This window comes from Paenibacillus sp. J22FR5 (assembly GCF_059691975.1).
Genome location: NZ_JCAUAN010000019.1, coordinates 57672 through 115342, shown reverse-complemented (window position 1 = coordinate 115342; position 57671 = coordinate 57672). Strand labels below are relative to the sequence as shown.

The following is a 57671-nucleotide window of genomic DNA, read 5'->3' as shown; positions in this document are numbered from 1 at the left end:
ATGGCAAAAGATGGTTGTCCTAAATTCGAGTAGCCACTTCTTCTCGTCTCGAGCCATCCGATTTCACCATTCGCTATTACCGCCTTCTGAAACCACTCCTCTTTGCTGTAATCGATGGATTCGGCATGCAGTGTATCCGTCGTGATTTCTTTCAGCTTCGTGTCAAGCGGAATCAGGTGAATATTCGTAATATCACTTTTACTAAAGAAACGAATGACGAAGCTCTCAACAATTTTATTCCGGGCGGCAAACTTTTCGGTCTGACTGGCTGTTTTACTCCCGTACACACCCAGTTGATTCAACATTTCCTCATCTGTCAAAATACTAAAGGTTAAATCCTCATAATTACGAAAAATAATATTTAACGTGTCTCTTGATTGCGCTACGGTCTGCTTGGTTGCTGATGTCACCTTGTCTATGACGATTTGTTGCGAATGAGAATAAGAAAAAAAACTGAAGCCGACAAAGAGAATGGCCGTGCCGCCAACTGCCCAAACAAACAGCTTTAGACCCACCGATTGCACGTTTGGGTCTTTGCGAAACATTTTGAAATAGTACCGCCATCGCTTAGCAAACTTGGATAATGTATGTATCAAAAAGATAGTCAACTCCCGTCTACTTTACAAATACTGGTTTTTGGAACGATCTCATTTTGTATCCACTTAACTTTTTATCTTCATACTATATCAGAAATGTTTAGTATCTTTATAGAAAAGCATTAATAATGTATTAGCATGACGACTAATCCTTACTTATTCCTTCCAAAAAGGTTTCCAGCTATTGGCGTATACTTTTGGGCGTTTCATCCAAATTACCTTAAAAATTCCTATTATAGGCACTTATGCTCCACCAAAAGTAAAGTCGAGTTCGAAACGAAAGGAATTACTTATAGTCAGCTAGATTTCAGCTTTGCGTGTCCATCATGTTCAGCTCAAAATCCAGTAGAAGTGCGGGTTGTAACACAAGCTGGCATTGAATGTGCCAAATTCGTCTTTACCAACACACAGAAAGATTACAAAATGCAAGGAATGGGAATCGCATTGAATGGCCCCGTGTCTAAGTTAACAATTGAAGCAAGATCAGTTTCCGGCGCACCTATAAAGTTTCAAATTTTACCGGCGGCTATGTTGGCTTTTTATCCGCAATAATTGAAGATGAAGAAAAGCCATCCTTTGCCGGATGGCTTTTCTTGTGACGCTGATGAGACTATTCCTCTGCCGGTAATATGCTTCATTCCCCTCCTTGAGTATATAGGAACGAATGATTTCCTGCTTGTTAGCGAATTTCTTAGTAAGCTCAGAATGTGCTAACCTCTACAACCTAATAAGCTCTTATGAATTTCACATTTGAGAGTCGGAATGTATAGTTGGAAAAGCTCTCGTCGAAATTGTCCAACACAGTCGTAAATGGAATGTCGTCATTTTGCTGCACACCTGAAACGCTCGTTTCGGCACTAGCTATGAGATTTCCTTTACTGTCTATCATTTGCAAAGTGAAGCTATAACCGCCGTAGCCCTCGTATTGCGGCATGTTCACTACGTATATACGCCCCCGAACTGTTTTATCTCCTGAGATTGTTTGGGGGAATACATGAATGTATCCGTTGTCGTCAGGGATTTTATTCGGATTGAGTTCCGCGCTGCCATTATGAAGGATCCAAGCATCCCCCTCCCAAGTTCGAATTTGAACCCAGGTATTGCCCCAAATATCTTGCATCTTCGCATGTGCATGTACCGTTTGTGGTGCTAATGGATCCAAGAAGCTTTGAAGATTGGGATAAGCGTATATGGATGTTTTACTGGTCAAAATGATGTCGGTATTGATTTCTTCTATGCCAGTTGGCTGTTCATATCTATGCGAGACCCAACCTTGCTTGCCATCTTTCGTGGTTACCTTGTAAAAGTCCCCATGCCTAGCAATCGCGCTTACAATTTGGGGTTCAATCACCGCCGCGTAAGGGATATAAGGTTGATTAGAGGGAGCGTTAAAAAGTGATGCTTTTCCTTGCAAGTTCACTTGGACATCAGGTGATACTTTGGATACATCCTCTATCACCAATCCGTCTGATGGCGTGAACCATTTGTCGCCTAGCCAGGTGTCGAGTAACCAAGTCGGATTTTGCAAGGGACGATAAAATATCCCTTTAGTATGAACAATTTGACTACTCAGTGTCGCTCCTGTATAGCCAAACTCTGGTTCATTGTACAACGGCATAGGGCCCGATACATCTAGAAACTCATCTTTTAGCACCAACCAACCGATCTCATGAAAATCAATATGTACCCATTGATCGCCCAGCCAGCTTGTGTGAATTTTCACCCATTTCTGTTCATTGGGAAAAGGCTTATACCAATCCGTTTCTGCGCCAACCGTTTGAACGTCCTGCGGAGTCAACGATGCCCATGATGGGGAGGATTCATTGGGGCTTGCATATAACTTCGTTTCATGTAAAAGCGTAATTGTTTTCGGTAGGTTTGGAGACCATTCCTCCGCAACAACCAATTGAGAAAAAGACGCGCTCCATAGGACTCCGCATAGGAATGCCAACTTATATTTCATCGTGCAATCGCCTCCATTTTCATTAAATAGGCAGTTATCGTTCATTCCTATTTGACGTCAATAGGGGGATAAAGTTTCAAAAAAAGTGGATCTTTATGTTATTTATTTCCGTTTTATCCCAGTTATATGGATATGGGAAATTCAATCGAAGCACGTTTACTAATAAACCCCCTCTCCCCAAATTTCCTATGTCTACGCTCTTGATGACGCGATAAGTGTGTGAACTTCCTCCATCGAGGGCATGGCGGGAATGGCGCCTTTTTTCGTTGTAGCCAGGGCACCTGTGGCGTTGCCGAAGGTCACAATCGCCTCCAATTCAGTCTGCGTTAAGCGCTCCAAAGGTTGGGATTGCTCCAGCAGTTTAACCATAACGCCACCTACAAAAGCATCGCCTGCACCTGTGGTATCCACTGTGGGTACATGGAAACCTGCTACCCGTCCCATCTTCTCTCCACAGCGATAGAAGCATCCTTCCGATCCCAATGTGACGAGAATAAGCGTGTGGCCGTATTGCTTCCACATAAGCTCCGTCCCTTCGTGTAAATCGGTCGTATGGAACAAGAAAGCTAGCTCTTCCTCGGATACCTTCACCATATCTGCCAGTGGCATCGCCGCCAAAATCTGTTCCTTCGCCACCGCTTCGCTAGGCCATAAGCCTAGGCGTACATTCGGATCATACGAGATTAAGGCGCCAGACTCCTTGGCAATACTTACTGCTAATGACGTTGCAGATCGAGCAGGTTCATGGGTCAGTGAAATGGAACCAAAATGGAAAATTCGGCAATCCCGTAGAAGATCGGTATGGATCTCATCACTCTTCAGCATCCGATCAGCTCCAGGCTTTCTGTAGAAAGTAAATGAACGTTCCCCCGTGGAATCCAGCTCGACAAAAGCTAGCGTTGTATTCTCCGTCTCGGAGAACACCAAACCGGTAACGTCAATCCCATTGGTAATCAGCACATCTTTGAGATAATGCCCAAAGGAATCCTCTCCTACTTTGCCGATAAATGCGGTTTTTCTATGCAGTTTCGCCAGAGCGGCGAGTACATTCGCTGGTGCTCCACCCGGATTACGTTGAAACAGGCCCGCCTCCCCAGAAGGGGTATTGACCATTGTAAAATCGATTAACAGCTCGCCAAGGGCGATGACATCTACCATATACTTTTGCTCCTATCTGTCTCTATTTGTAGCAACCATTCTTAGACGGCATCCCTACTTCGAAATGCCGCCCAAGAATGAAAAGCCTACCGAAGCGAATTTATCTGCTCCTGTGGGGATTCCTTATAAATCGAATGTAAAGCATGCGCGGTCAAGGATACTAACGTCACATTACCTTCAAGTGCATACGGAATGACAGCCAAGGACGGTGTTTCCGAGAAAATTTGATTCGTCATGACAACACGCCCTTCATTAGCGAATACCTCGATCGACGACCAATCCACGAAGAGATGCAGCTTGATTCTGCCATTCATAGGCTGAAGGGGCGCCACAATCGGTTCACTTGCAAATTCAGAATGAAAGTCGATCTTCCCCAAATGGGCGCGATCCATATACAATTCTTGCCGGTGACAATGGTATCCTAGGAGGATACATTCATCATGGGACCTACCAAGCCTGATGCCAAATTCAGCAGCGCTGCCTAGTTCAAACTCGGCCTCAATCTCCAACAGATCGCCATTCAGCAGCGCAGTTGGCATCGCTTCGGAAGAAAGCTCCATGGCCTGCCACGTTTGCACCTGCCCTCGCAACCTAGTCAGTTCTTCAAGAGGCTGCTGCAGCACACGAATGCCTTCGCTTTCAGCACTTAATGAGAGCACGCGGGGAAGCGTCATTGCCCCTCGCCATTCCGAGGTAGGCGTCACCATGGCATACTTCCAGTTGGTCATCCAACCCATGAGGACGCGTCTTCCATCTGCCTCTGGCATTTCGGACCAAGTAACGCCGGCGTAGTTGTCTCGACCATGATCCAGCCATAGAATCGTTTCTGGCGAGTGGTCATTCTTAAAGCTTAATCCGTCAAAATCGCCAATAAAATACTGCGTACGAGAGCCTTCAACGTAATCCTCATGGTCGCCAATGGAGACAATTAACAGCCACTTCTTGTGCTGATCATCCCCGTTAACCGGAAGTTCAATGAGGTCAGGACATTCCCACACACCAGCGTGTGATCCTTCTTCCAAGCCGAAATCACTAGCGTACACCCATTCCTTCAGATTGGTTGAGGTGTAGAAGCGAATATGATTGCGGGCGGCCAGCACCATGATCCATACCTGATTCGGCTCATACCAGAAGACTTTGGGATCACGGAAATCATCGACTCCCTCATCGGCAAGAACAGGATTGCCTTCATATTTCACCCATGTTCGGCCCTTATCTACGCTATAAGCAAGACTTTGTCTTTGCCTTGCGCGTTCACTTGAAGGATATACATCGGCATGCGTAAATATCGCAACAAGCCCCTGTACGCCCCCGAAGAAACCAGAGCTATCCTGCCAATCCACGACTGCACTGCCGGAGAAAATCATCCCATTCTCATCGGGCTCCAGAGCAATCGGAAGGTGCTCCCATATGACGAGATCACGGCTTACCGCATGCCCCCAGTGCATGGGCCCCCATACTGTACTCTCCGGATGATGCTGATAAAAGAGGTGGTATTCTCCTTCGTAAAACACCATCCCGTTGGGATCATTTAACCACTGATCTTGCGGCGTAAAATGGAATTGCGGGCGGAAAGCTTCCTGAAAGTTATTTTCACTCATCTGATTGTCACCTTCCTATCGCTCCTTCTGTTCTCGATGTCAAAAGCAGAGTTCATTTCCCACACGCTCATCGATGTGATACGAATTTCACCATTCGCCCAAAGCTGAATGCCATCCGCCTCTAGCGACGAGGGATATGCCCGCGTCGTTAGGCTCTTGAGGCCATTGGCATACACTTCAATCAGGGATCTATCCACCAAGATGTGCAGCCGCAGTCGCTCGCCATCCAGCTCCAAGCTTCCTTCTTGGATACCGGCAGGACGCTCCCTCGGGTCCATATTCGACTTCTCACGATTGACGCCAAGCATCGCTGAATGATGATCATAATAGAAGACAGTCTCCTCCTCACCCTGCGGTGAGCGCTTAACTGAGAGGCCATACCGAGTTGCTGTTATCGATTCAAACTCCACCATCATTTCTATCATGTCACCATGAATGGTGGTTAGCATCTCATTCACTCCAGCCATGCTTTGCTCTTCGACCTGCAGCAAACTTTTCTTGCGCAGCCCACGGATCTCTTCGATCGGCTCAAAACCTAATTGATCGTCTTCACGTAGAAATAGGGATACAGGTGTGCCTGCACAATGCGCCCAACCGCAATCATAATCTATCTCCGGTGTGCGTTCGCCCTGAGCGATCGTAAACAACAGTGTACGTCCAGTCTGCGGATCCACCATCCCGCTTGGCCCTGTAAAATGGAAGTCGCCGACATCCATTAATCTAGGTTCCTTGTGATCAGGAATGAAGGTGAGCTGGTCTCGATCCCACGTACCGATCCAGTAGTTAACCTCCACGGTTGCCTGTTTCCCCCAAGGACTGATAAGGAAGATATGCTTCCCGCTTGGTTGTCCCCCACGATTTAGGGGGAGCAAGACCGGAAGTTCCCATACAACCCCTAAATGGGGGTAATGCTCATAGTCGCTGATAAAAAGCGGCCCTTTATACGCCCAAGTCATCATGTCCGTCGAGGTGTAGAGAAGGGCAGTCCCGCCCTGTTCATCGGAATTGGACGTTTCTTCGGCAACGGCATTCACTGTCGCCTTCGGACCTACTCCCGTCCCCGTTCCCGTTCCACTTCCAACTAACATGTACCACGTGTCATCTTCTTTCCAAACGAAGGGATCACGGAATTCACCGAACAGCCCCATTCCCTTCTCTTGGACAACAATAGGCTCTGGATGCTTGATCCATCGGGTTAAATCATGATCCCCATCTTGTGGAAAGGTCGATCTCGCCAAGCCAACAGACTGATTAGGCGTTCGTCCATCATTCCCCGCTGTATAGAACAAAGCTGGATAGCCATGCTCATCCAAGCAGGCGCTGCCTGACCATATCCCATCTGGATCTAAACCCGCTTCTGGGGATAAGGCTGGGGGCAAGTCGCGCCAATGGATTAAATCATCGCTAACCCAGTGTCCCCAATGGATTTGGTGCCAGAACGGTCCACGCGGATTGGCTTGGTAAAACAAATGATACTGCCCTTGGTAATAAATCGGTGCGTGGGGTTCATTCATCCAATGTCCTGGCGGATTCATATGGAATTGTGGACGGTGCCGATCCTTGCTGAATAACTCACGCGGAATTGTTACATCCTCGATTGCAATCGTAGGTATTGCTGAACCATTCATTTTAAGAAACGCCTCATAGTGCTCTTTAACAGCTGAAGGACTTATCGCGTTATCCAGAACCTCCAGTTCATCCATTAAGCCATTAAACATATTCATATAGAACGACTCCGCAATGACATGGGCGTGATTGTTACGACCTACTAACAAATCTTCCTGTGAAGATGTAATCGTTGCTGGCTGAGTATGATGATGAACGGCTACCTCCTCACCATTTAAAAACAATCGGAGCGCACCGCTTGAAGCCTCATACGTCGCCGTTAAATGGGACCATTGCTGTAAGGGAATGGGGTGATCATAGCACCACACTTCCACCCATTCGTTGTCCAAGCCAAGCTGCAAAGACCATGCGCCATGCCGGAATAAGCCAAGTATATAGCCTAGCCCCGCATCTCGATTATGCTGATTAATGATGGGAGCAAGCTTATTTTCATCCCCATATTCATTGATGGTAGGTGCAATCCACGCACGAATCGTCAAGCCTTCTACAGGCTGTTTCACGAGCGAGTGGTGTCTTCGCATATATGTGGAATAGCCGTCAAAGAGCAGTGCACTCCCTTTCACACCCTTCCGCCAAACTGGATCTTGCGGAGGTTGAAAGCGGCCTTGTAATAAAGCAAATTCAATCGGATCTGGCTTGCCTGTCACGCGATCTGTTGTCACACTGCCTGTACCTTCATCAAATGACCAATAAGCAATCGTGCTCATCATGGTTTCCTCCTGTAAAGTGCCTCCCGATTGGCTAGCTGAATAACCGGAGCAGCCTGCGACCGCCCCGGCTTTCAACTTTCCTCTATCTGTCCATCAATTACTTCGCTGATTTATTGTAACGATCGAGTGCATCTTGATAAATTTTCATTAAATCATCAAGACCCATTTTCTTCAGGGTTGCTAGGTACGCATCCCACTCTTTATCCACGCCGCCGTCCATCAGCCATTTGGAGCGTTTTTCATTCGTTAATTTGGCGATATCCGGTTTAATCTTACTGATTTTATCCAGCTCTTCTGGTGTAAAGAAAATAGCCGGATAGTTCTGTTTTTCCATTTGCGGCACGAACGTATCTTTGATTCTATTCATTCTTTCCAGCGCTCTTGGCTCAGGAGCAACAAGGTTTTGGAAATCCTCTGCTAGAATAACCCCTGTCATATTTGGCGCAACCTTTTGACGGAATTCACCAGCAGACACACCTTCAGCCAACGGCTTTTGGACAAGCTTGCCGTCTTTCTCATCGAAAACAACGCCAATTGGACCCCAGTGCAGCTGTGCAGCCATTTTCGGCTCATATTGAAGGTCCAACCATCTTGCTGTGATCTCCGGGTTTTTGTTTTTACTTGTAATAACAGGGCCGCCTCTGCTCCAAGGGGAACCGTTGTTATATTTCACGACCATATCTTTGAACGGCGGTACAAGTACATAATCCTTGGCGCGGTCAGGACCGACAATTTCCGTTTCTTCCCACCAGAGGTAAGAACCGAGCGTAACATCCTTCGTTTTCCCTTTTGCAAAGTAAGGAGCTGGATTGTTGTTAAATGTAAACGACTCTTTATCAATGAGACCTTCTTCGACCCATTGATGGAAATAAGCCACGGCTTCTTTGTACTTCGGATCAACAGCGGCATACTGCACCTTGCCGTCCTTCACATTCAAATGCTCACTGAAGGAATTGTCCCCTGGTTGATACGTCTTGTCTGGCACACCGAAAGCACCGAATAAGTAGCCGATATCTCCCGTCCAGAACGTATTCATAAATGACATCGGAACTTCATCCGCTTTGCCATTGCCATTCGGGTCCTTCGTTTTAAAAGCGGCAAGGACGTCATGCAGCTCGTTGATTGTCGTCGGAACTTTCAAGCTCAGCTTATCCAGCCATGCTTTGTTTAGGAACATGAAATCGGGATTAGACCCAATTCCTTCTTGCCCTTTCCCGAGCTCTTCCGCTACAGGAAGGGAATAAATTTTGCCGTCCGGTGACGTCATGAAGGCTTTCAATTCAGGTCTTTTTTCAAATAGCTTCTTCACATTCGGCATGTACTTATCAATTAGATCGTTCAACGGGATAATCGTGCCATCCTTGCTGTATTTCACAAGATCATTATCGGTAAAACGTGCGCCGTAAAAGGCATCCGGCAGATTGCCGCTGGCGAGTAGGATATTCTTCTTGTCGTTGTAATTCGCTTCCGGTGTGTTATCCCATTCAATGTGTACGTTCGTTGTTTGCTCCAGCTTTTTGAAAATATCCATTTCCGCATAATCCGGTGATAATGGCGCTTTGGGGGATATCATTTTGAGCGTGACCTTATCCTTCACAATCGGGTAACCGGTTTCATTGAAGTTCGCATTGGCTGACTTCGCACTTTCTTTGGATACCGGTGATGCCGATGCGCTATCCGATGATTTGGATGAGGTACACCCTGCTAACGTTACACACGCACACACTGATGCTGTTAAAACTAGGGATAATTGTTTTTTCATTTCTATAGAACCTCCTTTTTATATTCCTTACGATAATCAGGTAGAAGCTACATGCCGGAAACGAACCTCGAAAGAAGAACCACCACCCTTCAGTATGTTTTATTTTCAGCAACTACCCTTTTACCGATCCGATTAGGACACCCTTCACAAAATAACGCTGCAAGAACGGATACAGAATTAAGAGCGGCCCTGCAGCGATCATAATGACGCCATACTTAATTAACTCGGACACGCGCTGTTTCGCTAACAACGAATCGATATCGGAAACCAAATCACCAACAGGCTGGCTTTGAATTAAAATGTTCCGGAGCACAAGCTGCAAAGGATACAATTTCTCATCATCCAAATAAATCAAGGCATCGAAGAATCCATTCCACTGCCGCACGACAGCAAACAAAATCAATACCGCGATAATTGGCTTCGATAAGGGAATCACGACACTCCATAGGAATCTTGTATTTCTACAGCCATCTATGAACGCTGCCTCGCGAAGCTCATCGGGAATGGTCGATTGGAAAAACGTCCTAGCTATGATGATCCCGAAGGCATCAACTGCAGATGGCAGGATTACCGACCAAATCGTATTGATCATGCCAAGCTTTTTCACTAAGAGATAGGACGGAATAAGACCGCCAGAGAAGAACAAGGTAAACACGAAAAATAACATCAGCACATTTCGGCCGTAGAAATCTTTGCGAGATAGGGGATAGGCTGCGCCAATCGTCAGCGTGACACCGATAATGGCACTAAGCCCGGCATAAAAGATGGAATTGCGGTATCCATACCAGATTTGGGCGTCGGATAGAATACGTCTATACCCCTCGAATGTAATGCCCTCCGGCCAGAGCCAAACATCACCTGCATAGATCCGATCTGGCTCACTAATGGAAGCAATTACGACGAAGTATAGGGGATAAAGGATAAGAATAGCGAAAGCCGTTAACAGCGTTATATTCAAGATATCGAAGCTGCGGTCGCTCACGGTCCTTCTAATTTTATAGGTCTGCATGTAGGAGACTCCTTTCTGGCTCTTTAGAACAACCCGCTGCCGTTGAGCTTTTTGACGATGCGATTGACGGTAATCAGTAAAGCAAAGTTGATAAAGGAATTAAACAAACCAATCGCAGCGGAAAAGCTGTATTCTGCTCGTTGAATCCCGATTTTGTACACATACGTCGCGATAATTTCTGATGAATCCGTATTGAGGTCATTTTGCATCAAGAACGCCTTCTCAAAGCCCACATTCATGAGGTTTCCGACGGCGAGAATGAAAAGAATCAAGATCGTAGGCTGAATGCCCGGAATATCGATGTGCCACACCCGCTGCCATTTGTTCGCGCCATCCACGACACCCGCTTCATGCAAATGAGGATCGACGCCTGCAAGCGCTGCCAAATAAATCACAGAGGCGAAGCCTGTTTCCTGCCAGACACCAGAGAATACGTACAAACTTTTGAACCATTCTGCTTTGGAAAGAAAATAGACGGGATCTCCGCCGAAAAGCTGGATCACTTTATTCACCAGCCCGCTGCCAGGCGCTAAGAACACGTACAGCATTCCTACCAAGACGACGGTTGAGATAAAATAAGGTGCATATATGACCGTTTGGATAAACCGTTTATACCGCTCTCTAGCCAGTTGATTTAACATGAGTGCGACGATAATCGGTATTGGAAAAGAAAGCAAAAGCGAGTAAAGACTGAGCCCCAGCGTATTCTTGATGACCGTCCAGAAGTTAAAGGAGTTAAAAAAGCGCTGAAAATGCTCCATGCCCACCCAGGGGCTTCCCCAGAACCCTTTGGCTGCAATGAAATCCTTGAACGCGATCTGAACACCATACATCGGCCAATATTTAAACACTAGAAAATAAATAATTGTTGGCAGAATGAGGATGTACAGCTCGTAATTAGCTAGGATGGATTTACGTGATATCGATCTGGCTTTCATTGATGTATCTACCTCCTATTTCCCATATAATCGTTTACGTAAACGTTTACCTAATGTTCAAAAAAAGTACCTACTTACTCTTCCTGCGATTAGCAAGAATCTCTCATAACAAGGGAAGTAGGTAATCTATACTCTTGTTTAGCTTCTGTTGGTGTTTCGATTCGCTCGATCATAAGCTCTGCTGCTTTCTCTCCCAGCTCGTAGGAAGGTTGGCGAATGACCGTGAGCGGCGGTGTCGTGATGCGCGTCCAATCGTAGTCGTCGAATCCAATGACAGCCAGCTCTTCAGGGACGCGAATCTTTTTCTCTTGGATGCATTTCATAGCTCCCATTGTAAGCACGTTATTTGCGATGAAAATGGCTGTTATCTCATTATTCTCAAGCAGCTTTTTCGTGGCCTCGTATCCGTTTTCAAAATCAGAATGAGCGATACTCACGATCTCTGGATTATAGGCAATGCCGTTATCCTGTAACGCTTGTTTGTACCCTTCAAAACGTTCATTGCTGGTCGTAATGCCAAGCTCACCTGTCAACAGCCCAATGTTGCGATGTCCTTTATCAAATAAAGCTTGAATCGCTTGGTAAGTTCCGCCATATCCATCGGCAAGCACATAATCTCCCTGATAGCCTCGCGGTTGACGATCTATGAAAACGACTGGATACTGCTTGCCGACAATTTCATTTAAATAGCTAACCTCGTTCGCAATCGAAGCAATAATCAAACCATCAATTTGTTTCGTATTGAACAGCTTGATTTGTTCGATCTCATCATGAATCTCTTCTGTTGTATTGTTGCTAAGCAGCAAATGATAGCCATGCTTCTTGAGCGTATGCTGAATGCCTTGTGCAACCGTCATAAAAAAGAAGTTTGACGTGTCCGAAGGCAAAATAGGAACGATCAGCCCGATGGTATTGGACTTCTGACTCCGCAAGCTTCTCGCCGCGGAATTAGGCCGATAATCCAACTCCTGCATGACCCTGAAAACCTTATTCTTTGTCTCCTCAGAAACAAACCGTGTACCATTGATAACATGCGATACGGTTGCAATCGAAACTCCTGCGATTTCGGCAACCTGCTTAATTCCAGTCATGTATGAATCAGCCCCTCGAAAAGAAAACGTTTACGTAATCGTTTTTTTCATTATATAGGCAGGTATTACCACCTGTCAATCCATAAGTTTGAATGAAAAAGAGGTGGCCGCAAGATGCGGGTGACCCCTGCTGGCTGAGGCATCGTAGCGCTTCGCCTCTCATTCCGAAAGGCGCGATGAGAGGCGAAGCATGAGTGGCTAGCTAGTCGAGGCAGTGTCTCTACATTGGATTTATCCATTTAAATCGGCTCCAATAGGCCCAAAACGGTCAATTTGACTGGATTTGTCCATCAAATTCATTTTTTAGCTATTTTTTATAAGCGTTCTACTGGAATTATCCACTGGAGCGAGGGGCGCACCGCGCACGCTGTAGGAACCGCGCTCAAGCAAGCCCTGGGCATCCTCTTTACCAATGGTGGCGTAGGACACATGTTCGAATCACTCTGTCTAAGCCAATTTGGTTGTTTCGCGTTCTATGAAAGTAAGCGGGACTTCAAATTCTCGTTCCTCACCCGTCTCTACGGTATGACCAAACTTATGCAGCAATTTATTAATCGCCATTTGGGCCTGAAGTTGGTAAGGAATGTCCCAGCTTGAAATGCCAGGGTAGCTATGCATCGCAATATAATCGTTATTAATACCAATCATTTGTAGTCGGCCAGGGATGTCGATTTTCAATTTACTTGCGGCCGATAGGATCTTTAATGCTATATGATCATCAAAAGCCATGATACCCGTTCGCTGAGCTTGACCAGTGATCACATCTTGGAGAAATGTCTCCAGGTTTAATTCCTTCATTTCCACGATTTGATGAGGGATCTCCACAGTCAGTTGTTGTATGCCCGTCTCAAATCCATTGCGGCGCTGTTCATCAATTACTTTGGAGCGTCTGCTTCCCACATAGATGAGTGAATCACAGCCGCGATCTATAAGCAGCTTCGTTGACTGTCTGCAAGCCTCGGCAAAGCCTAAATTTACAGCTCCAACGGCGATATCCTCGGGCCAACCCCAACCATTAATGAGCACTAAAGGCGTGCCACTATTTACAATCGAGCGTGTGGAATCCATTCCCATCGCTAATCCATGACATATCAGTCCATCTACTCTTCGCTGCAGCAAAACTTCTAAATTTCTTCGTTCATTCGTCGGATCGAATCCTCCTGAGGAAAAGACGGATAAGTGATAGCCCGCATGGTGAGCTTCAATCTGCAAATGCTCCGCAAGCTGTCCGTAGTAACTCGTCAAGCCTGGAACGATGAGGCCGATCTCGAACGTTTTATTCCGGCTTAATCCAGCTGCCATCGTATTGCGGCGATATCCCAATTGCTCTGCTGCCAATTCGACTTTACGAATCGTCTCTTTGGATGAACGAATCCCACCTCGATTCAACACATTAGAGACGGTGGCAATCGATACGCCTGCTGCTGCTGCCACTTCTACAATTGTGACTTGTTTTGGTTTACTCATATGTGTTTCAACTCCATCAGTTAAACGTTTAACATCTCCTTATAGATTAAATTGATACGTTTTACCTGTCAAGCGAAATCATATGTAATACCTGCTTTCCCCTTAAAATAATAAAGAACCGTTCCGAGCCACGGATCCGGGCTTAGAAACGGTTCGATCTATTCTTCTTGTTTAATGTGGATACACAGTCTCGAACTCATCGCCGCATGGACCGCCGTTCGGGTTAATTTCTAAGGAAACAGTTTCTCCATTTTGACGATACAAAGGTCGGTAATGATTGCTGATATGCGTCGCAGAGGCATTGGCATAATGGCAGATGAATGCTCGGCGAAAGCGATCCTTAGATTTATTTCGATAAGAGCCATGAATCAAATTTCCATTGAAAAAGAGGACATCGCCTCGGTCCATGATGACCGGCATGGCCTTCTCGTCCTTGGGCGGCTTCACATAGTGGGTCGTAAATGATTCCTTCGAATCTGCGATATCGGGACATGAGATTTCGAGTGCGTTCGTTTTCGGTACAACGAGCAATCCCCCGTTTTCCTCATCAGCCGCGTCAATCGCTGTCCAAGCTGCAATACAATTGCCTGGCTCCACCTGCAGATAAAAATTATCCTGATGAAGCGCCTGCCCCCGAGAGCCCGGCGGTTTGTAATAAAACATGCTTTGTGCAGCCAATGCTTCTTCTTCATACAAATCTGCTAACACTTCTAACACAGGCTGATGCAGCATATAGGTCTTGGCCATCTCATTAAACCGATGCGGGTGTATGACGCGCGGGTACCGTTTTAAGGGATCTATGGCTTCAATTGTCAACTCAGGTTCAAAATAACCCGGGATCGTTTGATGGCTCATCGCTTCAAAAGTTTCATCTATTTCGGCAAGATTACCCGCTGTAAATAACCCTTTAACAATGACATAACCCTCTGTTTCAAAGTGTTGCTTCTGTTCCCTCGTTAGTCTAGTTAACGATTTCGTCATCTCTATTCCCTCCAAATCATCCTATATTTCTTTGTCTTTAGCATATCGAAATACACGATTATATAGAAGTAACAAAGTTGCTAAATATTCCTAGAATCCTGCTACTTCATGAAAATATAAAGACAAACTACAGCAGGTTGTGAAAGGAATCTTACAATAAAGCATTTACTCGTATATTGGCGGATTCCGTAAATGGCAGGGAATGACGCCTAGCATGTTTCTGAAGAACCCGCGGTAAAAATTATTTTAATTAATCCTATCAGAATACTATGAATTAGTGTATAATGATGATAACAATCATACATTTTGAAAGGAGGATGACTATGGCGAACCAACAAGTACGGGTAGATTATGATTGTGTTGACGAAGTTCCCCTGCATCGCGTACGAGGTAATCAATTGGGTATTCTGCTAAGTATACTTGCTAGTGTCCTCACTCAGCAGCTGTGGATTCTTGTCCTTCCTCTGATTGTTCAGCTGATTAGTCGTTCTTTTGGTGTAAAATACAATCTGTTTGTTCGGTTGTTTTCTCCACTCTTTCCTGTTAGTAGCCGAACTGAGAGCCGCGAGCTTCTCCGTTTCAATAACTTATTAGCTATTCTTTTTCTAGTCGTTACCCTAGCTGCTTCCATTCTAAATATAACGATCCTGGCCTTTATTAGTCTAAGTATGCTCACCGTTGCCGTCGTGCTGGCGTTATGCGGATTTTGCTTTGGATGTTTCATATATTTTCATTGGAAGCAATATTGGGCACGAAGAAATGCTTAAGCGCACAAACCACTGTCATCCCATACGTGTGTTCGCCTTTGGTTTCGATGTCTACATGCAGCTTTTTGAATGAAAATGCGGTGGAAATATCCTTCGGTCATAGCCATTTGGCCGACCGAAGGATCGGATTTCGTCAGCATTTCTTATTAGATGTTGCATCCTGTTGTAATTTCTTATAAAATGATCTACCGTTGGTCAAAATATATAATCACCAATATTTGCGTGGAATAGGGGGTATTCATCCTGATTCATATCGAAAATTTACAAAAAGTATATGAGGATATACCGGGACGTGTACCGGCCATCCAGCAGATCCATTTACATATCGATCGTGGAGAAATATTCGGCATCATCGGACACTCGGGTGCAGGAAAGAGTACTTTACTACGTTGTGTAAATCTACTGGAGCGACCATCCTCTGGCAGCATTCACATTGATGGTGAAGAAATGACGAAGTTGGATTCTCGCCAGCTGCAAACGAAACGCCGCAAAATCGGGATGATTTTCCAACATTTCAATCTCCTCTCTTCATCTACCGTTGCCGAAAATATTGCCTTTCCTCTGAAGTTGGCTGGGATGGGGCAAGTGGCGATTCAAGCCAGAATCAAGGAGTTGCTCGATTTAGTCGGTCTGCAGGAACACGCGCATAAGTATCCAAACCAGCTTTCTGGCGGACAGAAGCAGCGTGTCGGTATTGCAAGAGCTTTGGCCAATCATCCAGATATTCTACTCTGCGACGAAGCAACCTCGGCGCTCGATCCTCAGACAACGAATTCAATTCTTTCGCTGCTGCTCGATATCAATCGAAAGCTTGGTATTACGATCTTGCTCATCACACATGAAATGCAGGTCATTCGTGCGATCTGCGACCGCGTTGCCGTTATGGAAAAAGGCTTGATTGTTGAAACTGGGAAAGTGCTTGACGTATTCCTGAAGCCGCAGCATGCGGTGACGAAGGATTTCGTTGGACAAGTTTCTGATTTCGCACAAAGTTCAGATCAGGATCCGATGATGAAACAGGGAGAAAAGCACGGAACGGTGATTCGGATTACCTATATCGGTGCCAAAACATATGAACCGATCTTGTTCGAAACCGTCAAGTCGACGAATGTGTCCTTTGCCATCCTTCAGGGGACTATTTCTTCCATGAAAAGTGTACCTTACGGTCAATTGGTTGCCCAATTAACAGGCGGAAACCAAGAAGAAATCGATTCTGTAATTGCCAAACTTGTGCAAGAAGGAATCGACGTGGAGGTGCTCAACCAATGAATATGACCTGGGACATTAACTGGTCCGAAATTACGAAAGCAACTGGCGATACACTCGTAATGCTGGGATGGTCGCTCTTATTCACTGTCATCATCGGCATGGCTCTGGGCATCATTTTATTTCTTACCTCTAAGGGGCAGCTGCTGCAAAATCTGCCGCTTTACGGAGTGCTCTCGCTGATCGTGAACATCCTGCGCTCTGTGCCTTTCGTCATTCTGATGATCTCGGTTTTTCCGATCACGAAGGCAATCGTGCATACAACCATCGGCGTACAGGGAGCGATCCCGCCTCTCGTTATCGCAGCCGCGCCGTTTCTCGCGCGGCTGGTTGAAACCGCGCTGCGCGAGATCGACAGCGGCGTCATTGAAGCCGCGCAGTCGATGGGCGCTACGCCGTGGCAAATCGTCTGGCGCGTCCTGATGCCGGAAGCGCGCCCGGGTCTAATCTCAGCCGTCACCGTGACGGCTGTTGCCCTGCTCTCCTACTCCGCCATGTCAGGCGTCGTCGGAGGCGGCGGGCTTGGGGATCTCTCGCTTCGCTACGGCTACATGCGGTTCCGTACCGATATCATGATCGTGACCGTCGTCATTCTCGTTCTATTCGTTCAGCTCCTGCAAATGCTAGGAGACCGATTAGTTGCTAAGTACAACCGCAAATAAAACACATACTATTGGAGGGAATCTCAACATGAAGAAACTTACCTTATCCTTAATGACCTTATTCGTTGTGCTTGCTCTTGCAGCATGCGGACAGAAAGCCGCTGAAACTCCTGCAAGCTCGGCACCTGCTGCCTCTGCTACTCCAGCTGCTGCAAAAGAAGTGACACTTAAAGTCGGCGCATCTTCAGTTCCTCATGCTGAAATTTTGAATAGCATTAAAGAGAAATTGAAAGCACAAGGCGTTAAGCTTGAAGTTATTGAGTTTAACGATTATGTTCAACCGAACGTACAAGTGTTTGAAAAACAATTGGACGCTAACTTTTTCCAACATCAGCCTTACCTGGATCAATACAACCTTGATAAAAAGCAAAACCTCGTAAAAGTAGTTGGCGTGCACATCGAACCATTCGGTGCTTACTCCCAAAAGGTAAAATCCGCTGCTGAATTGAAAGACGGCGCTTCCGTCGCTATTCCTAACGATCCTTCTAATGCCGGCCGTGCGCTTGCGCTGATGGAGAAAAACGGTTTGATTAAACTGAAAGACGGCGTTGGCATCAAAGGTACGGTTCAAGATATCGTAGAAAACAAAAAGAAACTTCAAATCAAAGAATTAGACCCTGCTATGCTGCCACGTACGATCGGTGAGTTTGATTTGGCTCTGATCAATACGAACTACGCGCTTCAAGCGAATCTAAATCCGACGAAAGACGCTTTGTTCATCGAGGACAAAAATTCACCTTACGTGAACATCGTCGTTTCTCGCCCGGACAACAAGGATTCCGAAGCGATGCAAAAGCTTGCTAAGGAACTGAATTCCGCTGACACGAAAAAGTTCATTGAAGATAAATACAAAGGCGCGATCGTGCCAGCGTTCTAAGCAAACTTTCGATTGAGCGAAATAGATCATTGAATGAAAAAGCATAAGTTAGAACAGTCCGTTCCTCTTCAGATCTAAAGAGGGCGGACTTTTTTTATAAGCGATTTCGCAGCCTCTTCATAGCTATTTTCATCTTGTTTACTTACTAGGTACAGGTCTTATTACCAAAAAAACAAGAAGAATCATACCCATATATCCGAACAGCGGGTAAAGATAAGTAAGTAGAGAAGCAAAACCAACCTGACTGATTAATAAACAGGTCAGCAATGTACCCAGAACCAACCAATTCCGTGGCAGCGCATATATACTTTGGATATGTCGGGTGATGCCAAACACGTTGCCAATGATTGTCGTTAATATTTCCCCATAGATGACCAGTATGAATAAGACATGGAAGAACTGCCCGAAACCTCGAATAATTTCGGCCATTGGAATATCGAAACTCAAAATCTCTGGCATCCTTGCATGTATCGCAAAATGGCTGATGAATAACATAACCCCTAGCCCAATGCCTCCCCAAAAGCCCCCCCATTTCAGTATGCTCTCATCTTTCACTTCATTCCCTAAGGGCACCAAAACCGCTTGAGCAAAGGCAAAATTTAATGCGACATAGGTAAAAGGACTGATGAGCCATTTCAGATGATCCATTGACTGCTGTTTTTGCCAATTGGTTGCTTCCCATATCCCCTCAATTCCGACAACCCGGAACGTAACAAGGATCATGAAAAAAAGCATCAAAGGGACCACCAGCGAATTTGCCGCCATAATTCCGTTTAATTCTTTGCTCATAATCAGATAGCTCAGTAAAATGCTTATGATAATTCCATACTGATAAGGTAAGCCGATTTGCTCCTCAAAAATAGATCCAGTACCCGACATCATCACAGCTGTTACACCAAATAAGATGATAAACGTCAACGTATTAGCGACTTTCCCAAACATATCCCCAAATAAATAATTATTCAGCTCCTGATAGGAGGATGCCTGAATTCTATGAGATAGAATCATCATTTTCGTACCAATCCATATAAAAAAGAAAGTGGCAATTAAGATGCCAACTCCGCCATACGCTCCGTATACCGTGAAGAACTGCATGATGGACTGCCCTGAGGCAAATCCTGCACCAACCACTGTACCCATGTAAGTAGCGGCAATTTGTAAGATCATGAGCGTTTTATGATTCATAGCTCCCCCATAGTCAAGCAGTATCTTGTACAATCTCATTGTATGACAGATAAGCTTGTATATACCATTTGACAGGAGGAATCCGTTAGCGTTCTTTCTGGTGTAACTTAAAGACCGTTTCTAGCCAATAAATATTTTCAAATGGCTGAAACAAATTGACAAGTTCATCCGTTTAATGGGTACAGATATAAATAAAGGAAACCGCTCAATAACGAAGCAAAGGATGAAGAAGATGAAGAAAAAGGTTTGGGCTGCTGGCCTCCTGTTCACCGCGATAATCTTAACATCCGCTTTTTCTCCTGTGACCACAACTGCTGGTCAGGAGACCATGGTCAAGCTCGAGGGCCAGCCGATCGCCTTCTCGATGCAGCCAAAAATGATGGATGGTATCTTGATGGCATCTGTTCGAGATCTTGCAAACGCTTTAAACATGGATGTGACTTGGCATGAAGCTGAACGTGTTGCGATGGTTAAGCGTGACGGGTACGAGTTGAAGCTACCTCTGAATTCGGATTTTGCCTATGTTAACGGGAAAGCAACCACCATCCATGGCACTACTCAAATCGTAGATAACTCCCTCTACGTACCTTTGCGCTTCTTTATGGAAAGCGCCAATCATATTGTTCGCTGGGACTCAGCAACGAGTTCCGTGAATATCACGAAGCAAGCGGACAGCTTGCCGGTTGTTGGTACCTATGACCACTTAGTCACACTGTTGACGCAAAATGAAAGCAACGGGCTCCGCACAGGTGGTGTATTAGCCAAAGAGATGAAAGCCGATTCCAACAGCACCGCTTCAGCTACTGCCGGTGCCAGTAACGCGGAATCATCCAACTCAGTGGCGCCTGAATACTCGAGTACGAACGTTCAAGTCCAAGGCGTAGATGAATCAGATGTCGTCAAAACCGATGGAACGTACATCTATACGGTGAACAAGCAGCGTATCGTCGTCACTGAGGCATATCCTGCTGATCAGATGAAAGTGCTGAGTATCCTTGATTTTCCTCAAAATCAAACATCACAGTTCCAACCAAGTGAAATCTACGTGGATGACAAGCATCTCATCGTGCTGGGTCTTTCTTATCAGAACTTCAAAGTACTGCCTTATAATGAGGGCGCAAGCCCTAACGCTAGCACTAGCATAACTGAAAAGAAAATGATCATGCCGATTAGGTCGCAGGCAACCACGAAGGTTATGGTTTACGATCTCACGGATCGGAATAACCTGAAGCTTCTGAAGGAAGCTGAGCTTGAAGGAAGTTACATATCTTCCCGCAAAATCGGATCATCCCTCTATTTTATCGCCAATAAGTATGTAAATTACTATCAGTACCGAGAAATGGCGGATAAGGAAGGCGTGAAGAAAGAGCTCGCTCCATCTTATCGGGATTCATCGGCTGGTGATTCCTTCACTTCTGTTCCGTTAGACCAATTCTATTATTTACCCAAAGCACTTGAGCCTAACTATGTACTCATCGGCGGCATCAACTTGAATGATTTGGCTCAGACCATGAGTGTCACATCCTATCTCGGCTCAGGGCAGAACGTGTACGCCTCCGAAGAGAACTTATATGTAGCCGCAACGAAATATGACGAGCAGCAGGAAACGATCGTTTATCAATTCAGGCTGAACACAGGAAAAGCCGTTTATACGAATACAGGCAAGGTACCTGGACAATTACTCAATCAATTTTCCATGGATGAGCATAACGGTCACCTCCGACTTGCTACGACAACCTATGAAGAGACCATGAAGAACCATGTTTACATCCTTGATGCGAACCTTAAAGTAGAAGGCAAGATTGAAAACATCGCACCAGGCGAACGTATCTACTCTACCCGCTTCATGGGCGATCGGGCGTATATGGTTACTTTTAAGAACACGGACCCGCTATTTGTCTTAGATTTAAAGCAACCCGACCAACCGAAATTGTTAGGAGCGCTGAAAATTCCTGGCTACAGCAATTATCTGCATCCTTATGATGAAAATCATATTATTGGCTTCGGGAAAGATACCATCGAGGTCGATATCAAAAATCCCAATGGACCACAGTCCATCGCCTATTACCAAGGCATGAAAGTGGCGCTGTTCGATGTATCCGATGTGAATAATCCGAAGGAGAAATTCAAGGAACTGATCGGAGACCGTGGTACGGATTCGGAACTGCTGTACAATCACCGAGCATTGCTCTTTTCCAAAGAGAAAAACCTACTTGCCTTCCCGGTTAACGTGATGAAAATCGATCCGAACCAAGCTTCGAACAATCCTAACCATCCAGCTAGTGCATACGGAAGTTTTGCTTTCCAGGGTGCATATGTATACAATCTTGATCTGGAAAAAGGCTTCCAGTTCCGTGGCGGTATTACGCATCTCACGCAGGAAGATCTACTGAAAGCAGGGCAATACGTTCAGGCTGGCGACAAACAAGTGCAGCGCGTTCTCTATATCGGAGATACGCTATATACCGTCTCGAACGGATTGATCAAAGCGAACGACCTCAGCACGCTGCAGGAAAAGAACTCGGTGGTCATTCCCTAAGACCGAGAATATCAACACAAAAAGCCTCGATTCCTATATACGAATCGGGGCTTTTTCGTTTCCGCTGGCCTATTCAGATCGCTAACACTTCTTTCATGTAGGCGGATAAAGAGACGAGTTGGTTTCCTACGGGAATCTTTTTATGCTCCTCTGCGAGCTGCGCTGCTGGGACCATCGATAGTTGAGCAGCAACCACTCTCTTCGTTGGATTTTCCTCCATTATCTGAATCAACCCTTGCGAGACAGCTTGGAGGTACTCCCTTTTTTTACCCTGCATGATAAGTTCAAAAGTGTTCTCCAGAAGATAAGGCTCCGCATCAATCTCATTACCCTTCCTCCTTGCATAGGAAACGAATTGATTCATCGTTCCTTGAACTGTGCTCGGATTCGTAAATGCAACAATCGTGGGTTGATCCATCAGACAAATATCTGCGAACAAAGGATCATCAATTTTGATGATCGGGATGGGAAACCGATGAACTTCTTCATTGAATATCGCTGTAAAAAACGTACATGTGATTAAAATAGCGTCCACGTGGCATTTGGCTATCCAATCTAGGGTTTCAATCACTTTCTTCTCAGCGATTTCCGCACTGAAATCCGCATCCATTTTCAAACGATCAAGGCCTGGATCCACAAAATGAATAAGTTCCACGTCCAAGCTACTTAGCGCATTGTCAATGTGTTCAATATTCGAATAATGGGCATGAAAGCATCCAATTCTTTTCATTTGGCGTTCCCCATCACATACGTAAGCAAGAAGTCGTTACGGAACTTGCCTTGCGGGTCACATTGCAGCAGTAGTTGCTGGAACTCTGGCAGTTTCTCGTAGAGCGATTGCACTCGGGCTGGTGGCATCGTAAACAGCTTGCCCCAATGTGGTCGAGCTTGGAAGGGCTCGAGTGCTTTTTCAATGATCGGCAGCACTTGCCTAACGGCCTCCCAATCAGGTTTCCACGTAAAGTGGACAGCAACTGACTTCTGTTTGTAGCAAGGACTCATCCACAAATCGTCTTCTTCAATTGTGCGTACCTCAGAAACATAGAGCAGTGGCGATATGACCTCTTTGATGCGATCAAGCGCACATAAGGCCTGATAAGCATCTTGGCGGGGCACGAAATACTCACTTTGCAATTCTTCTCCAGCACTTGGAGTGAAATCCATGCGAAAGTGCGGCATCCGTTCATGCCATGGTCCTGATATCCCCATCTGTTCGCTGCAATTCTCTGAAGTGTGGCCTGGCACCGGATGACGATGTGTGTCGGCTAATCTTGCCCCGAAAAATTCAGGGTCCACTTGCAAAGAGGCTTGATCCCTCATTTTACGCTTGATCCAGACTTGATTGAACGTCGATTCCTTCCAGTCCGTGAACAGGCTGACACTATAGCCGCTTGAAAAAATATCGTCAAAATGCTCTTCAAGCTGGACCAATGGCAGATTGTCGTAGACGTTCTGACTCATCTCAAATGTGGGGATCACATTCATGGTGAGCTTCGTAACAACGCCTAATCCGCCAAGTCCAACGATTGCACCGGCAATAGCCCCGTCTTGTTGCTCGCGAGAAAACACGATCGTTTCCCCATCTGCTTTCACGATCTCCAGTGCATGAACCGCTGTCGATAGATTCCCATTCCGATCACCAGAACCATGTGTAGCCGTTGCACATGCACCTGCAACAGTAATGTGCGGTAACGACGCCAAATTGTGCAGCGCATACCCATTCGCGTGAAGAAATTGACCCAGCTCTCCATATCGAATGCCTGCTTCAACCGTTACCTTATTGTTCTCACGGTTCAATTCAATTACTCGGTTCAGGTTCTGAAGCGAGATCAAGCTATCCGTGCAATCGGCGATGCCATTAAACGAATGGCGCGTGCCAAGCACCTTGATTTGACTACTGCGCGCCACCAATTCTTGTACGTCCTCCACGTTCGTGGGAGCATGAAATTTCGAGGCGCTGTATGTATAGTTGCCAGCCCAGTTCCGATTATTTGTCACTGCGATATCACTCCATTCGCATATATGTGTGCATAAATTTATAAACATTTTAACATAACAAGCGATCCATAGCCTAAATCCGTTAGAAACACCTTCCCCCATGTATCAAGGGCCTCAAATGACGCCATCCCCTTACACAGGGCAACAATAATCTGAGATGATTAGAAAAAAAAGGCTGAACACCCCAAAGAAAGAATTTCTTCTTCTGGGCTCAGCCTTTTTTTAATGACATGGACACCATTATGAATAACAGTGCCCATGTTTTTTTAAATTTGATTCAATTGTTGAACAAGCCCATCCAGCATCTCATCTGTAAATGCCCCCTGGCTGAAAGCAACCAAATTGCGCAGTGGCATATACTTCATCATTTCGGCGAACATTTCGCCCATGCCTTCCATGGATTCAACCTCCGTCATCGAAATGCCCATTCCCTCCTGAAACTTCTGAATCAAACCTTGCACGATCGGCCCTCTCTGCGGATCACTCATGAGATCAAAGAGCATCGTGTTTCTGTCGCATTTGATTTTCACGGGGACGGTCGATTCGACATGAACCGTGCTGCTCAAGACGATGTTTTCCGACGAACGTCCGATCATAATGTCAAAATCGCCGGTTTCTACATGCCAATCCTTCAGCTGGGTGTTGTAATAGGCGAAGGAGCGTTTCTCCAGCGAGAACGTTACCGTCTTCTTTTCTCCCGGCTCAAGCTCAACTTTGGCGAAGCCTTTCAACTCTTTCGCTGGGCGAATAACCGTGCTTTCCAAGTCGCGGACATAAAGCTGAACGATTTCTTTACCGGCACGAGCTCCTGTATTTTGCACCGTAACCTGTACGTTAATCGAATCCGTATCCTTGATTTCCTTGTGATCGATAACCAGATTCTCATATTCAAACGTTGTATAGCTGAGTCCATATCCGAATGGGAACAGCGGCTTCACTTGCTTCGTATCATAGTAACGGTAGCCGACGAAAATACCTTCGCGGTACTCAACCCGATTGCCTTCGCCTGGGAAAAAGAGGAACGATGGATTGTCACTCACCTTCATCGGGAATGTCTCGGCAAGCTTGCCACTCGGATTCGCTTCGCCGAACAATAAATCGGCAATCGCACCACCTACCGCTTGACCGCCCAAATAAGCTTCAAGAATCGATTTCACGCTGCTAATCCAAGGCATTTCGATGGGGGAGCCGTTCAAAAGCACGACCGCCACGTTGCTTTGCACACCCGCTACTGCTTCGATCAGCTGGTTCTGGTTCGTTGGCATTTGCAAATGCTTACGGTCGTAGCCTTCGGATTCGTATCGGTCGGGCAGACCTGCAATCACGATCACGACATCTGCTTCGCTGGCTGCTATTTTAGCTTCCTCGATCAGTTCGGCGTCAAGGTCGTCTTTATCGGCATGATAGCCTTGCGCATACACGACTGTTGCGGAATCTCCCGCTAACTTTTGGATTTCTTCAAAAGGTACGTCTAATTGGGTCGGCTTAATGTGCGAGCTGCCGCCGCCTTGGTATCTCGGGCTTTGAGCGAAAGCACCAATGACCGCCACTTTTTTCCCTTTTGCCAATGGCAGCAGATTGTCATCGTTTTTCAGCAAAACCATCGTTTCCCTTGCAACCGAGCGGGCTAGGTTATGATGTTCATCTCGGTCGTACGAGGCTCCTAGTTTTTTGTTATCTACGCTCATGAAAATGATACGCAAGATCCGTTCCACAGCTCGATCTAACGCCTCCACGGATAACTCGCCGTTGTGGACGGCCGCGACGATTTTCCGGTCGCCGAGTCCGCCGCTTGAGGGCATTTCCAGCTCTTGTCCTGCTGCAAGACCCTCTACCCGATTGTTGTTAGCGCCCCAATCCGTGACGACAAATCCTTCGTGTCCCCACTCTTCTTTCAAAATATCGGTAAGCAAATATGCGTTTTCGGAAGCGAATGTTCCGTTGACTTTGTTATAAGCACTCATGACCGTCCATGGTTGACCGTTCTTCACGGGACCTTCGAAGCTCGCTAAATATATTTCCCGCAGCGTGCGTTCATCGACAATCGCGTCAACACCCATGCGCCGATGCTCCTGGTTATTCACCGCGAAGTGTTTGAGCGACGTGCCGACGCCTTGGCTTTGAACACCTTGAATATGGCTGGTGGCCATTTCAGAGGAAAGGTATGGGTCTTCTGAGAAATACTCGAAGTTGCGTCCGCATAACGGCGAGCGTTTGATGTTTGCACCTGGTCCGAGCAGGACGGCTACGTCTTCCGCTTGGCACTCTTCGCCGAGCGCCACGCCTACCTTGCCAATCAATTCCCGGTCCCACGAGCTGGCCATACCAGCGGCGGAAGGATAACATGTCGCGGGCACGCTGTCGAATATGCCCAGATGGTCGGTACCGCCTCGCTGCTTGCGCAACCCGTGCGGGCCATCCGTTACCATAATCGTAGGAATGCCAAGTCGCTCTACACCTTTTAATCGCCAAAAATCAAAACCCGAGCACATGCCAGCTTTTTCTTCCAATGTCATCTGAGCAATGATAGCTTGAATATCCCGTTTCATTGTTGAATCCCCCTAGTGAAAGTGAAGTCCGTCCCTTCGTATTATTTCATGGATGCGCTTCCTTTTATCGTAAAATACATAGAAAAATTGTAAGATACTTAGGTATTTTGTTGCTATAGTATCCATAAATCCTTCGTAATCAGTATCAATGGGGATTAAAAAAGATGACCCCTGTGCAATACACAATACAGGAATCACCTTTGTGGGCTGCCTAAGTTTCAGAACAACCTCTTTTTTTCAATTGTACTTGACTGTAAGTCCATATCACACTGCGTTAGTAGGTGATTAATCCATTCTATGGGCTATATGTAACATTAACCGTCATCACGGTATAGCCCGTCCATCGTGTATCAGGACCAAATTGGTACGTCACTTTTCCAAGATTGTAGTTTGACATTAGTTTAGTGGTAAGCGCCGCTTTCATAACAGCCTGAGCACTGCCCAAAGAGCTTTTGTAATGGAAGCTGATCTGGTTCTGACGAGCGGATAGACCTTGTTGAAGAAAAGATTGTACTTCCGTTATAGAGTCTGCCCGATTCGCAGCTGTTTCGCCTGAGAGTCCTGTAGAACTTAACAATGCTTGAGCAGAAGCCGCATCCAATGTGCCCAACTGGACTTCTAGTCCTAGCTCTTGAATGAAATCATGAGAAGCGACTGGGTAAGCCGTTCCGGTCCACCTATGATCGTACTGCATTTGGGCATCTGTCAAATTAAAGTAATTATAGGTCAATCGGCCTTTCTCATCGGGAACTGGGTCGTCCCAAGTCGTATCAAGATGATACCAGTTGCCTGCCAAGTTGACCAAGTTCCATGTGTGAAGCTGTCCATTAGCTTGGCCTTCAACGATTTTATTCTCGATACCCGCCTCGGTAAGCAGTCGATAAGTTAGTAAGGCATACCCTTGACAAACAGTCGTTCCCTTGGTCAACCCGCCATATGCGGAATGTTCGATCAAGGATTGATCGTAAGCCAGTTTAGAGATCACGTAATCATGAATTGCCTTCTCTTTCTCAAAACCGTTCATCCCGGCATTCGTGATGGATGCTAGGATCGTCTTGGCCTGTTCGGAAACATAGTCCGTTTGCGCTTTGGTCTCCAAGTAGGAGATGTTAAATGTAGCGGTTGAAATTCCGTCATATTCATACTTCATACTATGAAAAATGTAATGCAAATAATCGTTCTGTGCTAAAAGCTCATCAACAAAACCTTTTATCTGTTGAAATTCACTCGGATCGTCTAATGTGACTTGAAAGTCCGTTTCTTGATTTAGCAAATGATCCTTAAGCGATTGCTGCCAAGCGGGCAAAGCAGACTCCTGTTGTGACGACGTATCCGAAGAAGCAGGTCTCCAAATGCTGCCCGGCAAATCCTTCATGGACAGGTCAAGCAAGGTAGCTATCTCCTGTCTTGTCATGTTGTCACGTGGACGGTATACCCATCTCTCACCCAATTTACTAACATCAGCCGCGTACCAGCCTTTGGATAGCACACCGCTAATCGCACTGACGGCCCATGCATCGGGTGAGTCTTGAAATTGGAGTTCAGCTGGTGTAGCGGTGACTTTGCTCTGGGCTAGCCGCCATATCATTGCAGCGGCTTCTTCCCGTTTCACCGGTTGTTCAGGCGCAAATGTACTCGCACTCGTTCCATCAATGATGCCAGCTTGATAAGCTGCTCGAACATAAGGAGCAGCCCAATGATTTTGTATATCCTGAAAAGGTACGGATGAACCGTTTTCTTTCAATTGAAAAGCTGTCGTGACAAACTTAGCGAACTGTGCGCGTGTCACCGTCTGAGTCGGACCGAACAGTCCTGGGGAAATACCATCTGTAATGCCTAACCGTTGAAGATCATTGATATACGATACATAGGGACTAACATCGGAGACATCATTAAAACTACTGGCCGAAGCCCCGGTTACGTTCAATAGAGAGAGTAGGCTGACCAATGATGTGACTAGTCCAAGTTTCTTCATGTTGTTGCCCTCCCTTTTTATTCATGTGAGTTAAAATTGTGTACATTACGCCTATTCACAAACATAGCATAGCAAAATTAATCTCCTATTAAATTTGAATTAATTTTCAAATTTAATAGGAGATTAATTTTGGCTTTTGTTGAGCCCCATTATTTACGCAATAAAAACCGCAATAATATTGCGGCTCATGTCATGTATTTGAACTTAATACGGATATATGTAGGGGTATGGGCATAGATAAAGTTACTTTGAATTATTTGGAGAGATTGGCTCTATTTACATTGACGTGGTCATCAAATCTTAAGCTCATTTTCATCTCTACTACAGGTTAGCATTATATACTTACAGAAAAATTTCCTTGTAAACCGCATGCGCTTGTTTGCGGTACTTATATAAGTCAGATCGGATCACATCTAAAATTATAAAGAAAGTAGGCATCCATTAACATGAAGCTAGCCGGAATTAATTACAAACAAGAGCAAAGCGGAAGCTGGCTGAAACGTTCATTATTGATTTGTATTTTATTTGTATTTCTTGTAGTCAGCTTTCTTTTCTTAACGCCGCCAGGAGAGAAAATTCGCCTGTTTCTTGCGGATACCGTTATTGCCACACAACATCGCGACTGGGCGTGGATTTTTGTTGGCGTGAAGAAACGAGACGAAATGATCCAGAGTGTTATGCAAATGAGTGAAAATAACTCAATAGAGAAACAGGATATGAATGCCATCACCATTCAAAAACAAGATGGCAACGTTATTGATGTCGAAGATATCTCTGGACATGGCTGGGTTGGTAAAAAAATGTACGTTTACGACCCAAGAGCTATCCGAGTAGTTGTACCCAGTCAAGTGGGCCAAGGTGAAACGATCAGTTCCATGGTGAAACGTACGGGAGCATTAGCCGGTGTCAATGGTGGAGGTTTCGACGACCCCCAGGGCCTAGGCAACGGATTTGCTCCTATTGGAGTTATTATGTCAGGCGGTAAGATTTTGTATACGAGCGTTGATGGAACTGTACCGCAACAGGTTGTCGCCTTGGACAATACCGGAAAATTGATCATTGGCAAATATGCCATTGATGAGCTGTTAGCTATGCATGTGACCGATGCCGTTTCCTTCTATCCGCGCATCATTGCAAACGGTAAAGCTCTGCCCATTGTAGGAGATGGCCTTAACCCGCGGACAGCCATCGGTCAGCGAGCAGATGGTGTCATTGTCATCGTCGTTATTGACGGTCGCCAAACAAAAAGTATTGGGGCTTCTTTAAAAGACGTTCAGGATCTGTTACTTAAAGAAGGTTGCGTAAATGCCGGTTTCTTAGACGGCGGTGCTTCCTCGGAAATGGTTGTCGGGGGTGATCTTATCACCAACCCATCGAGCCGTTATGGTGAAAGAAGGCTGCCATCAGGGCTCCTTGTGTTCGAACATCCTGATCAAGTTGAAGTCCCGAACATTTGGGAAGGTGTAACTCATATTGATCCGGGTGGTGCTTATGATAATCCAGGTTACCTTGCGGAACAAAATAAAAAGAAAGAGTGAGATCTACTTAAAATGATAATGAAAAGAATCCTTACTTAATACTCTAAAATGAAATCCTTGCTTAAGCAAACCTTCAATAATGGTAGGTAAAGCCTCAACCGTTGTCGTTTTTACTTTTACATCGTGCATTAAGATTATTGCCTCTTTTTTAGTTTTACTAGCACTTAGTACAGCATCGATGATCTCATTCTTAGGCTGCACGGTCCTGGCTGCATCCGTGGAGCTCACATTCCAATCCATATAATCGTAACCCTCCTTGCTCATTTCATGAATAATGCTTGGCATGATACCTCTCCCGCCGTAATGCCGACTAACGAGATTGTTGGATCCGCCTGGATAACGAAGCAAAGTAGACCTTACGCCAATCGTTTGCTCTAAAAGTCTTTCGAGACGCTCTGTATCTTTGGAGAAAGCCTGAACGGACGAATACAGAGAATGATAATTATGTGTATATGTATGATTACCAATCACATGTCCATCCGCATGGATAAGTCGATATAACCGTTTTCCCTCGACAGATGAATTTCCGACAACAAAAAATGTCGCATGAATGCCATATTTGCGTAAAATATGTAAGATCCGTTCTGTATTCTCGGAAGGCCCGTCATCAAAGGTCAAATAAGCATTTTTGGGTGATTCCGATTCAGAAATAACAGGCTGGGAAACATCCATTGCATGATTTGTAGGAGACTGACAACCAGTGAGTGCTGCTAATATAAGGCATGCCACGATCGACTTGAATTGAAAGAATATTTTATACATGGACACATCCCCTTAAAAGGATTTGATCCTAGTATGTTTGATCTGAATGTTGTCTAGTCTTCCTTTAAATGGGTCGAATACGCATCAGAACTGCCGAATGGCTCAATCTTTATTGTTGAACAACTCCATCTAGGATTGAGTCCTTATTCGGCGATGCCCACACCAGATGAATAGTGTTAGCAAGGTACCTCTGCAGCCGGTGAACACGTACTTCGGATTGCCCAAGAATGTCCATGATATCCCGGTCCAAATGACAGCCCACTACTCGATGGAACATAGGCTCCAGCAATTTTTGGGTTCTATTCATCCATCGGTTTGAACTGAGGCCATGCTCCATTAACAAAATTTGACCATCTGGTTTGCAAAAAGAGTTGAGTGCTTTCAATACTTGAACAGGATTGTCATAACCGCAAAAGGACAATGTTGATACGATAGTATCAAATGAGTCCTCGGGAAAGGAAAGTAATTCAATATCAGATTGTACAAACGATGCCCGAATTCCGCTCTCTGCGGCAGAAACTTTGGCTTTAGCCAGCATCTCACTACTGAAGTCTACAGCTGTTACCTCCACATCTTTCGGGTAAAAGTTGAAATTTGCTCCGGCACCAACGGCAATCTCCAATACCTTTCCCTTTGCGCTGCCGAGCAATGTTGATCGCCATCTCCGCTCAGATTGCTTCTTTCTTCTCATTTCATAGATGTTCGATTGTTTATCGAATTTACGAATTAATTTCTCTTTATTCACGGCACACCTCCGTTAATCGGATAAATCCACAAAAAATGGAGCACCTCAACCGTTGCCAGTTTGCACTCCATTTTATCAATCTACTTACGCTAGCACATCCTTGTCCAACGTACGAATTGGAAAAGCAACGATATTTAGCGCGGTAAGCGGCTTGCCGCCCATTGCATAAATGTCACTAGTTAAAATAACAAAAAGCTTCATTTAACAGCTATGTTAGATGAAGCTTTCTGTGAAGTTTATTGCAATTTCCGCACTGAGTAGATCATCAAGTGGAATCCAATCTACCCCCTCTTCGTGAGATACCTTTATTCTTCTAAATTCTTGATCGATTTTAGTAATTAGACCGATAATCTGCCGGTCACCATGTTCATCATAAATGTTCAAGATCATAAATTTCTGGTCTTGAAAAGCTTGCGTAAGAACATTTGCTAATTTCTCATTCTCTCGGTTTGCATGACATTTCATTTCCCCACACCCTCACAAGAACATTAGTTCGTAAAAACATTATACTCTTGTTATCACTTTAGGTAAAGTAAGCATTTTACAATCCTGGGGAGTTAATTTGAACAGAAAGTTATGCATGACAAGCCCTATCGAAGACTTCATCATCGGTTCCCATGACTTCGCACTCATCGCTTGTGGCTTCACGCCGTTCTTCTTCAGTGATTCGTGCAATTTCAACTCTTCGTGTTGTGAAAAATAACTGATGTTTTATGTGTTCCCTTGCATCCAAAAGCGAATACTTACGTATACGATGTAGAAAGGAGTTGTGCATAGCATGAATGATTCTAAGCAAGATCACCATCCGGAAACGAGAAATGAGCTGTTGCAAGCACTTCATGACATAGAAGTCTGGGAAGCCGAACAAAAGGATCTGTGGTTTTGGGAGAAAATCGGACGGCTCCCTTTCCAAGTACTGGATCGATTAACACCGAAGTTTTTGAACAAAAAAATAGGTGAAGCGTTGGACGAGCTTGGGAATTATTTGCAAGCAGGAGGCCGATATCTGATTTCTGAGAGAGGAACCTTGCGGCATTTGGAAGAAGTTCGTCTTCGGAATGGGAAGGAAGGGCAACTTGAACGTCCATACGAGGGAGATCTGTCCCCTCCTACGGAGGGGCTTACGTTAGAAACCGTGGGCACTTTGCCGCTTCAAGTACTCGATCAAACAGCCAACGAAATTGTCCAAAATCGTTCTAAACTGGCCACCCTGCAAGGTGCAACAACGGGCATTGGCGGGATATTGACGCTTGCTATCGATATTCCGGCCATCCTTGGCCTGTCTTTGAAAACCATACAAGAAATCGCCATCTGCTATGGTTATGATCCGAAAGACAAGCAGGAGCGTATATTCACAATCAAAGTTCTGCAATTCTCATCCTCCGACATTGTTGGCAAAAAGGCGATTCTCGAAGAGCTGGCAAACTACGCCTCTGTGGAAAAGGAGAACGTGCAAATGATCTCTCAGCTTCAGGGATGGCGCGAGGTATTCGCCACGTACCGCGATAATTGGGGATGGAAAAAGCTATTCCAGCTCATTCCGATCGCGGGTATTCTCTTTGGCGCTTGGATCAACCGTGGAACGCTGAAGGATGTAGGTGAAGCCGCGAAAATGCTGTATCGCAAACGGCGTGTTCTTGAGCGCTTGCACGCCCAAGTGGATGGATAGCTGAAACCATCGCGTACTCTTTTCGAACAAGGACACTCTTACTATAAATATAGGGGCGAAGCTCCAGCTAATCCAAAGCCGCGAATACGGCTATTTACTTTTTCAAGTTAATAAAACGTCCAAATCCGCGATAGATAACTCACAATATCCAGTAAACAGCGTATGAGGAACAGCGCTTCTCTTTCCCCAAACCGCGCTCCCCGTTCGAAAATGACATCCTCCACGGTCCGCCCTTGGATATATTCGGTTATCATATATAATCACTTATCTACAATCCGCGGCCTTTTTATACCCATTTATTTTCCAGATCAAGTTTGTCCTTGCAATCTCCGATCCAGCATGCCTTGCACGAACCAAGCATAAACGGCATACCCGACGAGCAAGGCAACCGCTGTAAGAAGGAAGGGCAGGGCATAATGATTGCCCGCCAAAATAAAGCCCGCCCAATAGGAGGCGATCGTGTTGCCGATGCTGCGAGAGACCGTCCGCATACCTGCGAACAAATTGCGATCCTCTTCGGCGACAGCCGACATGCATTGGCTGTCCATTAAGTTGTTCAGCATCGTGAAGCCCGTCCCGCGAAGGAGCAGCAGCACAGCAAATACAGCGGTTGGCATAGCGAGCGCCATCAACGCCACGACGACGATGTTGTACAGAAACAGGAACACGAACGTTCTGCGGCTGCCCCATCTCTCAACGACGTAAGGCATAACGATCGAGCCGATAAAAAAGAAGAATCCAGACAACGCGAGCAAACCAGAGATGTTGCCGTCATCCATTTGAAAGCGAAATTTCAAAATGACGTTCAGAAACGGACTCAGCAGTCCAAATGTAAAGCCCGAGTTGAAAATAAACAGGGAAAGCAACAGCAGAAAATACATCGCATGCCCTCTCTTCGGCCGATCCGAAGGCTTAGCAGCTTGAACCCCGCTGACCTCATCCGCCGCATCCTTTCTCACCCTAGCAGGAGCAGATGGAAGCAGCACTCCCCGTAATATGCCCGAGAGCCCTAAACATCCGCTTGCAACGAAGAAGGCATACTGGTACATCGTCGTATGTCCCGGCAGCCATTCTGGCAGATAACCGCCAAGCCATGTGCCAAGACCGGTAAACAACGTAAATATAGCGAACAGCAACGAATACGCGCTCGTTTCTTCTTTTTTACTGTTGCAATATTCGAAAATCAACTGAATTTCAGAGTTCACAATCGCTGTAATCCCGAGCGAATAAATAAGCTGCGCGACGGTTATCGCGCCAAGACTGGTTCCGAGTCCAAAAAGGGCGAGTGACAGGAATGCCAGTAGCATTCCCGTGACAAGCATGGTTTTACGCCCAACATGCTTCACAATGAAGCCTGCCGGCAAGCTAGCTAAGCCAATCGTCAGCGCCCCAAGCGACGTTATTTTGCCGATGTCTCCTTTAGAGAAACCAAGGTCCAAGAGATGTAAATTCAGAATAAGGCTGGAGATGCCCACACCGATGCCAAACAAGCTTTCGGTCGCGATGAACCGCTTTACGTTAGGAGATAAGTCACGAAATAAATTTACGATATACGTCCACATAGATGCACCTTTCCTCTTGCTATCTCCGTATCTCACCATTTTCCAAAAGCTTTATAGCTTCACCAATTCCAGAGCCAGCACCTGTTATGATCACGACTTTACCTTCTAATTGCATGGTCAACCTCCAATATTCACAAAATACTTATGTGTTCTTTGCTGCGAGTTTCTAAGATGCGTTGCCATAGCCTCTGATGCACCTTTGGCATCCCGCCTAATGAGCTTTTGCAAAATATCATTATGCTCCGACCACTCTACATTAGTCATATCTACATCCAGATGTAGCTGAATGAATGTCAAATATCTTTGAATCTGCTCGATGTAGCTTCTGACTAAGTTTTGTAAGTTTAAATTATCGCAATAAGCCAGTATGGTACCATGCAGTGATTCATTCATTTCTGTGATTCTCTCTAGTCCGTTAGTGGACGGTAAAGGTTTATTTGCATGAATGGCGCTCATCGTTTCATTCAGCCATGCAAGCTTTTCATCGGGTATTAGCAGCGTTGCCTTCTCCACAGCAAGCGGCTCCAGCTGCAATCGGATTTCAAATAATTCATTCAAATCCTTCACACTCATTAAATTGACGAACATCCCTTTAAAAGGAACCATGTGTAAATAGCCTTCCGATTGCAGTCTGGAAAGCGCTTCGCGAACAGGAATATTGCTTACTTCTAATTCCCTAGCCAGTTGGTCAATGTTGATTTTTTCTCCAGATTTTAATTTATGTGATAAAATATCTTCTTTCACAATGCGATAAATTTCATCTGTTAAATTAACTCGACTGATCTTCGTACTCATAGGATCTCCGCCTTCCTTCTCCTATGAATATATCATGTACGATATGCAGCTTTCAATCGATATAGCTATAGAAAAAAACAAGCCCTCTTCTATCTGCAAGAGGGCTTGTTCCCTGTGTTTTCTTATGGCGTAACGATTAGCGCATCAGTCAACATATACGTGCCTGTTTTTTTCACTGCCTTGAAGGTGTGTGAACCGCTGGACAGTCCGGATATGCTGTATAAGCTTTGCTGGGCTAATCGCGTGGCGTTATTCGTATTTACCGTTTGTTGAAACACGTTATCGATATAAATATCGACATTCCCTTGTGAAGAATCCTTTTCTGTAATCCATTCTATGCCCGTGCCCGTAAAGGTAAATTGAAAGTAATCATTATTCGTCTGGGAGAAATGCACATCATTATTGTAATCGCCGAATCCTCGGTTACTGTTGAGCGACCAAGCGCCCGTATACGTCATAGCTGGATCTGTATCATTATATTGAATCTTGGGGCCGCCGCTTACGCTGAATTTATCCAATATCATATAGGTCCCCGACTTTTTCACAGCCTTAATCGTGTGAGAGCCACTCGACAACCCGGAAATACTATACAGGGTTTGCTGAACTAGTCGACTAGCATTATACGCGTTTACCGTCTGTTTAAATACGTTATCGATATAAATATCGATATTGCCTAATGAATTATCTTTTTCACCCATGAATTGAATTCCGGTGCCCGTAAAGGAATACTGAAAGAAATCGTTATTGGTTTGTGTAAAATGCACATCATCCTTGTAATCTCCGAATCCTCGATTACTGTTGAGCGACCAAGCACCTGTATATGTGATGCCTGAATCCGTATCATTCACTTGAATCGGAGCTGCTACTTTAAAACTCAGTTTATCTACCAGCATGTAGGTGCCTGATTTTTTCACAGCCTTGATGGTATGCACACCATTGGACAATCCCGAAATACTGTAAACGGTTTGCTGGGCTAATCTCGTAGCGTTATACGTATTAACCGTTTGCTTAAACACATTATCCACGTAGATGTCGACATTCCCCTCCGAAGAATCTTTCTCCGTTACGAAATCAATACCTGTTCCTGTAAAAGAGTATTGAAAGAAATCATTATTCGTTTGTGTATAATGCACATCATCCTGATAATCCCCGAGTCCTCTATTGTAGCTTCGTGACCAAGTACCTGTGTAAGTGATGCCTGTGTCATCATCATTCGCAGTGACGGAACCGCCAGTAGGTACAACTTTAAACAGGCGTGAAGCGTGCGAAGCCAAATTAACGGAGCTGTATCCTGTGTTAAATGTGCCAAGATCCGTATGGCTCCAGAGATCGCGAACCGAAGCAGAACCATTTAAACCAATATCGCTCCAATTGACATTCACCGTTGCACTCGTGCTTCCAAGGTTAAACAAACCAACTGTGTAGCTGCCATCTCCATTATTGGCATACCATACTTGCTGATTGGAAGCCGTGGATACAGGATGTGCAGGGTGTCCAGCCTGATTGACGGCAATCACCTCATCATTGGTTAATAACTGAATGCCATAGCTATCCAAATTGGTCAAATCATTGCCCGTATATAATTGAGCCGATGACATGGCCCATAGATTCATCGCTGTCTGACGTTCATCTTGCGTCAAGCCGTCCATAGCCCCGTTACCGATATCCAAGGAATCGAAATCATTCCAGCCTCCTGGACCGGCATCCCGCCACCAAAGCGCTGCGTCAGGAAATAGTCGGGCAATATTGCTCCACTGCGTTAATGCCGTATTCGCACAATAGCACTCCACATCCCAATCAACTCGCCAGCCATTCGCATATTGTTTCCAGGTATCGACATAGTTATGATCCAGCGCCCATGAAAGCTCGAACCAAATTTGATGAGGGGCCAGTGCCTGCGACCATGCTTTCACGTCATCACGCGAATCGATCGTCGTATCATTATGTCCAGAACCCGGTGTCACACTGTCGAATTTCACGAAATCAACGTCCCAGGATGCAATCAGATCTGCAACGGAATTAATGTAGCTTTGTGCACAAGGGTTGGCAAAATTAATTTTATAACCGATATTCCAATAATCGGAAGTCGTCAGCGGCAAAACAACAATATCCTGTGCATGGCAGGATGTTCCGTAAATAGGTAAGTTGGCATTATACACGGCCGGTGACATACCAGGGATCATATAAATGCCGATCTTTTGCCCGTTCGCATGAACGTGATTGATCACTTCGCTAAAGCCGTTAGGATATAGCGTTGTGCTTGGCACAGGCCGCCCGTATCCATCCGTCCCTCCGTTCCATCCAGCATCAATATTGATATAATTGTAGCCATGAGGCTGCAGTGTCGTATGCATAGCGTCAGACTGCGCCATAATTTGTGCCGCTGAAATCCAACTGGAATTGTTCGAATAGACCTGCATACTGTAGCTGCTCCACCCCATGTATGGCTTCTGTGCCAGCCCGTTATTGGCTGCCTCTACGACACTTGTTTGGGGAAGAATTGTCCCTACCTGTACGAGGAAGAAAATAAGTGCCAAACTCCACAATTTAGCTTTATTGAAGATACGAGCCATCATCGGCATCTCCTTTGGCAATCGGATTTAATTGCTAAACAATTTTAAAATGCGAAGACTTGTGCCTGTGCTTCGTTCGTCTTTCATACCCGTATGACGGATCGTTATGTGCCTGCTCTGGCGCTCCGATTGAATAGGAAACATAGCGATAATAGGGCGATAAGCCATCAAGCACCAATCATCAAACAAATGGATGGGTTGAAACGGCAGTCCGTCTATGGCATACTCCAAAATTCCCGTGTCGGGCCCGCACAGCAGTAAAATTCCCGCACTCTGCCCATTAGCTGTAAAAGAAAGCGACGCTTCAGGGGTATCCGTATACAAATGCTTCGTCTCATACCTCCAGTTCATAAGTGGCTCAGATGTTAAATCCCTCCTTTCAAAACCTTCAAAACTTTCAGCTATATCTACCTCCATCATGGCTGCATATTCGTAATTATTAAGATCAAGTGGGGGAAGCACAGACCCAACATCTTGACCATGAACGCCTGCCGTGTCCATATCCGCCTTCACACCTAGTGCCACATCCAGATACTCCTGCAAAAACGCAGCATACAACGCATGACCCTCATCATTCGGATGTATCCGATCGGAAGCAAGATCCTCCCAGCGCACTTGTTCTGACTGTATCAGAGCATATACCCTAGCAGCATAGCTTATAGAAGGAATCGCATAATAAGAAGCGACTTCTTCATGAACGGCAATGTTGAACGGCGTACCTTCGGTCAAATTTTTATCTGCTGCCGTGTAGAGAAAACAGATATCCGTACGAGGCGAGTGTCGTCTGCATTGTCGGACAATGCCTTCCATGCCCCGGATGGATTCTTCGCGATCCTCACCGTCGTTCACACTGAACTCAACGAACAGTAAATCGATTTCACCTTGAGACAAAACATGCTCATACAGCCGGTGAGCACCGAAGGTAGACGTCGTACCCCCAACCCCTGCATTGATACATGTAACCTTCTCTGATGAAAATCGTTGCTTCAAGTAGCTCTCTGTTAAGGCTCGCCAACTGGTCGTATTCAAGTCCGATGCCCCTGCACCTTCTGTGATCGAACCCCCTATAAAAGCGACAACAATCGGCTCGTTGCGAAGAAGCCTCTCATTGATGTGAGGCAACCCTCCACGATGCTTGACCGTATCGTTATCCCATGTATAAGTCATGTCATGTGTCTCCTTTGCTAAGTAGAATTCAATATGATAGCGTTCTCATTTCTAAGAAAAAATCAAGTGCTCTATGTTGACATAAAGCACTTGATTCTTAGATGTTCTTATTTTTTATAGGAAGAAGTGTCATACGCCTTTTGTAAAATTTCCAGATAACGTCCAACTTTCAAATTATCCAGTCCTTTCACATAAGCATCCCAATCCTTATTCAAATCCTTATTTCCAGTAATGAATTGCAGTGCGTTCTGATCGATATAATTTTTAATATTCGTTTGGAGAATACTTGCTTCATCTGTTTGTGCAGGATCAACCCATACGGCCCAGACAGGGAAGATCTCCTTCGGCTCATGGCCTTGGTACAAGAGTGTCGCATTGTACAATCTTCGTTCGTAGTTTGCTGAATCATACACATCTGTTCCTTGAACAATGCTGTCTCTATATTCACTCGGTTGGTAGAAGTGTCCCATTCCGCTCCAGCCTGCATTATGAGGTGCTTCTCCTTCCACAGCTGGAATTGACGCCATGAGCGGTTTCACATCTTTACCAAGAGCGACCTCGCCATCTTTAGGCTTTCTCCAGTCGATCCCTTCCATTCCCGCTGCTGCATTCGTTTGACCTTCAAACGTAAACATGTAATCAACCATCTTGATCAACGTGATTTGCTCTTCTTTGCTTGCCTTGTTCGTAATGACGAATTTCGCTCCTGGACTCAGTCCGCCACCATCATGCGTAGCTAGAGAACCGTGAGGGCCTGTAAGCGGTGGTACCGGATTATAATCGGCCGAGTTTTTGTTTCCTTTATCAATGTTCACGAAAATAGCTGGATGCATGCCAGCGCCTATACCAAGAATCTGCGTTCCGGCGTTCTCACCGATTTTCTTGAACGCTTCGGCATTTTGCGTAAATGCCCCTGGATCAATCAATCCTTCGTCATACAACGATTTAATGTACGCCAGGCCTTCTTTCCATTCGGGCTTATTCGCTGCTGTATCTACTTTGCCATTCGCCATCGTCAGGTAATTGCGGTCATCATCATATATGAAACCATTCATGAGAAACGGAATGACATGCACGCCAAAATCTTCTGTCGATCCACTCAGCGGAACTTCGTCTGCTTTGCCGTTACCATTGGGATCACCCTTTTTGAAGGCTTCGAGTACTTTCTTGAAATCTTCGGTCGTTTTCGGCATCTCGAGATTCATTTTCGATAACCACTTCGTATTGATCCACATTTTGTTCGGATAAGAACAGTGGAAGCATTGCGTATAAGAACCTAGTCCGTAAATCTTCCCATCCGGCGCAGTACTAAAGCTCTTCAGTGTAGGGTCCTTGGCCATAGCTGCTTTAATATTCGGAGCATACTGATCAATCAAATCATTTAAGGGGACTAATATTCCTTGCTTTCCATATTTAAGGATATCGGCTTGTGAAAACTGGTCGATCCAAGCCGTCAACATATACGAATCGGGATAATCGCCGCTTGCCAGCGAAATCTGTCTCTTCTCTTTGGCACCATCAAACGGGATAATTTCAAAATTAAACTTCGCATTGAACTTATCTTCCAAGAATTTCGTAAATTTGTTCGTTTTCAAGTCTATCGCCGTATCTTGTTGAGCAAACATGCTGATCGCGACAGGGCCACCTTTGGTGGCGCCTCCCGTTGCCCCCCCAGTTGCTGCTGGAGATACCGTTGCTGCATTATCCTTTGAGCATGCGGCGAGAAATAAACTAGACATCATGATAACTGTTAATGCACTTACAAGACCCTTTTTCACATGTATCCGCTCCCTTTTTTCATTCATTTAGTATAACCCCGATCTAGGACCTACAGCCAGCACTACCTGAAATAAATCACCCCTTTCAATGGAATCAACAGAATTTCGTCTTAACCTTTAACGGAACCCACCAACATGCCTTGGACGAAGAAACGCTGCACGAACGGATAAATGATCAACACGGGAAGTGTTGTTACAACAATGAGGGAATATTTCAATAATTCCGCGAGCTGCTGCCTTTCGACTTGTTTCAAGGCATCCGTCGCATTCGAGCTGTTGTTGAGAATGATAATGCTGCGCAAAATCAACTGCAGCGGGAACAAACTAGCGGATTTGAGATAAATCAAAGCATCGAAGTACGCGTTCCATTGGCCGACGGCATAAATTAAGATAAGAACGGCGATGATCGGTTTCGATAACGGCACCACAACGCTTCTTAGAAATCTGAAATCACTGCAGCCATCAATTTCGCTGGCATCAAACAATTCATCTGGGATCGCGGATTGAAAGAAGGATCTCGTTATGATGACCTGCCACACCCAAATGGCGTTGGGGATTAGTAGCGCCCACCTTGTATCGATCAGCCCCATCTGCTTGACTACCAAATAAGTCGGAATTAGACCACCGCTGAATAGCATCGTAAACGTAATTAACATCATGAACACATTCTTGCCGAAGAATGTTTTACGGGAAAGCGGGTACGCGATCATTATCGTAAGCACAACACTAATGATGGTTCCAACCCCGGTATAGAAAAGGGAATTGGCATAGCCAATCATCACTTTTTGGTTATGAATCAAGGTATTGTACCCTTTGAGCGAAAGCTCTACGGGCCACAGCCACACCTTGCCGGAAGTTACAGCGGAAGGACTGCTGAACGAACTGCTGATCACATAAATGAGCGGATATAAAACAACAATTAGTAAGATACTCAGAAGTACATAGACAGCAATCAAGAAAACTTTATCACCTAGCGGGTCTTTCATCCTTGCTTTCATCGTTGACATACCTGCACTCCTTTTTACCAAATACTATGATTCGAGAATTTCTTAGCCATCGAATTAACGGCAATGAGCAGGATCAAATTGATCACAGAATTGAACAATCCGACGGCTGTTGCAAAGCTGTAATTCGCATTCAGTAGACCCACTTTGTAAACGTAGGTAGCGATAATCTCAGAACTAACTGTATTCAGTGGATTTTGCAATAAATAAACCTTTTCGAAACCAATCGCCATCACATTACCCACATTCAAGATAAGGACGACGATGATTGTGGGCAAAATGCCTGGTAAATCGACGTGTATAATTTTCTGAAAGCGAGAAGCACCGTCTACCTTGGCGGCCTCGTATAGGGAAGGATCCACGCCTGCTAATGCGGCCAAGAAAATAACCGAGTAATAACCAGCCGTCTGCCAAATGTCAGACCACACGTAGATCGAGCGAAACATGCTTGGCTCTCCGAGAAAGTTAATCGAATCCATGCCAAAATGATTCATCACGACATTCACAAATCCGAGTCGAGGCGCCAGAAAGAGCATAATAATGGACACCATCACGACGGTGGATATGAAATATGGCGCAAAAGATACGAGTTGAACAAGTTTCTTAAAGCGTTCGCTGCGTACTTCATTAATCGCTAACGCTAATAAGATAGGAATAGGGAAACCAACAATCAACAGGTAACCGCTAATGAAGATGGTGTTCTTCACCAACGTCCAGAACAACGGATTTTCAAAAAATAATTGAAAGTTCTTAAATCCTACCCAAGGGCTTCCCCAAATTCCTTTTGTGACATTGTAGTCCTTAAAGGCAAGCACCGCGTTCAGTATCGGGTAATACTTGAATATAAGGAAATACAATGCGGGTGGAATGATCAGTAGGTACAACTGCCAATGTTTCTTGAAGCTTTTTGATGCTGCTTCCAAGAAACCAAGCCCTCTGCTTTTTATCAGCGGTTCATGACTGGGTACTAGTGCTTTTTCCAAAACAAAACCTCCTAAGTGCAACTGCCTCGTTATGATTGCGCTTTCTTGAGCCTTATTGTAGGGGATAATTCGCCCACTTAGATAGGTACAATTGCGTTATTTCACGTACAATTCCCTCTAAATGAGCGGTACATCTGTCAATCGAGCATCCAACTCCCCCACAGGCATAGAAGCAAGAAAAATCCCGATAGCTAAGCTATCGGGATTCCATGTCCACCATGATTTATTCCGTTGTAGACTGCCTGTAGGAACTAGGTGAAACACCGAGCACACGTTTAAACGCTCTTCGGAAGGAATGGGAGCTATTGTAGCCGACACGAGCAGCAATTTCATCCACCGTGTACCTATCCGCTTTTAACAAGTGGGCGGCTTGATCCATTCTCACCTTTTCCAAATGATCTGATAAGTTCATCCCCGTTACCTCTTTAAACAAATTGGAGATGTACTTCTCTGGACGTTCCACCTTTTCTGCCACACGATATAAGTTAAGATCGGCATCACTGTACATCTCAGCGATATACGCCATCACTTGCTCAACGGTTTTATTGTGATGATCGTTCTTTTTACTGGCAATTAAGCCGCAGAGCGCTTCCATAATAGCATCGATATCTTGCCTAATGAACTCGATCTCTTCGTTCGCCTGAATGTCTACGATGCGATTTTTGACCGTCTCGAAAATATCAGACTCCTGAAACGTCTTCTGATTCAGCAATTTCAGGAAAGTTCCCTTTAACTCCCCGACAAATTGATGCTTCATCTCGATGGACAGCTCACGATTTTCAATGTTTTGCGCAATAATCGCATCCAGAATTCGTTTGGCTTCATCAATATCCCCCACTCTGATCGTACTGATCAAGCGCAATTCAATATCGAGCGGATAATAATAGGTGTCGCTCTCCAACCTGGCATCTGAAAACCACAGAACCCCTTTTCGATTCATGTGCAACGCATACTCCAACGCTTGTGTAGCTTGCTCGTACGTATGGCTGACCTCCATTGCGGTGGAGAATGGATTTCCCAATGCTGCGGTGATCGTAATTCTATATTCAGTAAATACAAACTCGGCAAGCTCATTCAGGATTCGCTCAATCTCCTTATTCGCTGCCTCCTTGTCTTCTGCTGCTTCCATACCTTCGAATAGAACTACAACTCTGTCGGCACCCAGATCCGTCATATGGACAGGGCCCCCAAGATCGTGCAAAGCCTGCTTCATAATAAGCCGGGCTGCACTTAACTCGTTTAGAATTTCGACGCTGTCCATACCGGAGTAACCTTTGATTTGTATAATACCTGTGTACCCCGTATCTACATGTAATCCGGTATTGGCCTGTTCGGCAGCTGCAGCAATCTCTTCCTGCGATCGGAATTCGCCGGCAATAAGCCGTTTCAGGAAGGCATCCCTAATTAAAGGAAGCTGTCGGTTCAGTTCATTTTCGAGACGCTTATTGTTAGAAATCATGTTGGAGATATTGCCCTGTAGAAAATCATACTCATTGCGTCCCACTGCCGCATCTTTCCCAAACTGCTCTTTCATCACATTCAGAAGCCTGTGCATAGGTGAACTGTTTCTGTATGCTTGCCACAGCCCCACCAACAACCCGATCACAAGAGCAGCACTTGTCACAGACCAAGTAATATATTTGATTTTATTCGCATTTTCCATTAAAACATGTCTAGGGATTCCTGCTCTGTATACCCAACCTGTAGTCTTGGAACGAATCGTAATAACCAAGTCGTCATTATAGAATTGACTGGCTTTGGCTTGATCAAAGCTGGCGTCTGAGGCTAACTTCCCAACTTCCGCATCATTTATGCCAAGCAAGCTTATGGTATGTCCTTGGGCATCACTAATGTGAGACCACCCGCCGTATTGATCCTTAAGATCGGATAAGAGGTTGGAAATGACTTTCTCGTCAATAAGAACAACGACAGTAGCACGTGCGGAACCATTAAAGCTGTCCAAGGGGAGAGATTGGATATAGGTAATCACAGAGGTTTGCGCACCATTCGTGATAAAGGGTTCCAACGGTATGATTTCCCTATTGTGCGTTTGCTCCAATATTGTTCGTTTCCATTCATCCACGGGTAAATCCTTATAATGGGAGGACTGATAGTAACGTTCAGGCTGGAAATAGGAAGAAGCCGGCGTTAAAAGCACATTGTAATTATTTAAATAGATAAAAAATTGCTGTAAGAAGTCATTGGTTTGGCTAAATGCCTTAATATCATTATTTACTTTCCAAATGCCGTACAGATTGACTTTCTCGTCCGATCCCTTTTCATTCATGAGAACGTTCAATTCCTGATTCAAAGCCAACTGCCTCGTGAAACCTTCAACCTCAGCCATCCTCCGCTCCAAAATATCTTGACTCTTCCGAAGTTGTGTCACGTTATTCTCGATGGATACAGATTGTGTAACCGCAATCGCAGTACGGTATGACATGTAACCAGCAATACTAGGAATAAACAAGATTACGATATAGGAGATCAAAAATTTACGGAATATTCGTGAAAACTTCGGCATGACCCCTATCCCTCCATTTTTGTAAGCGTTATCTAAATAGATTATTATTATACCATTTCTACTTGTGAAATGAGAAAAACTTCTATCGAAGTACTTCGAGGATGAGCGACCGCGTTCTAAAGTGGAGAGACTTTGGTCTCCGACCAAAGATCCCTATATATGGTTGTTTTTATCGCCAATAAGAATTTGTTATTCCGAGTACTGGAAACTTATAAATTCTCATGTGGTAAACAAAGGAAAGGCAACTACTTTTATACTGACTGTAGCTGCCTGGGTCTACTCGATATTCAGATACATATTCGGATAGGTAGGAGAAAAGCTCCTAACTCATACGTTTCACGCACAGCTTGCTGTCGATTTGGTACGTGCAGTTAGGCTCCAGAACGAACTCCACCTTACGATCTCGATAACGGAGGAACAAACGAACTGAGGAGTATGCCCGTATGGTCGCCTCTACCAATTCGCTGTTCGCCCATGTCATATCCACCTCTGCGTTGCCTTTAGCTCGCAAGCCCGTTACCTTACCGGTATGCCAATTGGCAGGAAGTGCTGGTAGGAAATGAATGCCTCCTGCATGGCTTTGCAGAAGCATTTCACCGATAGCCGCTGTACCGCCAAAATTACCGTCTATCACAAATATATTCGTTTCTGCCCCAGCGATCCCTGCTTTGGAGTATGTTAATAAATTGTCAAAACACAAATGACCGATTAAGTGCGTGAGATGCTTGTAAGCATTCTCGCCATCATGCAATCTCGCGAAATTCGCTGCAAGAGCAGCTAAAGTAAACTCAACATCCTCTAACGTTTCACGATCCATCCGATTTTCCAAGGTTATCCTTGCCGCAGCGCTGAGCTCCGGTGTACCTTCAGGCGTCACCTGATTGCCCGGATATAAGCTGAACAGATGGGATAAGTGCCGGTGGTCTGGCTGCGCTTCTTCATAATCTTCAAGCCACTCCTGTAATTGTCCCCTTTGTCCAACTAAAAGCGGCGGCAATATGGCGATTGCTTGCTTCAGCTTCTGTTGAAACGCCACATCCACCTGCAGAAGCTCCGACGCTTCTAGGCAAAATATAAACAAATCGCGAACCAAAACTTGGTCAAGCGTAGATCCCATGGACAATTGATACTCGCTTTTCCTGTGGTCGTCTATATAGAAGCTGTTCTCCGGCGAATTCGACGGGCCTGTTACCAGCCAGCCATACCTCGGGTGAACTGTCATATAGTCGAGGAAAAATGCAGCAGCTTCCTTCAAAACAGGATATGCCGTCTCTGCCAGAAACGCTCGATCGAGGCCGAATTCATAGTGCTCACGAAGATGCGTGGCGATCCATAAGCCTCCTGTTACATTCAGCCCCCACGACGTTTCCCATCCTGGTGACGCAAATCCCCAGGCATTGGTGAATACGTGGGCAACCCATCCCTCGCAGCCATAGAAATTCTGCGCTGCCGATCTTCCACTCCCTGCTAATTGCTCGATAAATCGCATTAAAGGAAGATGGCATTCCGCCAGATTGCTCACTTCTGTGGGGAAATAATTCATTTGGGTGTTGATATCCAGATGGTAGTCGCAGCTCCATTGCATACGATTGGCTTCGCCATCGTTCCAAATCCCTTGCAAATTCAAAGGCAGCGGAGAATCCGACCTTGACCCTGCAATCGTCAGATACCGCCCATATTGATAGAATAAGGCAAATAACTGCGGATCATCATCCTGCCCCTCCATGAACAGCTGTATTCTTTCGTCCGTTGGTAAGCAGGAATGACTTGTTACGCCCAGGTCAACATGGACTCTTTCGTACAAACTGCGATAGTCTGCCATGTGATCCTGTTTCAGCCGCTCATACCCCTTGGCAATGGCTTTCTCCACTTGGCGCCCCGACTTCGACATCCACGCGTCATCGCTTCTTGCGTAATCCGTATTTGCAGCGAAATAGATATACACGTCATCTGCGTTGTCTATTTTTATTTGTTCAGCATCTGCATACACCCTGCCGCCGCTCGCGATTACTTTCAGATTACCTTGGCAGAACACGCCACACTCCCCATCACTATGCATGCTTTCCGTTGCTTGCCCTTGAAAGACAATCGTATCGTTATCGATCACCGTTGCTGTAAACCGATCTGTTCTTCCAAGGATGCCCAGTGTTAGGGACAAACCGCCAGACTGTTCGCTGGATATGCGCGACGCCACAATACCATCTGCATGGGAGGCCCATACTTCTCTAGTCAGCGTATTTCCGTTAGATTGGTAAGAAGTCCAAGTGCATGCGTTATCAAGATTGAGCTCACGAACAAACTGATCTCCTTGATGGTCAAACGCTAGTTTAACATCGCACATGGATAAATTCGTGCCAAAGTTCCCCTTCTTAGGCTGCAGCGCTTGCTTGGCCAGCTCGTCTCCACGCCCATAATCCCCGGCAAAGAAATGCTCCCTCATCTGCTCGAGATCCGCTCTGCCCTGGGATCGGCTTGGAATCGATTCCGATTTCCCTGACCAATAGGTCACTTCTGTAATACTCCAGGTTTCATGTTCGACGCCCCCGTAGATCACTGCCCCTAATCTTCCATTTCCGATAGGTAAACCTTGCGCCCAGCTCGATGCAGGACGAGAATACCATAGTTTTAATTCATTCATATTGCGCCATCCTTATGAGTAGATTGGAAACCAACGCTGTAATGATTACGATTTCTTGATGCTTATTGTAGGGGATAGTTCCCCTAGATAGATAGGTACAATTGCGGTATATTACGTACAATTGCCTCAAAATATAGGGTACATCTCTCATTCGAGCATCCATAAGCGAAACGATGCGTGTAGAAATGAAAAAAAACCAGCAACCTCAATACCAAGGTTGATCTGGTTTTTGATCCATATAGCAGTAATGGATTACCTTAAATCGAATACTCTCTTTCCACAATCGTTTGCGCCAGCTTCAGCCATTTACTGGAATCCGTTTGCCAGTAGTTATGATCACCTGCGAACAAATGTACATCGCATATTTGGGTGGTATAGCGGCTCCATTCCGCTGAACGGTCTACACGTGCATGTTCATCTTTCTTACCGATAAACACACTAATTCTGGCACGAAGCGGTTCACGGTCGAAAGGCGCTCGGTACTCCTCGATAGGTTGACAGCGGTATTCTGGCTTTACCAGCTCTCGAAAGCGGAGCGCCCCCTCACGGGGACGTAACAAATGCGGGGCATTGCAGCCAGAAAGAAACAAGTGCAATGGCTCAGCGAAGCCCTCCGCTTTCAAGCGGTGACCAGCCTCGAAGGCAAGTAAGCTGCCCCAACAGTGCCCCACGAACACAAAGTTCTCGCCGTCGCTGGCAAGCAGTTGCTGCTTGACGAATCGGCAAGCCTCTTGCAACGCCTGCTCCCACAAGTCGGAGGAAACATCGCGCATGGACAAACCGGCCACACTTAGCTCAACGGGCAGGAACTTTACATTCGAATGTAATCGTTCACTCCAACCGAGATAAGACTGGGATACTTCGCCACAGTGTGGGAAACCGAACACGATCACTGCTGAATCACCAAGCTTCCCGCCAATTCGCGGACAGCGATCAGCACATCCGTCCGCCGAATACAGTAACTACCTTCCTGAAGCTGTTCGACTTCCTCTACATAAGAAAGACTGCTTTCCGGAGAAGAAATGGCAGATACACCCTCAGGTTGATACACAATAAACGTAATAGACTGGCTAAGACTTCCCGACCACTGCAGTTGAATCTGCCCCTTGATTCTTTGGACTGAAATCGTTAACCGATTACCCAGGTCATCCTCAAACTCAGCCTGTAGTCCCGTTACAACATATACGCGGAAACACAAATGCTCATAACCGTCCACTCGGTTGCCTACGTAGCTACCCAGCGCATAATCCTCTGCCAGATTGAGTGCAAGGATACTATCTTGCTTCTGATAAACCGGAATCCCTTCAAGAGGAGCTGCAACCTTCTTCAAACACGGCCCTTGAACTTCCTCCCCGCTGAACAACGAGAGCCACGAGCCCTCTGGGAAATAAACCTCTTTGGCGCTATGACCTTCCTCCGTTACCGGAGCCACAAGCAAATGTTCTCCAAACATATACTGGCTAATCATTTCGGTACAACGCGGATCAGCCGGGTACTGCAGCGTCATCGCTCGCATCATCGGCAAGCCTGTGCGACTAGCACGGATAGCCTGATCGTATACATAAGGCAGGAGATTCATCCGAATGTCGGCGTACTTCTTGTACAACGCAATGACAATCGGTTGTCCCGTACGCTCAGCAATATTCCACGGCGTTCGGTCCTGATTGAACTCGCCTTTCGTCTCAGCGTGATACTGCATCACTGGGCAAAATGCCGCCATTTGGGCTGACCGTACGAACAGCTCCGCAGTCGGAATATCGCCGTGGAAACCACCCAAATCCCAACCCCAGAACGGGATGCCCGACATACCGCTGGACAACCCAGCAATCATTGAAGAGCGGAAAGCCTCGAACGTCGAACGCTCATCGCCCGCCCAATGCAGCGGATATCTCTGAGCTCCCGTGTAGCCAGCTCGACTAAATGTAATACCGCCATCTTTCGCATACTGCCCTATGAAATTATAGTAGCTGCCCACATACAAGTTCGGATACAGATTCCGCATTTCCCGGCCTGTCGATCCGTCGTAGAACTGCAAATCGTGGCCAAAGACGAATTCGCCGCCATCCGTTTTGAAGCCGTCCACACCGATTTCATCTGCCAGGTACTGACGTTTATCAAACCACCACTTCGCCGCTTCTGGATTAGTGAAATCAAGAATGTGACAATCCTTAAACCAGTTGTACGGCAATGTGTATGGCTCTCCATTCGCTGTTTTCACGCAGTAGTCGTTCTCAAGCAGTGTAATCTCATCCTGATCGCGTTGACCATGTGCGATGCCATACATATGTTTGTGAATCGGAATTTGCCATAATAGCACCTTCAAGCCTTGATCATGCAGCTCTTCGACCATCCCTTTGGGATTGGGCCAGCGTCCCCATTCTGGGAACTGGAAATCGTCATAGCGCAGCGGCTGGCTGCCGTCTTTGACCTGATACTGCGCATCATTGAATATATAAAAAGTTGCCTCGTCACTCCATTGCTCGATAACAAGCACTGTAGAAGGGATTTGATATTTAACCGTCATCTCAGCCTGCTTCATTACCTCCTCCTGCGAGTCCCAGTTATTGCTGGACATCCACGGACCGAATGCCCACTTCGGCGGTAGCACTGGTTTGCCGGACAACAGCGTAAATTGTCCGACCATCGCAAGCGGTTCTTCGGCGAACAGATAGGCAACAAGCTGCTGATTCGCAGGCGATACATCCGCTTCCACTTCAACCAGATCGGATAGCCGCGTATGAAAGCGGAAGGTCGAATATAGCGGCGTGTCTACGAAGATCGCATACCCACCTGAAGATATTGCAAAAGGCACCGGCATATAAGTCTTTAAACCTTGATCCCTGTATTGGTTGTAGACATATTGGTCTACTTCCTGACCGGAATATTCATAATGGGAAAAGCGTTCCCCCATACCGAACCAACGGTGCTCCGGTTTCGTCCGCAAGTTCAGCCGCAGCTTGTGGATCATCCCCGAGCCATCAGTCAATGCCTCAAGCAGCGGCTTCCCTTCTGCGGCGAAGCCTTCCATGAGCACGCCATCCGCGCTGCGCAGCGCGAGTGCGAGCTTGCCCCCGCGCACTTCGGCTTCCAGCCTTGCGCGTCCAACCGCCAACGTCGCCTGCTGCGTTGGCTCGCCGCTTGCGCGTTCGCACGCTGCGGCGAACGTCAACTGCACGGCGCCGCTCGCGTCGGCGCGGAAAACCAGCGAAGCGGTGCGGGATATATCCGCACCGTTAGTCAACTCGGCGACGAAGCCATCCGTCGTCTGGTACATGGCATGGACGCGTTCAAGCCCCGTCCATGTCCGTACGTTAAAGCTGTAAGTCGGTGACATCACCGACTTGCTGCCGCTCTGAAGCGCAAACGCATAGCTTACCTCCTCACCTGCAAGGTAAGGACCTAGCTGCGCTTCCCAGACTTTCTCGCTATCCGCCGTCACCCTAATGACAGCGGGCACAGCCTTAGCCGCCGAAATGCCGTTAACGGTGGCCTGCACGGTCACCACCTGACTCGCCTGGAAAGGCTGCGTCAGCACACGAACGAACACCGCATCGCCCGCTTCGGGCTGGCGGGGAAACCGCTCGTAAGGAAGGATGACGTACGGATCGTCATAACCTGTTGGTTGATGCATCAGCATAACGCTGTCAGCGCTCGCACTGCCCGCAGCTCCAGAAGCAAGCGCCGCCTGCGCCAGCTCGAGCAGCACCGGACTCCATGCGCTGATTGGCGGCAGCCCTTGTGTTCCTGCCTCCTCTTGCTCCTGATTCAGTGCCAGCTCCGCCATCTGAGCTTGCTCAAGCCAATAATCCAGCAGTAACGGCTCCTTCGCCGTAGCCGTATCTACTTCATAGAGCAGCCCCTGTTCCTCCTGCAGCGCTTCCACATGAGTCAGCAGCTCTTTCGCTCGTGGCGTATCACCTTTCTTGACATAGTACAACGCCAATAAACACGTCAAATCCGCCCTTTCGCAGCCGCCGAAATACGTGTCGCTTTCCTGCAGCCTGACCCCTTTGAGGACAAGCGTTTCTTCCAATTTATACAGCGCTTCGATAAGAATGCGATCTTCAATACCAAGCATACCGAAAGGTACTGCTGCCGTTAGAATATCACCATGAATGGCTGTGTCTCCCAATTGGCTGACAACTCGTCCTTCCTTGATGAATTTAGCGAAAACCAGTTCACGGATCGCTTTCAGCAATCTTACGCCCTGCTCGCCAATACCGTTCTCGATATTAGATTGAATCGCCGCGAAGTACATCGCCAAATGACTTAAATAAATGCCTTCGCTTCCTTCCTGCAGCCAATGTGGCTGAGGCTTCTGCCAATTCGCATCTAGAAGTCGGAACCCTTCCTTGATGCTTCCTTCGATCTCCAATTTAAATTCCGGATGATTCGTTTCTTTGAAATATTCGCCAATTGCCCATAGTCCAAGAGCCGTATCTGTAAGTGCGGCCTGCCCCTTAACACCTCGATCCGCTAACAAACGAAGCAGCGGTAATGCACGTTCAGCCTCACCTCGCCCAATAAACGCATAACACAAAAAAGCAATATCGCGAATACTGCCTTTCTGTCCTAAAATAACAACCTGATCTGTCTCCGTTTCTATCTCAAAGTTAACCTGCTTCTGTCGTGTATGCTGTACATTCACTAGTAAGATCCTCCTTGTTCCACCATAAACTTTGTGAAATCTTCGTTCGACTTGTGTCGCCTGGAGAAAAGAAAAGAAGAGAAAAAAAGGGCTATTGTTAAACAACGCCCCTACACCCCTTCTCCCGGCATGACTACATCGTTAATGAATAATTTCGTTTCTAAATTATTTACTGACCAGTTTCTCAATCTTAGCCTGCGCCTCATTGAGCGCTTGTTCCGCTGTGTAATCTTGTTTCAATCTAGCTTTATCCAATTCATCGCCAACAGCCTTCGTAAGATCGTTCCATTTGTCAGGAATAGGACCTACTGGCGTAAGTACGAGTGAATTGAGCGCTTCCAATACAATTTTCTTCGACTCTGGAGGCGTTTGTTTGAAATACGCTTCCATCACTTTTTCATTAGATACGGCAGGAACGCTCCAGCCTTTCTCGATGCGTTTGCTGACAACAGCAGGATCAGAGGACATGAATTTAATAAACTTCCATGCCGCTTCCGCATTTTTCGTTTTATCCGATACAACAAGACCATCCGCGAAGAAGTGATGCGCTTTTTTCGTATTGCCTGGCTCTAACGCAATGTCCCATTTGAAAGAAGCATCCGCAAAGCGGCTGAAGTTCCAAATCCCAGCGCGCAGCATGGCAATTTTACCCGCTTTGAATGCATTTAGATCGGCATCCGGCTGATTGAAGGTATCGTCGTTCAGAGGTGGCGACACTTTATATTTTTTGGCTTTATCCAACATCCAGTTCAGCGCTTCAATATTTTCTTTGCTATTCACGGTAGGCTTGCCGTCAGCACTCCAGATGCCTCCGCCGTTCTGAGCAATCGTTTTGTAAAACTCATAGAATTGGATTGGAGCATAAGTTCCCCATACACCGCTCTTGGCATCTGTCAGCTTCTGAGCCGCTTCCAGCTCCTGTTTCCACGTCCAGTCCGCCTTCGGGTACTCCACTTGCTTTTTATCGAACAATTCCTTATTGTAAAAAAGAACTACATCGGAAAATGACTCTACAACTCCGTACTGTTTACTGTTATACTTAAATGAGTCATAGGCAAGTCCTTTGTAGATTTCCGGCTTGAACGTCGTGTCCTTCGCAATGATCGGCGTCAAGTCTTTCAACGTATTTTTGGCAGCATACGACACGAAGTTTTCGTAACCGACTTCGAATACGTCAGGCGCATCCCCCGATGCGATCTGTGTATTAAGCTTCGTGTAGTAATTTTTATAGTCAACGATGTCCACCTTGACCTTGATGTCTGGATTCGCTGTCTCGAAAGCTTTGACCATATCGCCAAGTGTCTGCTCTTGAGAGCCGCTTGCTGTATATTGCATGAAATTAAGTGTAACCAGATCTTTCTTCGCTGCTGGCGTTGCAGTTGTCGTCGCCGTGGACTCTTGTTTGGGAGCTTCGGACGCCTCTGGTTTACTAGATGTTCCACACCCTGTAGCCGCAATAGATACCACCATACCTAACGCAACGACCATACTTGTTTTTTTGTTAACCATGTATGAACCCTCTTTTCTCATGATTTATTCGCTATTCTTCCCCAATTCCTACTTCACCTTCCCTAAGCGCCTGCATCACCCCTCTCATTAACCTTTTACGCCACTCATCGTCATTCCTTTGATGAAGTATCTCGATGCAAACAAGAAAACAATGAAAATCGGGACAAAACTGATGACATTACCCGCCATCAAAATGTTCCATTCCGTCGCCCATCTGCCTTGCAGCTTGCTAAGTCCAATCGGAAGCGTCATTAGTTCCTTGTCGCTCGTAATAATAAGCGGCCATAAGAAATTGTTCCACGAAGCCATGAAAGCAAAGATCGACAGTGTTGCTATTGCGGGTTTGCTGAGCGGAAGAATGATACTCACAAATACTCTGACATAAGAGGCTCCATCCATTCTGGCCGCCTCAACAAGCGGATCAGGGATCGTCATGATGTGCTGTCTGAGCAAAAACGTGCCATATGCGCTAAAGATGCCTGGTAAAATGAGACCCAGATACGTATTCGTCAGGTGCATCTTCTGGAACACAATGAAAAGCGGGGTCATCGTCACCTGTGCTGGAATCATCATCGTGATGAGAAAGAGAACAAATAACGTTTCTCTGCCTCGAAAAGGTATTTTGGCAAAAACGAATGCCGCCATCGCACACACAACCACTTGCGCCGCCATGGTCACCAGCGAAACAGCCACGCTGTTACCTAAGAAACGGTAGATCGGAAAATACTTCGTGATTTCGACGTAATTACTGAATTTGAACGTGTCGGGAATAAGACTAGGCGGCATCCTTACAACTTCCAAGCTATCCTTGAAAGAACCTGACAGCATCCAGACGAAAGGAAACATGAGGACAACAGCAGCCACGAGTAAAATGAGATGTGAGAGCAGGTTCCGAAGCGTTGTATATTTATCTGTCATACGTAACCCACCTTTTCTGAAGCTGCTGTTGAAGGATCGTTACACCGAAAATGATAGCGAACAAGATCCATGACTGCGCGGAAGCAAAGCCCATTTTATAACTTTGAAAAGCATTCCCATAAATTTGCTCTACAAGCGTACTCGTTTTCCCCGCTGGACCGCCGCCCGTCATGACAAGCACCTGATCAAAGAGCTGAAAACCGTTAATGAGCGAGATCACAAGCACGAAAAAAATGCTGGGTGTAAGCAGTGGGAGCGTTACACGAAAAAATTGCTGAAAACCGCCTGCGCCGTCAATCGTTGCCGCTTCGTAATAGTCGTCCGAAATATCCTGCAAGCCAGCAAGCAATATAATGGTCACATAGCCGACATCTTTCCATACACTCACCGCGATAATCGAGGGCATTGCCCAGAAAAAATCCTGCAGCCACACGGGACCTTGAATGCCAACATAGGATAACAGGTAGTTAACAAGCCCGTTCTGCCCGTTCAGCAGCCAACGCCATACGATAGAAACAGCTACCCACGAGGTGATGACCGGCACGAAGATGAAAACCCGATACAACTTCACGCCTCTGAGCTTTCTATTTAACAAAATGGCAAATACGACGCCGAACACCAGCACAGAAGGAATATAGCCTAAGATATATTGAAGGATGTTCAATAGCGAAGTAAGCGTTTTCTCATCCTGCAATGCTTCACGATAATTATCCAACCCGACGAACTTGGCCTGGGTAAGTAAATCCCAATCCGTAAAGCTGATCACCGCCGATGAAAGCAGCGGAATGAGCTGGAAAAGCAGCAAACCCGCTAAGCTCGGAAATAAAAATCCAATGATGACAGCTGCTCTCGATAGTCTCTTTTGTCCTACCATGATCTTCTCCTTTTCCGTTCAAAGATTCGTTATTCTTTGACCTTCACTGTCGATCTTTCCACAATCGTTAGTGGCAGCATAATTTCACTCGCTTCTTGTTCCACTTCGCCTTGGATCATGTTGATCAGATGCTCTGCAGCGGTAGCGCCCTTCTTGGTAATATCTTGACGTATCGTTGTGAGCGGCGGAATGAACATCTTAGACATCGAAATATCATCGAAACCGATGACAGATATGTCTTCCGGAACTTGTTTGCCCATATCCATCAGGCCCCGAATCACACCGAATGCAACCATATCTCCTGTCGCGAACACAGCCGTTATTTCGGGGAACTTGTTTGCGATTAGCCGGCCCGTTGTTATGCCATGTTCATAGCTCATTGATTCCTCGAATACATAGTCCGGATTGTAAAAGAAATTCGATTCACGGATTGCACGTTTATAGCCTAAAAAACGCTTCTCAACCACACCGTCCTTCCGAATCGCTCCCGTCACGAGTCCAATATTGGAATGTCCTTTATCAATCAGGTACTTCGTTGCCAAAAACCCGCCATACTCATCGTCAATGCCGATTCGCTTGAAATAGCTGTCGTTAATGTAGCTGTCGATCAGCACGATCGGGATGTTGATTTTTTTGAAACCGTCATAAAACGGCTCCGGATAAATCCCCATCATAATCGCGCCGTCAAGGTTACGTTGTACAGATAGATCCAAATAGCTTTCGCCTTGGTTAACGCCCGATAGCAGCAGATGGTACCCGTACTCGCGCAGCTTACCTTCAATTCCGCTAATCATCTCACTATAGAATGGGTTCTCGAGAATAAGCTGTTTATGTGATTCTGTCTGCGGAATGACAATACCAATAAGCTTGGATTGATTTTTGACCAGACTTCTCGCCGAAAAATCGGGTATGTAGTTCATGGTTTCAATGATTTGTTTAATGCGCTCGATCGTCTCACTGGAGACTTTATCGATTCTGCCGTTTAACGCATAGGAAACTGCTGCTGCTGAGACACCTGCGGCTTTGGCAACATCTTTAATGGTTGGTTTTTTCATATGTCAGCCCTCTTTAGTTACACGTTTAACTAGATTATATGTCAGTAAATTGTAATTAGCAATATGGTAGCGCTATCTTTTTCCGATAAAATCAATTTATTAGTTATTCGTTTAACTAAAATATGTTGATTGATAAACAAAAAACCGAAAACAAGCCGCAACGTAAGTCGCGGCTTGTTTGGTCTTCTTCTATCCTTTTATGCTTTACT

The 57671-nt window shown here is 45.9% G+C and carries 43 protein-coding genes and 1 pseudogene (2 of these 44 cut by a window edge); 8 read left to right on the top strand and 36 right to left on the bottom strand.

Annotation, left to right across the window (positions count from 1 at the left end):
• A protein-coding gene (locus AC58P7_RS21975) for a bifunctional diguanylate cyclase/phosphodiesterase (RefSeq protein ID WP_497346640.1) crosses the window boundary here: on the bottom strand, positions 1-596 show its start. It extends 1759 nt beyond the left edge of the window; 596 of the gene's 2355 nt are visible here — the first part of the coding sequence; it begins with the start codon at positions 594-596; its stop codon lies off the left edge, out of view.
• A gap of 138 nt (positions 597-734) precedes the next feature.
• Between AC58P7_RS21975 and AC58P7_RS21970 the strand changes: the two genes are divergently transcribed.
• Complete coding sequence (locus AC58P7_RS21970; RefSeq protein WP_497346638.1) at positions 735-1148, top strand: hypothetical protein; 414 nt, start codon at positions 735-737, stop codon at positions 1146-1148.
• A 172-nt stretch (positions 1149-1320) separates the two neighbouring features.
• On the opposite strand, the gene AC58P7_RS21965 is transcribed toward AC58P7_RS21970, so the two are convergent.
• The 10 genes from AC58P7_RS21965 to AC58P7_RS21920 form a co-directional block, all read right to left on the bottom strand.
• Positions 1321-2559, bottom strand: a complete 1239-nt coding sequence (locus AC58P7_RS21965; RefSeq protein ID WP_497346636.1) for an SH3 domain-containing protein — start codon at positions 2557-2559, stop codon at positions 1321-1323.
• Between the two features lie 192 nt (positions 2560-2751).
• Positions 2752-3717, bottom strand: a complete 966-nt coding sequence (locus tag AC58P7_RS21960) for a PfkB family carbohydrate kinase (protein ID WP_497346634.1) — start codon at positions 3715-3717, stop codon at positions 2752-2754.
• A gap of 86 nt (positions 3718-3803) precedes the next feature.
• Positions 3804-5318: a glycoside hydrolase family 32 protein gene (locus AC58P7_RS21955; RefSeq protein ID WP_497346632.1), complete on the bottom strand. Its 1515-nt coding sequence runs from the start codon at positions 5316-5318 to the stop codon at positions 3804-3806.
• On the bottom strand, positions 5315-7651 hold the full coding sequence (locus AC58P7_RS21950) for a GH32 C-terminal domain-containing protein (RefSeq protein ID WP_497346630.1): 2337 nt from the start codon (positions 7649-7651) through the stop codon (positions 5315-5317). Before AC58P7_RS21950 ends, AC58P7_RS21955 begins: the two co-directional genes overlap by 4 nt.
• 100 nt (positions 7652-7751) lie before the next feature.
• The gene (locus AC58P7_RS21945; protein WP_497346628.1) at positions 7752-9416 is read right to left on the bottom strand and encodes an ABC transporter substrate-binding protein; all 1665 of its coding nucleotides are present in this window, start codon (positions 9414-9416) and stop codon (positions 7752-7754) included.
• 112 nt (positions 9417-9528) lie between these two features.
• Positions 9529-10425, bottom strand: a complete 897-nt coding sequence (locus AC58P7_RS21940; RefSeq protein ID WP_497346626.1) for a carbohydrate ABC transporter permease — start codon at positions 10423-10425, stop codon at positions 9529-9531.
• Between the two features lie 23 nt (positions 10426-10448).
• The gene (locus tag AC58P7_RS21935) at positions 10449-11363 is read right to left on the bottom strand and encodes an ABC transporter permease (protein ID WP_497346624.1); all 915 of its coding nucleotides are present in this window, start codon (positions 11361-11363) and stop codon (positions 10449-10451) included.
• 89 nt (positions 11364-11452) lie between these two features.
• Complete coding sequence (locus AC58P7_RS21930; RefSeq protein ID WP_497346623.1) at positions 11453-12454, bottom strand: LacI family DNA-binding transcriptional regulator; 1002 nt, start codon at positions 12452-12454, stop codon at positions 11453-11455.
• Between the two features lie 447 nt (positions 12455-12901).
• Positions 12902-13921 (bottom strand): LacI family DNA-binding transcriptional regulator, encoded by a 1020-nt coding sequence (locus AC58P7_RS21925; protein WP_497346621.1) that lies wholly within the window; start codon positions 13919-13921, stop codon positions 12902-12904.
• A 171-nt stretch (positions 13922-14092) separates the two neighbouring features.
• A complete protein-coding gene (locus AC58P7_RS21920; protein WP_497346619.1) occupies positions 14093-14902 on the bottom strand; it encodes a phytanoyl-CoA dioxygenase family protein in 810 nt (269 codons plus the stop codon).
• Positions 14903-15225: 323 nt separating this feature from the next.
• Here AC58P7_RS21920 and AC58P7_RS21915 point away from each other — a divergent pair, with 323 nt between their 5' ends.
• The 4 genes from AC58P7_RS21915 to AC58P7_RS21900 all read left to right on the top strand — a co-directional run bounded on the left by AC58P7_RS21915 (position 15226) and on the right by AC58P7_RS21900 (position 18474).
• Positions 15226-15669 carry a DUF4395 domain-containing protein gene (locus AC58P7_RS21915; protein WP_497346617.1) on the top strand — a complete coding sequence of 148 codons (444 nt, stop codon included), beginning with the start codon at positions 15226-15228 and terminating at the stop codon, positions 15667-15669.
• Between the two features lie 243 nt (positions 15670-15912).
• The gene (locus AC58P7_RS21910) at positions 15913-16938 is read left to right on the top strand and encodes a methionine ABC transporter ATP-binding protein (RefSeq protein ID WP_497346684.1); all 1026 of its coding nucleotides are present in this window, start codon (positions 15913-15915) and stop codon (positions 16936-16938) included.
• Complete coding sequence (locus AC58P7_RS21905; protein ID WP_497346615.1) at positions 16935-17597, top strand: methionine ABC transporter permease; 663 nt, start codon at positions 16935-16937, stop codon at positions 17595-17597. The genes AC58P7_RS21910 and AC58P7_RS21905 overlap by 4 nt, the downstream gene beginning before the upstream one ends.
• A gap of 28 nt (positions 17598-17625) precedes the next feature.
• Positions 17626-18474 carry a MetQ/NlpA family ABC transporter substrate-binding protein gene (locus AC58P7_RS21900; protein ID WP_497346613.1) on the top strand — a complete coding sequence of 283 codons (849 nt, stop codon included), beginning with the start codon at positions 17626-17628 and terminating at the stop codon, positions 18472-18474.
• Positions 18475-18612: 138 nt separating this feature from the next.
• On the opposite strand, the gene AC58P7_RS21895 is transcribed toward AC58P7_RS21900, so the two are convergent.
• Entirely contained in the window at positions 18613-19659 is a 1047-nt protein-coding gene (locus tag AC58P7_RS21895) for a YkvI family membrane protein (protein WP_497346611.1), read from the bottom strand.
• Positions 19660-19891: 232 nt separating this feature from the next.
• Between AC58P7_RS21895 and AC58P7_RS21890 the strand changes: the two genes are divergently transcribed.
• Positions 19892-22198, top strand: a complete 2307-nt coding sequence (locus AC58P7_RS21890) for a beta-propeller domain-containing protein (RefSeq protein WP_497346609.1) — start codon at positions 19892-19894, stop codon at positions 22196-22198.
• A 73-nt stretch (positions 22199-22271) separates the two neighbouring features.
• Here AC58P7_RS21890 and AC58P7_RS21885 read toward each other — a convergent pair whose 3' ends face one another.
• From AC58P7_RS21885 to AC58P7_RS21870, 4 genes are all read right to left on the bottom strand, one after another.
• On the bottom strand, positions 22272-22928 hold the full coding sequence (locus AC58P7_RS21885) for a hypothetical protein (RefSeq protein ID WP_497346607.1): 657 nt from the start codon (positions 22926-22928) through the stop codon (positions 22272-22274).
• On the bottom strand, positions 22925-24196 hold the full coding sequence (locus AC58P7_RS21880; protein ID WP_497346606.1) for an FAD-binding protein: 1272 nt from the start codon (positions 24194-24196) through the stop codon (positions 22925-22927). The genes AC58P7_RS21885 and AC58P7_RS21880 overlap by 4 nt, the downstream gene beginning before the upstream one ends.
• 266 nt (positions 24197-24462) lie before the next feature.
• Positions 24463-26745: a beta-glucosidase family protein gene (locus AC58P7_RS21875; RefSeq protein WP_497346604.1), complete on the bottom strand. Its 2283-nt coding sequence runs from the start codon at positions 26743-26745 to the stop codon at positions 24463-24465.
• Positions 26746-27040: 295 nt separating this feature from the next.
• A complete protein-coding gene (locus tag AC58P7_RS21870) occupies positions 27041-28720 on the bottom strand; it encodes an S-layer homology domain-containing protein (RefSeq protein WP_497346602.1) in 1680 nt (559 codons plus the stop codon).
• 446 nt (positions 28721-29166) lie between these two features.
• Here AC58P7_RS21870 and AC58P7_RS21865 point away from each other — a divergent pair, with 446 nt between their 5' ends.
• Complete coding sequence (locus tag AC58P7_RS21865; protein WP_497346600.1) at positions 29167-30258, top strand: phosphodiester glycosidase family protein; 1092 nt, start codon at positions 29167-29169, stop codon at positions 30256-30258.
• A gap of 3 nt (positions 30259-30261) precedes the next feature.
• Here the strand turns inward: AC58P7_RS21865 and AC58P7_RS21860 are convergent, their stop codons facing one another.
• From AC58P7_RS21860 to AC58P7_RS21845, 4 genes and pseudogenes are all read right to left on the bottom strand, one after another.
• Positions 30262-31020 carry a polysaccharide deacetylase family protein gene (locus AC58P7_RS21860; protein ID WP_497346598.1) on the bottom strand — a complete coding sequence of 253 codons (759 nt, stop codon included), beginning with the start codon at positions 31018-31020 and terminating at the stop codon, positions 30262-30264.
• 109 nt (positions 31021-31129) lie between these two features.
• Entirely contained in the window at positions 31130-31765 is a 636-nt protein-coding gene (locus AC58P7_RS21855) for a class I SAM-dependent methyltransferase (RefSeq protein ID WP_497346596.1), read from the bottom strand.
• 90 nt (positions 31766-31855) lie between these two features.
• Positions 31856-31942: pseudogene (locus AC58P7_RS21850) on the bottom strand (hypothetical protein); the annotation flags it as partial.
• A 36-nt stretch (positions 31943-31978) separates the two neighbouring features.
• Positions 31979-32230 (bottom strand): YolD-like family protein, encoded by a 252-nt coding sequence (locus AC58P7_RS21845; protein WP_497346594.1) that lies wholly within the window; start codon positions 32228-32230, stop codon positions 31979-31981.
• Between the two features lie 313 nt (positions 32231-32543).
• Between AC58P7_RS21845 and AC58P7_RS21840 the strand changes: the two genes are divergently transcribed.
• A complete protein-coding gene (locus AC58P7_RS21840) occupies positions 32544-33434 on the top strand; it encodes an EcsC family protein (protein WP_497346592.1) in 891 nt (296 codons plus the stop codon).
• 308 nt (positions 33435-33742) lie between these two features.
• Here AC58P7_RS21840 and AC58P7_RS21835 read toward each other — a convergent pair whose 3' ends face one another.
• From AC58P7_RS21835 to AC58P7_RS21760, 16 genes are all read right to left on the bottom strand, one after another.
• Complete coding sequence (locus AC58P7_RS21835) at positions 33743-34996, bottom strand: MFS transporter (RefSeq protein WP_497346590.1); 1254 nt, start codon at positions 34994-34996, stop codon at positions 33743-33745.
• A gap of 117 nt (positions 34997-35113) precedes the next feature.
• A complete protein-coding gene (locus AC58P7_RS21830; protein ID WP_497346588.1) occupies positions 35114-35791 on the bottom strand; it encodes a GntR family transcriptional regulator in 678 nt (225 codons plus the stop codon).
• Positions 35792-35913: 122 nt separating this feature from the next.
• Positions 35914-38364 carry a glycoside hydrolase family 27 protein gene (locus AC58P7_RS21825; RefSeq protein ID WP_497346586.1) on the bottom strand — a complete coding sequence of 817 codons (2451 nt, stop codon included), beginning with the start codon at positions 38362-38364 and terminating at the stop codon, positions 35914-35916.
• Positions 38365-38391: 27 nt separating this feature from the next.
• Positions 38392-39531 carry an SGNH/GDSL hydrolase family protein gene (locus AC58P7_RS21820; RefSeq protein WP_497346584.1) on the bottom strand — a complete coding sequence of 380 codons (1140 nt, stop codon included), beginning with the start codon at positions 39529-39531 and terminating at the stop codon, positions 38392-38394.
• A 107-nt stretch (positions 39532-39638) separates the two neighbouring features.
• Complete coding sequence (locus AC58P7_RS21815) at positions 39639-41309, bottom strand: extracellular solute-binding protein (RefSeq protein ID WP_497346682.1); 1671 nt, start codon at positions 41307-41309, stop codon at positions 39639-39641.
• A gap of 110 nt (positions 41310-41419) precedes the next feature.
• Complete coding sequence (locus AC58P7_RS21810) at positions 41420-42307, bottom strand: carbohydrate ABC transporter permease (RefSeq protein WP_497346680.1); 888 nt, start codon at positions 42305-42307, stop codon at positions 41420-41422.
• 23 nt (positions 42308-42330) lie between these two features.
• Positions 42331-43236, bottom strand: a complete 906-nt coding sequence (locus AC58P7_RS21805) for an ABC transporter permease (protein WP_497346678.1) — start codon at positions 43234-43236, stop codon at positions 42331-42333.
• A gap of 283 nt (positions 43237-43519) precedes the next feature.
• On the bottom strand, positions 43520-45820 hold the full coding sequence (locus AC58P7_RS21800) for a helix-turn-helix domain-containing protein (RefSeq protein ID WP_497346582.1): 2301 nt from the start codon (positions 45818-45820) through the stop codon (positions 43520-43522).
• A 322-nt stretch (positions 45821-46142) separates the two neighbouring features.
• The gene (locus AC58P7_RS21795; RefSeq protein WP_497346580.1) at positions 46143-48458 is read right to left on the bottom strand and encodes a glycoside hydrolase family 95 protein; all 2316 of its coding nucleotides are present in this window, start codon (positions 48456-48458) and stop codon (positions 46143-46145) included.
• Positions 48459-48715: 257 nt separating this feature from the next.
• On the bottom strand, positions 48716-49351 hold the full coding sequence (locus AC58P7_RS21790) for a thioesterase II family protein (protein ID WP_497346578.1): 636 nt from the start codon (positions 49349-49351) through the stop codon (positions 48716-48718).
• Positions 49348-53106 (bottom strand): glycoside hydrolase family 31 protein, encoded by a 3759-nt coding sequence (locus tag AC58P7_RS21785; protein ID WP_497346576.1) that lies wholly within the window; start codon positions 53104-53106, stop codon positions 49348-49350. The genes AC58P7_RS21790 and AC58P7_RS21785 overlap by 4 nt, the downstream gene beginning before the upstream one ends.
• Before the next feature lie 165 nt (positions 53107-53271).
• Positions 53272-54615, bottom strand: coding sequence for an ABC transporter substrate-binding protein (locus AC58P7_RS21780; protein ID WP_497346574.1), 1344 nt, complete (start codon positions 54613-54615; stop codon positions 53272-53274).
• A gap of 87 nt (positions 54616-54702) precedes the next feature.
• Positions 54703-55533, bottom strand: a complete 831-nt coding sequence (locus tag AC58P7_RS21775; RefSeq protein WP_497346573.1) for a carbohydrate ABC transporter permease — start codon at positions 55531-55533, stop codon at positions 54703-54705.
• Complete coding sequence (locus tag AC58P7_RS21770) at positions 55523-56407, bottom strand: carbohydrate ABC transporter permease (protein ID WP_497346571.1); 885 nt, start codon at positions 56405-56407, stop codon at positions 55523-55525. Before AC58P7_RS21770 ends, AC58P7_RS21775 begins: the two co-directional genes overlap by 11 nt.
• A gap of 29 nt (positions 56408-56436) precedes the next feature.
• On the bottom strand, positions 56437-57462 hold the full coding sequence (locus AC58P7_RS21765; protein WP_497346569.1) for a LacI family DNA-binding transcriptional regulator: 1026 nt from the start codon (positions 57460-57462) through the stop codon (positions 56437-56439).
• A 204-nt stretch (positions 57463-57666) separates the two neighbouring features.
• Positions 57667-57671: the 3' portion of an ABC transporter substrate-binding protein gene (locus tag AC58P7_RS21760; protein ID WP_497346567.1), read on the bottom strand. 1483 nt of this gene lie beyond the right edge of the window; the window shows 5 of its 1488 coding nt (coding positions 1484-1488); its start codon lies beyond the right edge, outside the window — the gene reads right to left on this strand; its stop codon occupies positions 57667-57669.

Excerpts from the sequence above, each read along its gene's own strand:
- AC58P7_RS21970 (WP_497346638.1), top strand. The coding sequence starts at position 735 with ATGACGACTAATCCTTACTTATTCCTTCCAAAAAGGTTTCCAGCTATT.
- AC58P7_RS21965 (WP_497346636.1), bottom strand. The coding sequence starts at position 2,559 with ATGAAATATAAGTTGGCATTCCTATGCGGAGTCCTATGGAGCGCGTCT.
- AC58P7_RS21960 (WP_497346634.1), bottom strand. The coding sequence starts at position 3,717 with ATGGTAGATGTCATCGCCCTTGGCGAGCTGTTAATCGATTTTACAATG.
- AC58P7_RS21955 (WP_497346632.1), bottom strand. The coding sequence starts at position 5,318 with ATGAGTGAAAATAACTTTCAGGAAGCTTTCCGCCCGCAATTCCATTTT.
- AC58P7_RS21950 (WP_497346630.1), bottom strand. The coding sequence starts at position 7,651 with ATGAGCACGATTGCTTATTGGTCATTTGATGAAGGTACAGGCAGTGTG.
- AC58P7_RS21945 (WP_497346628.1), bottom strand. The coding sequence starts at position 9,416 with ATGAAAAAACAATTATCCCTAGTTTTAACAGCATCAGTGTGTGCGTGT.
- AC58P7_RS21940 (WP_497346626.1), bottom strand. The coding sequence starts at position 10,425 with ATGCAGACCTATAAAATTAGAAGGACCGTGAGCGACCGCAGCTTCGAT.
- AC58P7_RS21935 (WP_497346624.1), bottom strand. The coding sequence starts at position 11,363 with ATGAAAGCCAGATCGATATCACGTAAATCCATCCTAGCTAATTACGAG.
- AC58P7_RS21930 (WP_497346623.1), bottom strand. The coding sequence starts at position 12,454 with ATGACTGGAATTAAGCAGGTTGCCGAAATCGCAGGAGTTTCGATTGCA.
- AC58P7_RS21925 (WP_497346621.1), bottom strand. The coding sequence starts at position 13,921 with ATGAGTAAACCAAAACAAGTCACAATTGTAGAAGTGGCAGCAGCAGCA.
- AC58P7_RS21920 (WP_497346619.1), bottom strand. The coding sequence starts at position 14,902 with ATGACGAAATCGTTAACTAGACTAACGAGGGAACAGAAGCAACACTTT.
- AC58P7_RS21915 (WP_497346617.1), top strand. The coding sequence starts at position 15,226 with ATGGCGAACCAACAAGTACGGGTAGATTATGATTGTGTTGACGAAGTT.
- AC58P7_RS21905 (WP_497346615.1), top strand. The coding sequence starts at position 16,935 with ATGAATATGACCTGGGACATTAACTGGTCCGAAATTACGAAAGCAACT.
- AC58P7_RS21900 (WP_497346613.1), top strand. The coding sequence starts at position 17,626 with ATGAAGAAACTTACCTTATCCTTAATGACCTTATTCGTTGTGCTTGCT.
- AC58P7_RS21895 (WP_497346611.1), bottom strand. The coding sequence starts at position 19,659 with ATGAATCATAAAACGCTCATGATCTTACAAATTGCCGCTACTTACATG.
- AC58P7_RS21890 (WP_497346609.1), top strand. The coding sequence starts at position 19,892 with ATGAAGAAAAAGGTTTGGGCTGCTGGCCTCCTGTTCACCGCGATAATC.
- AC58P7_RS21885 (WP_497346607.1), bottom strand. The coding sequence starts at position 22,928 with ATGAAAAGAATTGGATGCTTTCATGCCCATTATTCGAATATTGAACAC.
- AC58P7_RS21875 (WP_497346604.1), bottom strand. The coding sequence starts at position 26,745 with ATGAAACGGGATATTCAAGCTATCATTGCTCAGATGACATTGGAAGAA.
- AC58P7_RS21870 (WP_497346602.1), bottom strand. The coding sequence starts at position 28,720 with ATGAAGAAACTTGGACTAGTCACATCATTGGTCAGCCTACTCTCTCTA.
- AC58P7_RS21865 (WP_497346600.1), top strand. The coding sequence starts at position 29,167 with ATGAAGCTAGCCGGAATTAATTACAAACAAGAGCAAAGCGGAAGCTGG.
- AC58P7_RS21860 (WP_497346598.1), bottom strand. The coding sequence starts at position 31,020 with ATGTATAAAATATTCTTTCAATTCAAGTCGATCGTGGCATGCCTTATA.
- AC58P7_RS21845 (WP_497346594.1), bottom strand. The coding sequence starts at position 32,230 with ATGAAATGTCATGCAAACCGAGAGAATGAGAAATTAGCAAATGTTCTT.
- AC58P7_RS21840 (WP_497346592.1), top strand. The coding sequence starts at position 32,544 with ATGAATGATTCTAAGCAAGATCACCATCCGGAAACGAGAAATGAGCTG.
- AC58P7_RS21835 (WP_497346590.1), bottom strand. The coding sequence starts at position 34,996 with ATGTGGACGTATATCGTAAATTTATTTCGTGACTTATCTCCTAACGTA.
- AC58P7_RS21830 (WP_497346588.1), bottom strand. The coding sequence starts at position 35,791 with ATGAGTACGAAGATCAGTCGAGTTAATTTAACAGATGAAATTTATCGC.
- AC58P7_RS21825 (WP_497346586.1), bottom strand. The coding sequence starts at position 38,364 with ATGGCTCGTATCTTCAATAAAGCTAAATTGTGGAGTTTGGCACTTATT.
- AC58P7_RS21820 (WP_497346584.1), bottom strand. The coding sequence starts at position 39,531 with ATGACTTATACATGGGATAACGATACGGTCAAGCATCGTGGAGGGTTG.
- AC58P7_RS21810 (WP_497346680.1), bottom strand. The coding sequence starts at position 42,307 with ATGAAAGCAAGGATGAAAGACCCGCTAGGTGATAAAGTTTTCTTGATT.
- AC58P7_RS21800 (WP_497346582.1), bottom strand. The coding sequence starts at position 45,820 with ATGCCGAAGTTTTCACGAATATTCCGTAAATTTTTGATCTCCTATATC.
- AC58P7_RS21795 (WP_497346580.1), bottom strand. The coding sequence starts at position 48,458 with ATGAATGAATTAAAACTATGGTATTCTCGTCCTGCATCGAGCTGGGCG.
- AC58P7_RS21780 (WP_497346574.1), bottom strand. The coding sequence starts at position 54,615 with ATGGTTAACAAAAAAACAAGTATGGTCGTTGCGTTAGGTATGGTGGTA.
- AC58P7_RS21775 (WP_497346573.1), bottom strand. The coding sequence starts at position 55,533 with ATGACAGATAAATATACAACGCTTCGGAACCTGCTCTCACATCTCATT.
- AC58P7_RS21770 (WP_497346571.1), bottom strand. The coding sequence starts at position 56,407 with ATGGTAGGACAAAAGAGACTATCGAGAGCAGCTGTCATCATTGGATTT.
- AC58P7_RS21765 (WP_497346569.1), bottom strand. The coding sequence starts at position 57,462 with ATGAAAAAACCAACCATTAAAGATGTTGCCAAAGCCGCAGGTGTCTCA.